Below are 56,025 nucleotides of genomic sequence, written 5' to 3' on the forward strand. Positions count from 1 at the left end.
CCTCCAAGGTCCCCATTTTCCACATGGAGAACACGAAGCGGACCCTCCGGGAGCTCCCACGTTCGGCGAAACCAAGGAAAGAATCATGCGTAATTTTGGTAGGGTGAAGCTAAGCACGTGGCTTTTGGCCGCAATGCCCCTCGCGCTGGCCGGCTCGAACGCTGGGGCGCAGAGCACGTACCCCGCTCAGCCCATCAAGATGATGGTCGGCTTTGCGCCTGGAAGTGCGACCGACGTGCTGTCTCGCGTCGTGGCGCAGGGCCTATCCGAACGGATGGGACAACCGGTCGTCGTCGACAACAAGTCCGGAGCCGGCGGGAGTCTTGCAGCGGACGCCGTCGCGAAGTCCAAACCCGATGGCCATACGCTGCTGTTCGTGTCGAGCGCGATCGCTGTCAATCCGGCCGTGTATCCGAAGCTCACATTCGATGTCAACGCGGATCTGACCCCCATCTCGCTCGTCGGCCGCGCCCCCCTCGTCATGCTCGTCAACCAATCGGTCGGAGTGAAAAACTTGAGCGAATTCATCGCTAAGGCCAAGACCAAGCCCGGGGCGCTGAACTTCGGGTCCTCCGGCCAGGGTGGCGCCGCCCACATGGCCACCGAGCTGTTCAGCATGACCGCCGAGGTAAAGCTGGTGCATGTTCCCTACCGCGGCAACAGCCAGGCCATCACAGCGCTCCTCGGGGGCGATGTCGATCTGATGATGGACACCCTCATCAACGCACTGCCTCAGCTCAAATCACCGAAGATTCATCCGTTGGCCATCACGGGTGATGCGCGGTCGGCACTCGCACCCGACGTGCCCACCTTCCGAGAGATGGGATTGCCCCAGTTCGACACCCGAGTCATGTTCGGTGTGATGGGACCGGCCAACATGCCCAAGACCATGGTCGATCGGATCAACAAGGAGATTGCTGCAACACTGAAATCAAAGGATGTAGCGAGTCGGCTTTCGGAAGCGGGAGGGCTGACGCTCGATGGCGGGAGCCCGGAGGAGTTCCGGCTCACGCTTCGAAAGGAACTGGCGATGTGGAAGAAGGTTGCCGCGGAGGCGAAGGTCGTCGCCGATCAATGACGACGAAGGGGCGACCATCGAACGACTGCTTTTTGGCGACGAGCTTGGCGAATAGAACTTCCGCTTCGGGCCCTCCCCTGCCCTCCATCAGCGCCCGTCGTGCGGCTCCTGCGCAGCGGTAACCGTCTTTCGCTCGGCGGCGGCCGAGGACTCAGTTCGGCCAGGACCGGACATTGAGGACCGCCGCCTGAATCGGATACAACAGGGCCTCAGACCAAAGATCATGCGCAGCCCTGCTTGCCGTAGCACACCGATGCAGCGCCCCTTCAAACGCTTCCCTTGATGTGTCTTTTGCTTCGCTATCTGGGTTTAGCCAGTCGGTTGCCCAGCCAGGCGTTGACGCGGTCCATGGTTTGCCGCTCCTGATCAGCCTGCATCGTGAAGGCAGGCCGTAGCTGAGCGCGGGGAGCGTGGCGAGCGATGACGCGCTCGCTGTTGCCGAGGCCATAGCCTCCATGGGTTATGAACGGGAGGAGCGCTTTGGCACTCAGATCGTGGGATGACAAAAAGCTGCGGATGAGCGGCGGGGCCGTCTCGCCCCAGATGGGCAGGCCGAGGAAGACAGTCGCATAGCGGGCGATGTCCGGCACCTTCGCTTTGAGGGGCGGTTCAACGCCCTTGTCACGCTCCTGCCGCGCCTGTTCAACCGTTGCGAGATATTCGTCCGGGTAGGGGTTCGCTGGCACGATCTCAAACATGTCCGCGCCAAAAGCGCGTTGGATCAAGCCGGCAACCACACGCGTGTTGCCGGTCCGCGAGAAGTAGGCAACGAGAACGGGCTCTTCAGGCCGGGCTATGCCCTGCCCAAAGGCAGAAGATGTCAACGTGCTTCCGAGCGAAAATCCAGCCACAGCGGCAAGTGCTTCGCGGCGCGTCCGGTCAGCAAAATCGTCCATTGCTCGTTCCTCTCATCTCAGGCTGGACCGCCGAGGTATTCCTCGTCGGTCACCTTTTCGAGCCAGTTCACAGCCTTGCCGTCCAGCGACTCCTGAATCGCCATGTGCGTCATGGCCGTGGTCGGCGTTGCGCCATGCCAGTGCTTGTGGCCGGGCGGGCACCAGATCACATCGCCAGCCCTGATCTCGACGATCGGCTCTCCTTCACATTGGGTCCACCCGCAACCAGCCGTCACGACCAGGATTTGACCGAGCGGATGGGTGTGCCACGCCGACCGGGCGCCTGGCTCGAACGTCACGTTGGCGCACGACACGCGTGCGGGATCAGTGGCGCTGTGAAGCGGATCGATTCGAACAGTGCCGGTGAAATAGCCTTCAGGGCCTTTTTGCGAAGCCTGTGAACCGGCGCGTTTGAGCAGCATGGGAGTTCTCCTTGTGGGGTTAGGTGTGACCGCTCAGTGCGTTGGCGGTTCGATGCGCACCAGCCGAAGACCGATGCTGATGCCGCGATAGTCCGGTGGATATGGCTTGCGGATCGACGAGTTCCAGCCACCTGAGCTTGAATGCCAGCTTCCACCGCGAACGACCTTGCTGGTACCGGATGCAGGCCCAGCAGGATCGGTTGCTGCATTCGCGGAATAAGGGCCATACCAGTCGGAAGCCCATTCCCATACATTGCCATGCATGTCATAGAGTCCCCAAGGATTGGGCTTTTTCTGCCCGACAGGGTGAGTAGCGCCACTGACAAAATCCTCGCCGTACCAGGCATGGTTGGCCAAGTCCTTTTCGTTGTCGCCAAACGAATAGAGTGTGCTCGTTCCGGCGCGGGCCGCGTACTCCCACTCGGCCTCAGTTGGCAACCTGTAGACGGGTCGCGCCTCTTTTGCGTTGAGGCGCGCAATGAACGCCTGTGCCTCGTTCCACGACACTGTGGCCGGTTGGTCAGGCCGGCGTAGGCGCTGCGCCATGCCGGGCAGGTCGTAGAACGGGTTTGAGCGCGAGCCTTCAAAAGGGCTCTTCTCCATCACCATCTCCCACTGCGCCTGTGTTACTTCATGGCGGGCCATGTAGAACGAGCGGCTGATGTGCACTTCATGACGCGGGCGCTCTGAAGTGCCCGCTTCCCGCTCCTGATCGCCGGCGCCCATCCGGAAGCTTCCCGCGGGGACCAAAACAAAGGCCATGTTCAGGCGCTTGTCCAGGTACGACTGCGTCGAAGCAGTTGGTGGCGCAGCCTCCGCCGTCTGCACCGTGGCCATGGCTGCCATTAATGCGCCTGCGGTCCATTGCAGGGCTCGCCTTTTCCAGTTGGCATGGCTCGTTCGCGCGGCGTCATCAACGATCTTCATGACTCTGCCTTCTTCGTCTTTTCACTAGGGGCGAGTTCGCCGAAGAAGAAGGAGGCAGTGACACCGCCATCCATCAGGATGTCGCTCCCCGTGAAGAAAGTGCCTTCCGGCCCCATCAGCAGTGCCGCAATGGCGCCGACTTCGTCGGGTGTGCCGCCGCGTCCCGCGGGGCTCAGATCGAGCATGCGGCGATAACCTTCACCGCGCGGCCCCGTGAGCTCATCCCGCGCGAGCGGCGTGAAGATGATCCCGGGGCTGATGGTGTTGACCCTCGCGCCGCGTTTGCCCCAGCGCACGGCTTCTGCCATCACACGCAGCGCGTTGGCGCGCTTGGAGAGCTGATAGGCATGGAGGGAGTCCTTGATCTGGTCAGCCCGCAAGAATGCAAGCTGCAAGAGATCGTCGGCAGGGGTCAACGCAAGCGCCTGGTTCTGCTCTTCGCTCAGCGCGCCGAGGCGGTGGCCGGATTGCGAAGCAATGACGACGCCGGATCCTCCGGCTGCGATCTGGTTGCCGAATTCTTCGAGCACGAGCGCCGTCCCGTAGAGGTCGACATGCAGGATGGTTTCCGGCGACGCCTGCGAAGGCGAGACGCCGGCCGCATGGATGACGCGGCTGATGGGGCCGAGCGCAGCGGCCTGCTCAGCAAGAGCATGAACGGATTCGCGCTTCGAGACATCGACCGTTCCGGTCTCGACTTCAAAGCCGGCACCGAGCAACACCTCGGCGGCGCGGTCTGCATTTTCCTTCTTGAGGTCAGCCAGAAGGATCCTGCGGCCCGCGCTCACGCGCCGCGCAACTGCCTGGCCAATGGAGCCTGCGCCGATCAGTACAACGACTTCTTTCATGGACCTATCCCTTCGTATGTGTGATTGAGGGCGCGGACCATCCGCGCCTGTCTGCGTCAGCGTCCGACGAGCTTTTGCCGGTCTGCGGAGTAGCGCTCGCCCTGGACGGGCGTCTGCTGAACCGCTGCTTCGATCTCGGCAAGGTCCTCTGCGCTCAGCGATACGTCCGCTGCGCCAATGTTCTCTTCAAGCCTGTGCAGCTTGGTGGTGCCGGGGATCGGCACGATCCAAGGTTTTTGCGCCAGCAGCCATGCAAGCGCCAACTGGGCAGGGGTCACACCTTTGCGCGACGCGATGCTGGCAAGGCTGTCGACCAGCGCGCGGTTCGCCTGGCGCGCTTCCGGCGCAAAGCGCGGGACGCTGTTGCGGAAATCTGTTGCACCAAAAGCAGTTTTTTCGTCGATGGCACCGGTAAGGAACCCCTTGCCGAGCGGGCTGAACGGCACGAAGCCGATGCCCAGTTCTTCCAGCAACGGAAGAATCTCCTTCTCGGGCGCGCGCCACCACAGCGAGTATTCGCTCTGGAGCGCGGTGACGGGTTGCACGGCATGCGCACGGCGGATGCTTTCAACTCCAGCTTCCGAGAGACCGAAGTGCTTGACCTTGCCCTCCTCGATCAGTTGCTTGACTGTTCCAGCAACATCATCGATCGGCACGTTCGGGTCGGTGCGGTGTTGGTAGAAAAGATCGATGCGGTCCGTGCGCAGACGCTTCAGCGCTTCTTCTGCGACCTGGCGGATACGCTCCGGCCGCGAGTCGAGGCCCTTTCGCGTATCTCCCTCCTTGAAGCCGAACTTGGTCGCGATCACGACCTTGTCGCGCATGGGTTCGAGCGCTTCGCCAACGACGCTTTCGTTGATGAATGGCCCGTAGGCTTCCGCGCTGTCGAAGAAGGTAACGCCGCGATCAAACGCCGCCCGGATCAGCTTTATCGCTTCGGACGTGTCGGTCGCGGGGCCGTAGCCGTAGCTAAGGCCCATGCAGCCGAGGCCGAGCGTGGAAACGGAGAGGCCGCTCTTGCCGAGCTGACGCTGTTGCATGATGTGTTCCTTTTCTGTTGTGGGACCGGATTAATTGCTGACGCCGAGGCTGCTGCGGACGTGCAGCGACGGCGACAGGCAAAGCTTGGCAATGAGGTAGGCGAGACTGTTCATGGAGACGTCGTGGCCCTTGAACGGCTCGCCCTTCTGGGTGATCGTGAAGTCGATCGACGGGTCGCGGGTGAACCAGCCCGGCCGCAGGATCGTGTAGTCAAGGTCCGAAGCCTCAATCACGGCCGCCGAATCGCGGTAGGGATCAAGAATGCTCCTGTAGCTCTCGCCCGGCACCTCCCCATAGATCCCCATCGAGCTGATGAAGATCAGGCGTTTCAGTCCGGCTCTATGCATCGCACCAACGATGGCGCGCGCTTGCTGTCCCATCTCGCCGGCGAGACTGGCGTAGACAGCGTCCTGGCCTTTCATGGCAACGGTGAGCGCTGCCTCATTGGTCGCATCGCCTTCAACGATGGTGACGCGGGCAGGGGCCGGCTTCGGCAAGCGTGAAGCGCGCCGCAGAAACAGCGTCAGATGGGCATCGGTCTCAGCCAGCAATCGGGCTGTCGTGTGACGAGCCAGTTGCCCGTTGGCCCCGACGATCAGGATGTTCATCATCTTCAGTTCTTCACTTGTCTTCCATCGCGGTAAGACCTTCGGAGAGCGGCGCGCCTTTGACATCGATGGTGGCGAAAGCCGTATCGATCTCCTTCACGTCGTTGGGCGTCAGAACGAGGTCTGCTGCCGCAAGGTTGTCGTCAAGGTGCACAGACTTCGTCGCGCCCGGTATCGGAACGAGATAGGGCCGCTGCGCCAGCAGCCATGCGAGCGCGATCTGGGCTGGGGTGCAGCCCTTGCGCGCGCCGAGCCCTCGCAGGAATTCGACGACGGCAAAGTTGGCCTGGAGCGCCTCCGGCGTGAAACGCGGGAAGCTGGCACGCAGATCGTTCGCATCTTCGAACTTCGTATCTGGGGTGATCTGCCCGGTGAGGAAGCCTTGACCCAGGGGCCCCCAAGCGACGAAGCCGATGCCGAGTTCGTCGCAGAGATCGAGGAGCGCGTCTTCTGGCTCGCGCATCCAGAGCGAATAGTGGTTCTGGATCGCGGCGACCGGCTGAACAGCGTGAGCGCGGCGGATCGTTGCAGCGCCAGCCTCCGACAGGCCGAAGTGCTTGACCTTGCCTTCGGCAATGAGGTCCTTCACGGTGCCCGCAACGTCTTCGATCGGCACGGCCGGATCGACCCGGTGCTGGTAAAGCAAATCGATGCGATCGGTGCGCAGACGCTTCAGCGACGCTTCGACCACATCGCGGATATGTGAGGGGCGGCTGTCGAGGCCGACGATGGCGCCGCTCTCATCGAGCTTGAATCCAAACTTTGTTGCAATAGTGACCTGGTCTCGAATGGGCTCAAGGGCTTCGCCAACGAGCTTTTCGTTGGTGAACGGGCCGTAGCCTTCGGCCGTATCAAACAGGGTCACGCCGCGCGCAGCGGCGTCGCGGATCATCGCGATGCCTTCCTGACGATCGGCGGCCGGGCCGAGGCCAAAGCTGAGCCCCATGCAGCCAAGACCGAGGGCAGAAACGACAGGCCCGTTGGTTCCAAGTTGGCGGGTTTTCATTAAGGTCTCAATCAGATTCGTTGCGATGGATTGAATTTAGGTCTTGCCCCATTTATTGACTAGACTGCTAAACTGACATGGACTTAGTAGAGGAATCGATGAATGGGGCGTTTGGACGATCTGGCGGCATTTGCCGCGGTGGTGCGGGCCGGAAGCTTCACGCGGGCCGCGGCGCAGCTCGGCATCACCCAGTCCTCGCTGAGCCAGACGATCCGGAACCTTGAAGGCCGGCTCGACCTGAAGCTGCTGAACCGGACAACGCGCAGCGTCTCACCGACCGAAGCGGGAGAGCGCTTGTTTCAGACGGTCGCCCCGCGTTTTGCCGACATCGAGGCAGAACTAGCTGTCCTAGGCGAGCTACGCGGCAAGCCAGCTGGTCTTGTCCGAATTACCGCCACGGAGCACGCGGTGAAAACGCTGATCTGGCCGCGGCTGCTGCCTTGGCTGGCGCAATACCCGGACATCAAGATAGAGGTCAGCGCGGACAACCGCTTCACCGACATCGTGGCCGATCGCTTCGACATCGGTATTCGGCTTGGGGGCGATGTGGCGAAAGACATGATCGCTGTCAGGATCGCGCCGGATCTCCGACTGGTCGTTGTCGGCGCGCCCAGTTACTTCGCGGAGCACGGACGGCCAGAGAGCCCGGCTGAACTGGACAAGCATGACTGCATCGCAATGCGCCTGCCGACGCACGGCGGGCTTTTGAACTGGGAGTTTTCGCAAGGGACCCACACCGTAGTCAATCACGTCAATGGCCGCCTTGTCTTCAACAACAATGACCTCATGGTGTCAGCCGCGGTCGCGGGGCATGGGCTCGCGTGGCTTCCCGAAGATTTGGTTCGTCTCTCGATTGAGGCCGGTCAACTCGAGACCTGTCTTGACGCCTGGTCAATGTGTTATCCGGGGTATCACCTCTACTACGCTAGCCGCCGCGCTTCGCCCGCATTGAATCTGGTCGTCGAAGCGCTTCGCAACAACGCCGCCGCAGGTTCATCTGGCTCCTCAAACGTTCGCGCGTGATCACATCGAGGTCTCAGGGCCCGGAGCGCCGATTCGCAGCTTGCGGAAGCTGCCGTTCGCGCACAATGTCGTCTTCATCGTCCGTCGCACAGGAGAGGCGGCGTGATCCGGCACACGGGGAGAAACGATACCGACCCTTGCACGACGGAGCGGAGGCGCGGCGCTCCTCTCTGCAATTCCCTGTGGTCGGCATCGGCGCGTCCGCGGGCGGTAGCGCCGCGGCCCTGAAGCTGTTCGAACACATGACCGAGGAGCCTGGAATGGCCTTCGTGGTGTGCTGCATCTATCGCCCGAGGACGAGAGCCAGGCTGATCCGATCCTTCAACGGGTTACACGAAGCGCACGTCATCATGATGCTTGACGGCCAGCGCGAGCGATTGGAACCCGATAGCCACCGGCTGCGATGTCTAGCGAAGTCCGACACCGGCCCGTAGGCTACGTTGCTGCTGGACCCAGCGCACAGCCATCTGCTCCGCCCATCGAAGGGCCGCCCACTCAGATTGAAATCCCCGAGAGCCCTGCGCGAGCAGAAGAATTTCCGGCTCAGGCCACGGACGCAACCTTTCAAGTTGAGCTCGAAACAGCCCGGGCCGTTCCTCCACTGCGCCACAGATGAATCGCTCATCGCCGTAAGCGAATACGAGCCTGGACATCTAGCCTCCTTGACGAAAGGAAGATCAAAGCATCGATGTAGGCGGCACAGGCCAAGACCGGATTGGACTCCTCCTGGTGCAAGGAATCCCCTACATGCCCGCGTTTTTGGTTCGCAGCCGAGGCTCGAACTTCGCTCACCATCTCAGGGAGGGACACAAAACTTACACCGTAGGTGCTGGACATCGGTTGCACGAGGCGTAGCATTCTCGGGATGGAAACCAATCGAGACCGCGCCGAGGTTTTCGCCGATCTGGCTGTTATGTCTGGCCTTCTCAAACCCGGCGACGCGTTCCCCGCCGCTGTCCAACTTTTCGCGGAAAGCGTGGTCGCTGAATGCGCGGTGCTCGGCGATGGCTACGGCAGTGAAGATGAGACCGCCGGCGACCAAATCCGCGCGAGCCTTCTAAGCTCAGAGTAGCGCTTAGCGCCGCAAAGAGCTTTGCTTCAAGGAAACAAGGCGAGCCTAGACGCGTGGAAGCATGCAGTGTCGTATTCTTCGGCCCTCGTAAGGCCTCGCGGCGCGAGGCCCGGGCATCGTTCCAACGGATACCGGGCGCCACTTTTTAGGGCACGGTAGTGCGAGACCGCACCGGGCGGTCTCGCAACTCCAATCATCCTCGAAGAATTCACAAGGGCCTGCTGATTCCCTTCGGACCGGCCCCACAGGTGGCGCAGGCGCCCGCGCCTGCAGCCATGCCGCCGGCGGTGCCGTCGCGCCCCCGCCGGCAGCGTCTGGCCGCAACCCACATCGACAACACGCTGCGGAGCTCAAGTCTTCGGGCATCCGGCTACGCACGATCTTCATTGTCGGGCACACCGATCCGATGGGCACCAACGAGTTCACCCAGCGCCTGTCCCTGACACGTGCAAACTCCGTGCGTGACTACCTGGCTGGCCAAGGCGTGCCGGCGATCATCATCACGACGGAAGGCCGCAGGTTCTCGGCCCTGAAGGCGACTGAAGCCGATTGCAGGGCTCAGGGCAAGGCCAGGAAACGCACGCCGCTCATCGTATGCTTCGAGCCGAACCGGCGCGGGACATCCGCGCCCCGGGCGAGCAGCCGGGCTAACACGAGCATCGCGGCTTGCTTGGCCTGCGGAGGATCACTCGAAAACCGACTCGGCTCGGAGTGATCCTCAAATAGGTGTCATTAGTCGCTGAATAGCAAGCATGAAATGACGCAACCCCGCGTCGTGGCGGCGTGGCGTTCCGATGCAATCATTGGCCTTGACTTGGCGAACTTGCTTAGAGACCCATGCCACCTAGGCGCGACCTGCAACCCGTCTGCAACGTCGATAGTCATCAGTCGGCACACGCTCCGATCGCGAGGTCATGGGAATTCCATTTTTGACAACGACTCCCACGACAACGCCGGACTTTCGGGTGCTTCTCGTCGACGATCATGCGATTGTTCGGGAAGGCCTGAAGCACTTGCTCTGTCCAAAGGGCAGCAACTGGGCTGCGGTTGAAGCGGAGACGGGATTTCAGGCGCTCGAATTGCTGCACAAGAGCAAGTTCGATTTGGCGCTGGTCGACCTTTCCATGCCGGGGATGAACGGCCTTGAGTTGATAAGGCGTATCAAGATCGAGTTCCCTGGGGTGCGAGTCCTCGTGTTGAGCATGCTCGCGGAGGAGCAATATGCGAGGCGGGCGTTCAAGGCAGGCGCTGATGGCTATGCCACCAAGGACATGGCAGCGACGGAATTAATCCACGCCGTGCGCAAGGTGGCGGCCGGCGGGGCTTATGTCGCGGAAAGCCTTGCCGGAACGGTGATTCGGCAGCTCAACGAGGCATCTGCTCCCTCCCATGCGCGGCTGACTGATCGCGAGCTCGACATCTTGCAACGATTCGCGGCCGGACATCGGCTGACGGAAATCGGCCGCGCGCTTCATCTTTCAGCGAAAACGGTGAGCACCCATAAGACTCGCATTCAGGAGAAGCTCCATGTCACGAGTGCGGCGGAACTGATTCGATATGCACTGCAAAACCGCATTGAGGACGTGTTGCTTGAGACGAAGCAGGGGCATCGCACAACTGGGCGCCTTGAGTAGCTCCTCGAACCAGCCGCGCTTGGCTGTGTTGCAGACCGTCCCTGCCTCGATCGGCGAACGGTGGATGGCCCGATGTCGCTTTGCATACAGTGCCTAGAGAAAAACGCGGCTGGCAACGGCTTGCGGCTCTGCGAGCCTTCTTGTTCACAGAGCCGCCCGCGGCAACAGTGGAAAACTTGCTCCTCGCGGCTGGAGCGATGCAAGCGGCGGGGTACTCTAAGCTGTGCGCATTCGTACTACATCTAGATCCGCATTGCATTCCCGATTCAAAATTGGATCGGCGTCTGGCCCAGCCATGCCATAGAGGCGGCCAGCTCTGACCTGAATGCGGCTGCCTTGCGCATCTCTTGTCAAGCCGCGCCAGTGGGATGCAGATCGTAGATCGCCAAGGTTGCATGTGAAATGCCCATGGTCTTCCGCGTGGGCAGTCCAATTATTCCCATCCCAGTGCGCGAAGCATCTGAAAGCCGTATGAAGCAATTCGTAGGTACCCGGTCGCTTCGGCGAACAACTTAGAGGCACCCACGGGGCCGGTTCGATCCGTTCTTGCAGCATGCAAGCAGCTTGATCGGAGACGGGCAGAGTGTCAAAGCCTCTTGGCGCTTCCTACCGGCAACAAGCCGCAGGCGCGCTGGGGCCGTGGCGGCACTTTTTGCGTTGCCCGCCTCCCAGCCGTGCTCAGTCCTTTCATCGAGCGGGTGTCCGCATGATCGATTTGCTCTCCTTGAGACACCATCATGTCAGCGTTGAGCGGCCGCTGCGGCGACTTGGTCGAGCTATGTGACCTGAACGGCTGCAGGGCCCGCTCCGAAGCAGCTTTCCGTATCCACCAGGTGTAGGTTGAAGTCCTCCGTCTACACCGTCCGTGGATATTGCACAGCTCCTTCGCCCGGCCGTTCCCCTACGGGACTCTGCCCGCCTTCTAGCAGTGCGCGGAGCCCCCCGCGGGGCTTCCCGGCCCTGTCGGCTGTTTGCGCTTTGATAGACCTTTTCGTGTTGATTTCGATCTAGAAGTGACCCACTAACCCCGGCGAGGGGGTGCGGATAAAAACTTGGACTGGTTTTATGCCGCAAGTCCAAGGCCCCCCGGTATTCGACAGGGCTGAGCGAGCCAAGGGAGATCTTGATCCGCTTTTCGTTGTACCAGCGGATGTAGGAATCAACTACTTCAATGAACTGCTCAATGGTCGTGGCCTGCCAGTTCCGAGGATAGAACAGTTCCGATTTCAGCCTACCGAAGAAGCCTTCACAGGCTGCGTTGTCAGGTGAGCACGCCTTGCGTGACATAGAGCGAATGAGGTTTGCTTCGCTCATTCTTGAGAGCCAGCCTGGCCAGCGGTAGTGGCCACCGCGATCGGAGTGGACCACAGGCCGATCGGTGGTTTGTGCCACCGTCTCGATGGCAGCATTCAGCATCGTGTTCACCGCGCAGCGCCTGGGCTGGTTCCAATGGTCCAGCTCACTACCATCCCATCGAAGCAATCGATGATTGCCCGGACCGATCTCGCCAAGGTAGGACGCGTATCTGCGCCGCTTGGGCTTCGCAACAACCAGGCTTTCCTGTTTCATCAGCCGCTGCACCACCTTCTCAGAGATGGGGACTCGCTGCCTGGGAGCGAAACCTGCAGCCTGCGGTGGCCGTAGCAGCGAAGATTCGACTCAAAGATGGCGGTGATGGCTTGCCGAGCCGAGAGGTACTTGTCGCCCACGGTTGTACGGGCTCGATGGTAAAAGTACGAGCTACGCGCAAGACCCAACTTGGCAAGGAGCTCTGGCAGGCCATAGTGCTCCCTGAGGGCGTCAATCAGCAGCGTCTTCTCCCAGTTGGTCAGGAGTTGCAGATCGACGCCGAGGCCTTTTTTTAACAGTTCATTGGCCTTGTTCAAGAGGTCCCTCTCAAGCTGCAGTTGCCTGACCTCGCGCCGCAGCGCTTCAAGCTAGCGCTCGAGCTCCGCCTGCTCGGCTCCCAACGTGTTTCTACACAGCCTCGGCCCAAAGCGGAAGTAGCCGTTTCGCGGAAGCAGACCTTCAAGGAAGACTACGGCTTCATGCTGCGGATCCCAGAAGCTGCGTCAGTGGCTGTTACCCGAAGCCACCTCTCGCGGCTAAGTCGATACAAGCAGTGTTTTTTTAGCTCGTCCGACAACGCCGGATTCGGATAGTCGAAGTCTGCGTCGGAATTGGTCATGCCAACGCGCTCCATTACCGCGCGCGAGGGAAGATTGACATTTGCCGTGAACGAAACAATCTCTTGGAGTCCTAGTCGGTCGAACCCCACGCGCAGCGCCGCCTTGGCACCTTCCGTGGCATACCCCTTGCCCCAGTGCTCCCGGGCCAGCCGATAGCCGAGTTCCACACATGGCATGAACGCCAACGCACGCCTGGGAACAGTCAGTCCAATGAAGCCGATGAAGTTCCCGGATGCGCGGGTCTCCACTGCCCAATTGCTCCAACCCCGGTCAACGAGTTCGGCGCTCCACCTTTCGATGTCGTTGTCGCTCCCCTCGCGGGCCTGCAGACTTGGGAAGAACCGCATGACGACCGGGTCCATGTTCAGGGCCGCATACGGCGCTCGGTCCGCATCCTTCCACTGCCGAAGATGCAAACGCTCCGTGATGATTTCAATTGCCATCGAGATGGGCTCCAGCCTTGTCGTCTCATGCCCGAATGTTGCCTGAGAGGCTCCTAGGGGCGAACTCCGCGGAACATCCGCTGTCAGTGGAATTTGCCACAACCTGCGAAGGCCTGTTCATGGCCGCATCCTGCCATCTCCGCCTCGGCACTAGCTCGGGCCAGTAGCGGGTTCAACCGCAGCAACCTCGCCGTTTGGCCCTTGCTCGACAAAGGTATTTGTCATGCAACTACGATAGTTGCATGAAACCAAGCAGTCACCTATCTGATGTTCTGCACGTCCTCCTGCACTTGGCGCAAGCCGACGCGCCTCTCACCTCCGAAGCCCTTGCCTCTGCAATGAGCACCAACCCTGTCGTGCTTCGGCGGCTGATGGTCGGTCTGCGCGAGGCAGGCTTCGTCATGTCCGAGAAAGGGCATGGCGGCGGCTGGATGATGGTCGTGCCGTTGGAAAGTGTCACGCTGCGCGATGTGCATACGGCGCTTGGCGCGCCTGCGCTGGTGTCCCTCGGATTCCGGGAGGACCGGCCGGAATGCCTAGTCGCCCAAGTAGTCAACGATTCGCTGCGGACCGCCATGCAGCAGGCAGAGGCCTCCCTGCTGGCGCGCCTTGAAGGAATCACGCTGGCCGAACTGTCGCGCGGATTTGACAACCGTCTGAGGGCGCACAAACGTGCGGGGGCGCCCACCACCCATCGCTTGGAGGACCACCATGGTCAAGACTGAATTCGCCGTCATCGGTGGCAGCTATGCGGGTCTGTCCGCCGCCCTGCAGCTGGCCAGGGCCCGCCGGCACGTCCTCGTGGTGGACGCCGGGCTGCGCCGCAACCGTTTCGTCGATGAGGCCGAAGGCACCTCGCATGGATTTCTGTCCCGCGACGGGATGGCACCAGGCGCCATCGCGGCGGAAGCTCGGCGGCAGTTGCTTGGGTATCCCACCGTGCGATGGATGGATGGGATGGCAGAGGACGCGCGACAGGGCGACGATGGTCGCTTCGCCTTTCGCGTCGGGGAACACACCGTGGAGGCAGCACGACTGGTGCTCGCCATCGGTGTGCGTGATGAGCTGCCGACCGTTTCGGGCCTGGCCGAGCGCTGGGGTCGCAGCATCTTCCACTGCCCCTATTGCCATGGCTATGAACTGGAAGCCGGGCCAATCGGCATCATCGCGGCGTCTGAGGTTGCGCAACACCACGCCATCATGCTGCCTGACTGGGGGAAGCCCACCCTGTTCCTCAACGAAGCCTATCGTCCGTCCGACGAGGACCTGGCCACTTTCGCGCGTCGTGGCACGCAGGTCGAGGCGGCCCGCATTGTTCGCATCGAAGGTGTGGCCGACGTGGTGTTGGACGATGGGCGGACGCTGTCCATGAACGGCCTCTTCACCCAGCCTCGCTCGCACGTCGCCAGCCCGGTCGCGGCTCAACTGGGTTGTGCGCTGGGTCAAGGCCCCATGGGGGCATTCATCCGAGTGGATGCCATGCAGCAGACCTCTATACCGAACGTCTTTGCTTGTGGGGATGCGGCACGAGCGGCCGGTAGCGTGGCTTTAGCGGTCTCGGACGGCGCTATGGCCGGAGTCGCCGCACATCGGTCGACAATGTTCTAGTTGTCTGGCCTTCAGCGCTCAGACTGGGCAAGAGCACACGCGGCGGTGCGTGTGGGCGCTCGTTGCATATCGGCCGCCAGCATGGCCAATCGGGCCTTGAGTTTGAGAGACCGGGCTTGGCCGGGTTCTGGCTGATGCTCGTGCTCTCTGACTTGCGGCCCGCGCGAGTCTGGTGCCGACTGCCCGCGACGTGAGGCAGTTCGGGCGCAACTCATTGCTACTTGGCAGCGGAATACCACATAGGTCAGATGTCAGGCCCGAGCCAGCCCCAGTCTTGCAGATTCGGTCAAAAGAACGCGCAGGCTTCGCTCAGCTCTCGAAATTTACCCCGCGGATGGGAGCCGATGACGCATCGTGGGGCGTGAGCGCCTCGATTGCGACTAGAGGATTCCAATAGTCTAGGTAGTGGGTGATGTACGAGTCGCTATCAGTGCGGACGACGGAGATGCACGTCTGTTCGTAAGGCTTGCCGGTCGGTCGCGCCGTGCCCTTCGACCGGAATTCGACGACAACCAGACTTGGGTCGACCGTTTCGTGAAATGTCATATCGACAAATTCAACGTCAAATATTTTGGGAAAGTTGCTCATGTGCGCGACCAAAGCGTCTCGCCCAGTCACCTTCATTGGTACTCCTGGCGGTGCGTAGGGAAACTCGAGAACAGCGTCAGGGGCGAAAAGTTTCGCCCATTCTTCGACCTGTCCCGCTGCAGTAAGGCGCAGGTGCTCGGCCACGGTGTGCTGTGCAGCGGCGCGCCGCGCGGCGTCATCTTTCATAACGGTCATGTTCGTTCCTTTGATGATGTATAAATCCATGTGGTCTATGATACCCAATTGACATTATGTTGTCATGTCGGACGATGAGGTCATTGATGGCAAAATTAACGCATGCGAAGAATTTCTCCGACTCCAACTCCAACCGCAGCCGCTGCGATGCGCGACACCGTCCTCGCCTTGTTCCGCACTTCAACCAGCTTGATGGCAGCTGGCGACCGTTTGGTGGCGCAGCTGGGACTGACAAGTTCGCGGTGGCAGGTACTTGGGACAATCGTCGCGGCGGAACGTCCTCAGCCGGTCGCTTGGTTGGCGCGTGACATGGGCGCCAACCGCCAAAACGTTCAGCGCGTCGTCAACGACCTAGTACGGGAGGGGTTTGTTGCCATGGCTCCAAATCCCCACCATCGGCGAGCTTCGCTGGTGGAAATGACTGAAAAGGGGCGAGGGGCCTTCGACCAAGCCATGGCGCTTAACACTCCGTGGATGAACCGGTTGGCTTCAGATATCAAGGTCGAAGATATCGAGGCCATGCAAAGGGTGCTGGCCTTGCTACGAGTGCGCTTGGATGCCGAACTAAGCGGTGCGGAAATCACATGACGACCTGATGTTCGCGCGACGGGCCCAGAGCCGCAATCAGCAAGTGGGTCAGGCGAGAATGCGATACCTCGCGACGATGGCGTCAGTCAGTGGTCATCAGCTTCGAATGTCTGGTTGTGGCCCGCATTCTGCCTCCCGATCATGGGAGCCGGCTCTGTGTGGCGCCCTCTTGGTGCGGCGCGACGCGAACCAAGCGAGCAACAGCCGCGGGCCCGACAAAAGTGCAATCAGCGAAGCGATGAGCAGGCCGCCGGCGCCAACGACCATCAGCGGAAGCGCCAGGTTGTATCCGACAACGGCGCAGACGCTTTGAGCGTAGGGATTTGGGTTGCAGCCGGGAATCACCCATATCAGGTGCGGATTCAACCGGTCGATGCAACACACTGATGACTGCCGTAGGCAGAAGGAGTGTTGCAGATGGCTTACCGGACGCGAACCTACTACACAGACAGCCAGAAGGCATTGATGTGGGAGCGATGGAGGCAGGGCTGGACCCTGCATCAGATTGCCCAACTGTTCAACCGGGCACACACGTCCGTACAAAAGATTCTGTCCCGTATCGGCGGTATTCGACCACCGGAGCGAAGCCGTTCATCGATGGCGCTGACGCTCGCCGAGCGCGAGGAGATCTCGCGAGCCATGGCGGCTGGGTTCTCGATTCGCTCGATCGCGGTGATCCTCGGGCGAGCGCCATCCACCATCAGCCGCGAGATCAAGCGCAACGGTGGTGCCGGGTGCTATCGGGCGACTCGGGCCGACCAGGCAGCCTGGGATCGGGCTCGTCGACCCAAGCGCTGCAGGCTGGCTGAGAACCGGGACCTGGCGCGCATCGTCACGGAGAAGCTTCGACTGCAATGGTCTCCGGAGCAGATTGCCGGATGGCTCAAGCATACTTACCCGAGCAACGAGACCTGCCACGTGTCCCACGAGACCATCTACCGCAGCCTGTTCATTCAAGCCCGCGGGGCGTTGAAGAAGGAGCTGTTGCAGCATCTCCGGCGTACCCGGGGCATGCGCCGCTCACGCCAGTACACGCAGAAGACTGACGTCCACGGAAGAATCGTTGACGCCGTCACCATCAGCGAGCGGCCAGTCACGGTTGAAGATCGAGCGGTTCCCGGCCACTGGGAAGGCGACCTGCTCTTCGGAAGCGCCAACAGCCAGATCGCCACGCTGGTTGAGCGCCAAACGCGATACGTGATGCTGGTCAAGCTGGATGGCAAGGACTCTCAGACCGTCGTCAACGCACTCATCAAGAACGCCCGCAAGCTGCCGCAGGAGCTCTACAAGTCACTGACCTGGGACAGAGGCACGGAGATGCACGCTCACAAGAAGTTCACGTTGGCCACCGACGTTCAGGTGTACTTCTGCGATCCGCAGAACCCGTGGCAGCGTGGAAGCAACGAGAACACGAATGGATTGCTCAGGCAGTACATGCCGAAGGGCATGGACATCTCAGGGTTCTCCCAGCTTCAACTCAACGCGATCGGGAGACAATTGAACGAGAGGCCGCGCAAGACGCTCGGCTTCCATACACCCGCTGAGATGTTCAGCGAATGTGTTGCATCGACCGGTTGAATCCGCAGGGCCTGGGCGACCAGCGCCACGATGAGCGGCACGCCCGTCACAGCGGCTGCAACCGTCACTAGCCTGCGATCGCCGCGGCGGAACTCGGCTACCTCGTCACGGAGCGGCTTGCCCGTGACTGGGCGAGGCAGACAGCGAAGATGATGGCGAACGCCGAGGCAAGGGAATTGTTCTTTCGGACCGGCCTTGGGCCACGCGTCGGCGAGCGCCGAAGCAATCCGCATCTGGGCAAGACTTTAGCCGACATTGGAAGAACGTCGTAGAACCCTCGTCGCGCGATTGGGGCCGTTCGCGGGGGCGCGTGCTGGCTCTCGGTTCTTGGTCTCTGGGAACCTCGCGGCCAACAACTGTGAACACCCACACCTGCCTTTTCGACCTCGCCATTGCAATGCCGTTCGCGCACGTCACCTGGCACGGGGTTCCACTTTGCGCTCGCGCGACGCGTAGCGATCGCGGCTTGTGCGGGGATGTGCGGGGATGTGCGGCACGAGACAAGCCGGCGCTGAGCGACTCCGGCCGAGTTCAGGCACACCGGGTCAGGAACCGTCCGAGGTGTGACGGGCTTCCGACCAAGTGGATCCGGCCTCGGTGCCAGGGGTGTCGAAGCGACGCCGCGCGATTCGATCCGGTCCGAAGGACGCCCGAGACAATGCGCGCGTGGCCGCGGAAAGCGCGCCGGCGATGTCCGTGGTCCTGAGGACCAACGCAAGGACCGCGCCGAAGGGCAGGAGTCGCCAGGGACGGGCGACGACGAGCAGGCCGCCCATGGCGGCCGCGTAGACCACCAGGCGCCCCGGGTTGCGCCGGGCATAGCGCGCGAGGCCGGGTTCGAGCAACTCGAACACCGCGCTTACAGGATGGCGGTTCCACCAGCGCCGGATGACGCTCGCACCCGGGAGGGAGGCTCCCCCTCGGTCCGTCATGGGCGGCAACGACTGCAGCACGGGCGCTTCGCCCGACCGGTCGACTTGCGCGTAGCCCATTGCGGCGAGCAGTTCGGCCCGGGACAAGGCCAGTTTGGCCTTGGGTGTGAGGGATTCCACGACGTCATTCATTATTCAGTTCCTTTGCCAGCGCAAGCACCTTGAGGTCGAGCTCCAGTTCGTCACGCACATCCTTGATGTCTTCCCGGAGCTTCGACCGCCGGGCCATGATGGCCCCGGCCAGTGCGATCAGCCAAGCCACGGCGGGCACCGCCACCAGGGCCCAATGGAAGCGGCCGGCCAGCACCCCCAGCATGACCGAGACCCCGGTGAGGCCAAGCGCGAGGAGCAAGGACAAGATCGCGACGATCGCGGCGGCGCCCTGGACCAGCAGCCCCTTGGCGATGTCGGACGCCTCGCACTGGACCAGGTCGACATAGTTGGCAAGGTGCCGCGCGACGAGGTCCGGCCGCTTCAGCGTGGTCTTGAACAGGGGGTGGATCATGGGGGCCTCGTGACTCGTGGGGACCTTCAGTGGGCGACAGTCTCGGCCTCACGGCTGTCGTAAAAGCCAGATGCCGGGCGTAGGTGCTGCTGTACAGGGCACTTCGTGCACAAGGGGCGGGCAGCTGGCTTGGGCTGTCGGCAGGACGGGACCTGCACTGCCTTGCCAGGAGAAGGCGTGCTACCCGCCCATAGGACCCCGATCCTCGGGCGTCCGCGGCGGGTTGCCACTGGGCTTTTCCTTGAAAACGCTCAGCTTGCCGTCACCCTCGAGGCGGGCAATCCTCACGTCCGCAAGACGCTCGACGCCGGCTTCGCGCAGCTTGCCCTCGAGTTCTTCCCTCGTGATCATTTCCCGCTTGAGGGCCTTGCGCATCACCCGTCCGTGACGGACCAGCACCTCCGCCTGCGGCTCGAGGAACCGAGCCACGGGCGCGAAGCGGTAGCTGAGCCAGTCGAGACCGAAGTTCCACGCGACGAGGGTGGCCAGCAGCACCAGGCCGTCATTGATGGAGGTGTACTCCCCTTGCATCGCGTTGCTGGCCGCATCGGCCACCAGGACCACGAACAGCAAGTCGGCCACGCCCATTGACCCGACGTCGCGGCGCAGCACGAAGCGGAACACGAGCAGCAGGATCCAGTACACGACGGTGCCTCTCACCACCATGTGCCAGACAGGAAACTCGCGCGCGAAGAGGTCCACAAGCTCGCTCACAGCGCAGCTCCCAGAGGCAGGACCTCGGCCGGTCCGGGGGCCAGGCGTTGGGCGACGGCATGGATCAGGGCGTCCGCGAAGCCGCCCGAGGCGCGTGCCACGCGCCGCGCACTCGTGGTGACACGAGGCCGCGAACTCCAGGCGATGTGCGCGCCGGTGGCCTCGAGGGCGTGAACCAGGTCGACATCTTCGCTGCACGCCAAGTTGCGGAACCCGCCCGCCAGGCGATAGGCCTCGGCCGACACGCCGAGATTCGCACCGTGGATATGCCGGTGCGCATCGACGTCGAAGTAGGTTTGCCCGAAATGCCGGCGCAGCAGCTCGGCGTGGGAGCCGTGCGGGGTCCAGTCGTCGATGGCCACGGTGCCGCAGACGGCATCCGCCTGCAAGGCGATCTGCTCCGCGAGCCAGCCCGCCGAAACGTGCGTGTCGGCGTCGGTGAATGCGAGCCACCTTGCCCCGCGGGCGAGCAGGAATTCGGCGCCGGCGGCGCGGGCCGCTCCCACGTTGCGTGCCTGCAGCGGCAGGGTCATCGCCCCGGCCCGGGCAGCCATTGCGGCCGTGGTGTCCGTGCATGCGTCCGCGACCACCAAAAGCTCTACCGGTTCGGCGTTCAGCCGGCCATCGTGCGATGCCGCCAGAATGCGCTCGACGCAGCCGACGATCACATCCTCTTCGTTGTGCGCGGGAACGATGACGCCGATCATGTCGGGGCTTGGCGTCGCTAAAGATCTCGACTGCGACCGCCGAGGCTGGCGCAGTAGGCGGCAACCAGCGCGCCGATCACGAGTGAAAGGAAGATCCACAGGGACCCATAGGCCGTGGCTTTGCGGGCCGCATCGGCCGCCGCCTTGGCCTTGGCCTTTCCTTCGTCGATCGTCGCCTTGGAACGCGTGAACGTGTCGTTCACCCGCTTCTCAGCGTCCGCCTGGCTCAGACCGGTCTGCTGCGCCACGAGCTGCGCCACATAGCGGGCGTCTTCCGGCGGCAGTGTCCCGGTTCGCAGGCCGTTGGCAAGGATGCGTCCGGCTTCCGCGGTCGTGGCAGTGCGGCTCATCGGCGCGCCCGCCGCCTGCGCGGTACCGGCATCCGCCGGCGCTGGCGTCGCGGCGACGGCGGGGTCCTTGCGGAACAGGGAATCCGTCCAATAGCTCATGACACCGCCGCCTTCCTGTCCGCCTGACCGGTTGGCGTCGGCGCTGCCCGCGAGCCCGGCCGCTCCGACGGCCGCGCCGCTGGCGACGCCACCCGCAACCGTCATGCCGGCGCGAGCGCCCGCGCTCAGGGTCGAGCCGACGACCGAGGCCAGGAGCACGAAGGTGACCAGCGTGGCAACGCCCCAGGCCAGGAATCCGTGGCTGGTGTCGCGGAAGCGCGCCTCGTCGGTGTGGACGCCAGCCCATTTGCTGCGAAGGCGGCCTGCCAGATAGCCGCCAAGGCCGGATGCCGCCACTTGCGTGAACGTGATCCAGAAGATGGCCGCGATGCCCACGGTCTTGGCCTCGGCCCCCTCGCCTTCCCAAGGCGATGACATGCCCAGGCCCATGCCGGTGCCCAGCAGCAGCATGATGAGTGAGAGTGCGGCCGCGGCCGTGGCACCCGCGAGGATCGCCGGCCAGGACACGGCACTGCGGGCGGCGTGGTCCGGCTCGCCGAGCCCGAAGCTCGTTCGCGCCCCGGGCACAGCGCCCGCTTCCTGCACATAGGTAGTCGCCATGTCGGTCTCCTTGGTAATTGAAGAACCATGGGACGAGGGGCGCGCACCGACGTGTGTACGCTGGAAGCGCAACAGAAAGTAGGCGCAACACGCAGGGCACGTTGCTGCAGGTCCGCGCACTCGGGGTGTGACGCGGCGTGGTCCCGCGGGTCGTCCTCTTGAAGCCCCCAGGGGCGCAATCTCAAGCCGCCAAGGGAGCTGGGGTGATCAGGCGCCGCGTACCTTCGACGCTGCCGTGCCAAAGGAGGCCCGCTGCGGAATGAAACGCGTCCATCACCGCCGACGACCGTGAAGGTGCAGCCCCGCTACATTAGCCACACGATGCGGCGGCGCGTCGCAGCCGGCGACGGTCGGGCATGTTGACGAAATTGTCAGGAGCAATCTTGGGACTACTGAACGGAATGATTGGCAACGCAGCCAAGATCGACCCTGTGAAGATTCAGCGTGAGTTCAGCCAGATCGTGGCCCCCGGGGAGGTGGTCGAACACGCCTACCAGCTGGTCCGAGACTACTTCGTGTTCACCGACAAGCGCTTTGTGCTGGTCGACAAGCAGGGAATCACTGGAAGCAAGACGGAGTACCACTCGATTCCGTACAAGAGCATCACGCACTTCAGCATTGAGACGGCCGGCACTTTTGATCTCGATGCCGAGCTCAAGATCTGGATCTCAGGGACAGCCGCTCCGATCCAGAAGCAGTTCAACAAGAAGCTGAGCATCTACGAAGTGCAGAGCGTGCTCGCCAGCTACGTGCTCAGATAGTCGCTGGAACGACGCCGCCCGTCAAACCCGGGTCGGCGAGCCCCTTGCGCGGTGATGCGCCGCAGCGGGCGGAGTTGGGGTCTCAGGGGCCGCTTCGCACGCGACGCGCGCCGGGCCGGCTTGCGGTCCCCTGCAGGTCGGCTTGGGGGCCCGTCGTAGGTCTTGGCATCGCCGACCCCGGTCAAAAAGCACCCAGGCAACGACCGAACTCTCTGCCGGTGGGTAGACGGGCCCATCGGCAGGTCGCCCGCGGTCGTGTCTGAAGCAGGCAGTCACGGAGGAACTCCATGAAGCTGCCGGCCGCCGATGCTCCTCCCAATCCAACGCCCCGCATCGCGCGTGGCACCGCACACAACGGCAGGGTCCAGGTCGAACCGATTCCGAGCTTCGATCTCGATCGCACCCTTGTCGAAAGGGCGAGGACCTTGGGTCGCTCTGAACGACCAGCTCATCCACGCTCGGGCGGACTGGCAGGCGAGACCAGCGTGGGTTACGCGGCAACGCCACGTGGTCGCACGATGGAGGGCCGCTCCAGGGCGTGCGCGCCTACCTCATCACTTGGGACCGGCGAGCGTGGGCGAGCGGATGATGGCATCTGGGCCTGCCTTGCACGGGTCTGATGAAGAGCGGGATCGCCCCTCTCCCCGCGGCGCACGGTCTTGGCTGCGAGAGCCTGCTCGGACAACAGCACGCCGGGTGCCCGGCCGCCCAAGCCTCGGAAGCACCCGCCGCCGGCCGCAAGCCGGTCGGGCCCGTGGCGCTGCGCGTGCACACCACAGCGCTCGCACGCGCTACGAGGCCCGCCTGCCGCCACTGATGGGCGTTTCGTGCGCCTGACGAGCGTCACCCGGGAAGCACGCAACAGAAATCCGCGATCTCAAGTTGGATCGGGCAGGCGGGATGTCGCCGATGACGCTCGACGGCGATTTCCTCGATCAGTTCGAAGTTCGCCTGGCAGGCTTCGAGCAGGGTCTCGGGCCCGCCTGTCGCGCCGAACTGGTCACGCAGCGCATCCTCGGAGATTTCGGCGAGGACGCGGGGGCCGTCGAGGCCGGCCGGGTAGATCGCGAAACGCACGGTGGCTCTGTCGAAGCAGTGGATGGCTTCGCATTTCATGGTGGTCTCCTGAGGCTGTTCGATGGGCTCTCTGCGCCATGCGGGGCGCCCGGCCCTGCCTTTGAGCATGCACGCGCCCTGCCCTATTTCAAGCCTTCTTTGAGGCGCTCGATCGCATCGAGCATGCGCCGCGTCACGCTGTCCGCCGCAGTCCCCGGCGCCTGCGCTTCGTGATGGGCCGCCTCCAGGAGCGCCTCGCGGCCCTTCGGCGTGATCGCGGTCACTTCGGCGACGCGGCCCACCGCTTCCGCGGTCGATGGGGGGCGATCGGCGGGCACGAGCGCCTGCACGAGGCCGGCGGCTCGCAACAGGCGGATCTTGTCGATGTCCTCGGGCGAACTGAGGTACGCCGGCAGGGGCGAAGAGGCCAGTTGCTTCAGCAGATCCATGGCCATGTCACAAACTCCTTGAAATGCTCGAAACTTGAGAGCCGGGCGGCGCGCGCCGCCCGGCGATCGGCTCACGCCGCGCGCACACTGATGCGTCGAGGCTTCGCGTGCTCGGCCTTGGGGATGGTGAGCTTCAGCACGCCGTGCGCGAGTTCTGCCGAGACCTTGCTGGTGTCCAGCTCGGGGCTTAGCGTGAACATGCGGTGAAAGCGTCCCAGCCCGACCTCGGTGTGACTCGACTGCAGGCCTGAGGGCAGGTCGAGGTCCAGTTCCGCCTCGATGGTGAGCGTGCCGGCTTCGATCTGCAGCTGCAGCCTGTCGCGCGAGACGCCCGGCAGATCCGCAAAGAGCGTGATGCCACTGGCATCCTCGATCACGTCGACCGGGGGCATCAGGGCGTTCTCGCCGGCGCGATGCTCGCCGCGCCGGAGGTTCGCGGCGCTCGGGCCGTCGCCCGGTTGGGTGCGAAGATCGTTCATGTCAGCCTCCTCTGGTCAGTGGATATCGATGCGGCGCGGCTGCGCCGACGCGCGGCGCTGGATCGTGATCTGCAGCACCCCGTCGCGGTACCTGGCCTCGACGTTTTCCGGGTCGGCGTCGTCGGGCAAGCTGATGACGCGGCGGAACCCGCCTGCGAACCGCTCGCTGATGTGCACGGCGGCCTGGCTGGCCGTGTCTGAGCGCTCCGGAAGACTTGATGGGCGGGTGCCCGCGATCGTCAGGACGCCGCGGTCGAGGGTGATGTCGATCGCATCCGGGGCGAGCCCCGGGGCGAAGGCATAGACCTCCACGGTCTGGGGCGTGCCACCGATGTTGAGCGCCGGAAAGCCGCCGCGGCCGAAGCCGCGGATGGTCGGAGACAGATCGAGGGCCTGCTGCATCTCGCGCTGCAGGCGATCCATCTCGGCGAACATGTCGCGCGGGAACAAGGATCGATACATGGCGAAAACCTCCATTCAGGTTGAACGGTGCGCCGGAGGCGTCTCCAGCGCTTCCGATTTCCGAACTAGAGCCGGTCGGGTCGTTTTCAAGAGGCGTCGGGTCGGACGGGGCCTCGGGCTGCGTGGCGCGGACGCTCACACCCTCCCGATCTGGCTGCGCCTAGGCTTTGGGACCGAAGCCGAAGCGTGGCCTGACACCTTGGGATCGGGGGAAGAGCGACGTCATCCGGGGCCTAGCGTCGCTCCGCGGGGCAGCGCAATGGCAGGCCTTTGAAGCCAGTGCCGGGTGCTCGATGCCGGCCGGTGGAAGCAACGAGATTTTGGGGAGGCTGTCATGCCAATTGTTGGACAGGCGTTCGCTGCGGTGCAGGGCCGGCTGATCGCGTCTCTGAAACCGCCCTTCCCGTCGAAGCGCTCCGGCGCCGACATCGCAGCGCCGCGTGCCAAACCCACCGCGAGGGCCCGCGCGGCGGCCGTGGCCGCCGCGAAGAAGCCGCGCGCGCGGCCGACGGCCAAGGCGAGGTCGAGATGATCGTCCGGGTGCTGCTCACGGCGTGGCAACGACTGCAAGCTTGGCGCCGCGAGAGGGAGGACAGATCGTGAGCCAGAAGTCGGCCCGACGCGAGGTCGACGCGGCGCTCGCGGCGTTCGATCGCGGCTGCGTGGCATTCGCGGCGGGCATGGCGACGGTCCTGCCGCCCGAGCGATGGCAGCACCGCCCTTCCCCCTCCCCTCCCGACGCCGACGCCGGCGCCTACGGCGACTTCGCCTCCCCGCGCAACATGCTTTCGACCCTGGGCCCGCGCAAGCCGCTCAAGAGGGCGCAGCGACAGGATCCTTGGGTCGCATTCGGGTCGGCGGATGCCGTCGTTCCGGACACCGGCGCCGTCACGGTGGCAGGCACAAAGGGCAGAGGGTGTCGCAAGCCGTGAAGCCCGTGGAATCCGCTCGCCAGGAACCGCCCGGGGGTGCTTCATGAGCGGCCCCGGCGAACGCACCGCGAGCCCGGGGTCCGGTCAAGGCATCCGCATCGGGTGTGCCGGCTGGAGCCTGCCATCGCCTTTTCGGGACGGGTTCGGCGACGGCGATTCGCAACTCGCCCGCTACGCGACGCGTTTCAATGCCGTTGAGATCAACAGCTCGTTCTACCGGCCCCACCGCCGTCTCACGTACGAGCGCTGGGCCGCCAGCACGCCGCCAGACTTTGCCTTCAGCGCGAAAGTCCCCAAGGCGATCACGCACGAGCGGCGCCTGAACGCCGCCATGCCGCTGATCGATGCGTTCCTTGAGCAGGCGCAAGGGCTGGGCCCGAAACTGCGCTGGCTGCTCGTGCAGTTGCCGCCGAGTCTGGCCTTCGAATCGAAAGTGGCGGGCCGCTTCGCTGCCCAGTTGCGCCGCCGCTATGGCGGAGCGGTCGCGGTCGAGCCGCGGCACGCGAGCTGGTTTTCAGCGGAGGCCGACGCCCTGCTGGCGAAGTGCCGGTTCTCGCGCGTGCTCGCTGATCCGGTGCGCCACGCGCCAGGCGCCGCACCCGGCGGCTGGCTCGGAGCCCTTTACTTGCGGCTTCACGGGTCGCCCCGGGTCTATTGGTCCCGGTACGAGGACGCCCTGCTGTCGCCGCTCGCGTCGCGTCTGCGGCAGGCCGCGCACGAGGCCGAGTCCTGCTGGTGCATCTTCGACAACACGGCGGGGGGCCAGGCCGTGGGAGATGCATTGCGGCTGCGCGCGAACATTGGCCAAGCGCGGTGAGCAGGTCGAGCGCTGTCCGACGGGGCGGCGCGGGTGACCTCCGCGGCCTACCGCCGCATCGGAAAATTCCCGCACACCGATCAGTCGTCCGCCGGGGGCCGCTGGGTCGGCCGAGCGCCATCATGCCTGCACGGCTTCGGCAAAACCCACCTGGGTACTCCGAGGCCGCGAGGGCCCCCGGAGTGACCACCAGTCGCCGGCGGGCCCTTCGTCATGGGAGCGCCAGACTCGCCTGGCCAACCCGACGCTGCGGGCGCTGCGGAAAGGGCTCCGCTGCATTCGGACGCCGGATCAGCGATGGTGCACGGGCGGGTCAACGAGGAAAGGGAGAGGGCCGAGTTACCCGCCCAATCTGTGGATAAGTTTGTGAATTCTTGACGCACCCCGAGGCCGAAAGCGCGACGCCGCGCGGCTTCGGACTGGAATGCCTGCGCAATCAGCAGCGGCCGCTTTTCCCCGGGGCATCGGGCGTCGGACGAAAAAAGTGCGCATGGCGCGGTACGGCTGGCATCGGCGTCATCACTTGCCTTCGCTGCTTGGGGAGTTCTTGCTGCCGTGGTCTCCGCCTGCAGGGTGGACCCGTGGATAGGTGTAAGCGCACGCTACCTTGAGAGGGGTTTACTAGCGGCGGCTTGGGGACGCCTGGAAACCTCGGCTTCCGATGAGCGGCGGCAGCCAGCCGTCACTGACGCGTCGGCGGTTGGCCGTTCACCGGCAGCACCTGCGAATTGAGGCGTGAGATCGGACGGACTCGCCGTGCCGGGGTGCGAATCGTCCAGCTCCGTACGATTGCGGTGTAGACGCAAGCCTTTCGATCGCGCCTTTACTTGGGCCGACGGCGGAGTGGGGTCGCGAACTGGTTGCGCTGTGCGAAGGCGCCGCTCAACTTTCGGCTCGCGCGGCGTCATTTCTAAAAGTTGGCTCGCATCGAACGACCCGCCGGACGTCTACGCGGGCTGCGCCGCGGCGGAAACCTCCTTGATCGGGCGCGCCAACTTCTCGGTGTATGAACGCGGCCCATCAAACCGATACCAAAGTGTCATCGACGACTGCGACATTCCGCCCCATCATCCAAGCGCGGCGGCTGTCACGAAGAACGAGAATGGCTGCGGAGCACCGTCATGGCGTCGTCGTCCTCGACAATCGATGCACCCACGCGCACCAGCTGCGAAAGCGAGATCGACGGGGTCGATCGGTCACGTGCCCTCATGCCATGAACCATTGATAGCGTTACTCGTCATGCCCGTGCGTCGTGCCCGTCGTCTGTGCCTTGCCGCTGGCAAGGCAAGTTCACTGCGAGAAGGCTGGACCCTGTTCGGAGCGTCCATCACGCGGATGCTCACCGTCGGCATCGTGGCGAGCTGGATCGCCATTTGGGCGACGCCCGCTTCGGCGCTCGATCCCGATCGCGAAGCTTCGAAGTACGGTCACACCGTGTGGCGGAACCTCGATGGTTTCGGACCCGGGACCATTGGTCCAATCGCACAGACCGCGGACGGCTATCTTTGGCTCGGTACTTCGAGCGGATTGCTTCGCTTCGATGGAGCCCGCAGCGTGCGATGGAGCGCCCCTCCCGGCACCGCTCTTCCTGACGAGCGGGTGCGAGCATTGTTGGGATCGCGAGACGGGGCGCTCTGGATCGGCACGCCTCGTGGTCTTGCGAGCTGGAAGGATGGCAACTTGGTGCTGCATCGGGCAACGAGTGGCAAGACCGTCAACGCCATTGAGGAGGACGAAGAAGGCCGGATCTGGGTCGGCGGCTCGGCCGGGACGAAGGCCTTCCTCTGCGCGATCGGCGATGACAACAGTGAGTGCCTCGGGGAGAACGAAAGCCTGGGAAACGCCATCTTGGCGCTGCATCGCGATGCTTCCGGTGTAATGTGGGCCGCCGGGACAGATCTGATATGGCAAGTGAAACCGAAGCAACCTGCGTCAGTTTCCCTACCGAGTCCTATCGGTGCGCTTCGCACGATGACCGGAGCACCCGATGGCGGAGTTGTCGTCGGCACAAGGGGGCAGATCCTGCGGATTGCGAAGGGCGTGGTGCACCCGATGGAACTCCCCGCGTGGGCGCAGGGTCGGATATTCACCAAGGCGCTTCGTGATCGAGATGGCGGTCTCTGGGTCGCAGCTGCTGACTTCGGCCTGTTGCATTTCCGCGATGGGGGTGTCGATTCCTTCACCTCGACCGAGGGGCTGTCTGGCGATCATGTCTTGGGACTTTTCGAGGATCGCGAGGGAAATGTGTGGGTATCCACGTCGCAAGGACTGGATCGCTTCCGTCCTATGGCGGGCGCGCTGTATTCGCGTCACGATGGAGTGACCGGAAGAGCGGCGTCGATCCTGGCTGCTCGCGATGGGAGCGTGTGGGCCAGCACGTCGACCGCGGTGTATCGAATCGACGAAGGACGTGTATCCAGCATCCGGCAGTCCCGCTCTGCGACCTTGTTCGAGGATCGCAGGGGAAGGATCTGGATGGCTTCGCAGTATGACTTCGGTTACATGGAAGCGGGGCAGTTTGTGGCCGCCCCCGGCGTTCCCAGAGGAACCATCGACGGGATGGCCGAGGACTCCCAGGGAACGATGTGGATTGCGCATCGCGGCTCGGGCCTCCTGCGGCTGCGACCAGATGGAAGCGTGGAGCGCACGCCATGGGCAACTCTGCGAGATCGCGGTCGCGTATCCACCATGACAGTCGATCCAGCGGATGACAGCTTGTGGATCGGCCTTTGGTCCGGTGACGTGATCAACGTGCAGGACGGGAAGGTTCGCAGCTTCTTTGCGTTGCGCGAGCCCGACAGTCGAGGGGTCACTCAGATTCGCTTCGATCGCGATGGGGCTGCCTGGATCGGAAGCCGGGCAGGCCTGACGCGAATACACCGCGGGCGTGTGACCAAGTTCGGGCGCGACAGCGGCCTTCCTTGCGACGGCGCGCACTGGACACTTGCCGATGAGCGCTTCGTCTCGATCTCCACGCCCTGCGGCCTGGTCCTGGTTGATCGCTCGGAGATGGACGCGTGGTCCGCTGCCGCAGACCAGGGCGCGGGCATGAAGGTCAAGGCTCGGGTGCTCGACCATTGGGATGGTGTGGGACAACCATCCAACGTGAGCGCGGTGGGTCAGATTGAGTCTGTCCAGCTCTTTACACCGAAGGCAACGAATTCCAGAGACGGCCGGATCTGGGTCGTCACCGGGGACGGGTTCGTCGCAGTCGACCCCTTGCGCATCCCGACCAACGACAAGCCCCCGCCTGTGCATGTCGAGCAGATCACGAGTGACGGCAAGTCTTATGAGGCTCGTGAGGGCTTGAAGCTGCCTCCGCTTCAGCGCAATGTTGAGATCGATTACACGGGCCTCAGTCTGGCGGTGCCGGAACGCATCCAGTTCCGCTACAAGCTCGAAGGGCGAGACGCCGACTGGCAGGAAGCGGGCAACCGACGGCAAGCGTTCTACACCGACTTGTCCCCAGGACCCTATCGCTTCCGCGTGATGGCCGCGAACGCCAGCGGCGTGTGGAACTACGAGGGCGACACACTGAATTTCTCGATCGCCCCCGCCTACTACCAGACCCTCTGGTTCTACGCGTTGTGCGCGTTCGTCGCACTGGTGACGCTTCTCGCGCTGCACAGGTTGCGTCTGAGGCAAGTCTCCGGCCACATCCGCGGCCGACTCGAAGCCCGCCTCGCAGAGAGGGAGCGAATAGCGCGTGATCTGCACGACACCCTGCTGCAAGGAATTCAGGGGCTGATCCTGCGATTCCAGGCCGCGGCTGACAGGATACCGCCCGACGTGCCCGCACGAGCGCTCATGGAAAAGTCGCTGGACCGCGCCGACAAGCTGCTCACGGAAAGTCGCGACAAGGTGAAGGACCTGCGGCCGTCGGCGAGCGATGTCAGGACGCTCGAAGAAGCCCTCGCTATCGAAGGCGCCCAGTTTGCCGAGCTTCAGCCAGCGGCGTTCCTCATCAACGCGCAGGGCGCGTTCCAGGCGCTGCATCCGATCGTGCACGAAGAGGCTTTGCTGATTGCACGCGAGGCACTCGGGAATGCATTCCGGCATGCGCGCGCTGTCAACATCGAAGCTGAAGTGACGTATGGCGAGGAGGCCCTGCAGATCCGTGTGCGCGACGATGGGCTGGGCATCGGCTCCGAGGTGCTTGCGTCGGGACGCCCCGGCCATTTTGGACTGATCGGCATGCGAGAGCGGGCGCACAAGCTCGGCGCGCAGCTGACGGTCTGGAGCAAGCCAGGGGCGGGCACTGAGGTGGAACTGCGCGTGCCGGCCGCGGTGGCCTACCCCCTGAAATCTCGGGCCCCGACCGGGCTTGTGCGCTGGATGATTGCGCTGCGCACCACGCTGATGCGCCGTTGACCTGGCGTCGACTGGGCTCGGCGCTGGCAGCGCGTTGGAGCAGTCGTCGCTGCAACGGCAAGTTAAGGGACTTGCCGGACCAGGGCAACCGGGTCACGTGGGCCTGCCGCGACGCGGCAGGGCAACCGGGTCACGTGGGCCTGCCGCGACGCGACGAGAGCCTCACCTGCACGCGCAGAGTCTGGTTCGGAGACCAGTACCAAAGTTCAATTGACGATAGCCCGAAGACTTTGGAAGCTTGCTTCTGCGGTGCATTTCCTTCAGTTTTGATGCCAAGCAGGGTGCGGCTGCGCTGTGGGAGGCCACCCAGGCCGAGCAAGCGCGCTGGAAGCATCTGCGCCAAGAATGGATCCGACATGGCTACACCCTCTTCAACGGTGACGACGAGCAGTACGGCGTGTTCCCGCTGCTTGTCAGGGACAGAATGATCGGCGGCCACCAGGCGGTCCATGCGGGGCCCGGCACAGCATCAGCGCCGTTGCCTTCGTTCACCGTCGTGTGTGCTCACGCCGAATGCCCTTCAGTTCAAACCACGGAGACCGCAGGTGAAGCGCGCGTCTGACGTGGGGGCTGGGTCCCGGTCAGCAGTGGCGGAGATGGCCCGCGTTCGCCGCTTCCTGGACAACCTGGGCAGTCTCATGGGCGTTGGCTCCCTCGGGTCCGGCTCCGATCCGGCGGCGATGGTCGACGCCTTGCTCGAGGCGCTGGCCCGAGTGCTCGGCAAATCGTTCATCTACGTTCGCATCAATACTCCTCGAGCGCGTGAGCCGGAGGAAACGGTCCGGGTCAGCGACGGATGGGCCGGGATGCGTGTCGCACGAGACTTCGGCGAAGCGCTGCAGTGCTTGGGGGATGGGACGATGAGCGATCCCCCGCGGGGTTGCTGGCATCTCGATGGTGAGGAAGTGTGGGTCACACGAGTGCCGCTGGGATTTCGCGCTGAACTCGGTGTCCTTGTCGCCGGTTCGACACGGGCAAGTTTCCCCGAGCAGACCGACAGGCTCCTCCTGGAGGTCGCAGCGAACCAGGCGACGCTGGCGCATCAGCAGGCGCGACTTCTGGAACAAGAGGGAAAGGAGGGCTTGCGCGTCGAGTCGGCTCTTCTGGATGCAGAAAGAGAATCGCTCTCGATCGTCGACGCGATTCCTGGCCTGGTTGCGCTACTGTCGCCGAAGGGTGACGTCGAAGTGGCCAGTACGCAACTGCTCGAACACTTCGGACAAAGCCTCGAAGAGCTGAAGCGGTGGGGCACCAACGGCACCGTACACCCTGAGGACCTGCCTGAGGTCGCCGAGACATTCGCACGCTCGGTGGCCGCAGGTCAGCCCTACGACATCCTGCAGCGTCTGCGCCGTGCGGATGGTGCCTACCGCTGGATGCAGAACAGCGGCTTTCCGCTGCGCGCTCGCACAGGCGAGATCGCACGTTGGTGCGTGCTACTGACCGACGTCGACGACCAGAAGCGAGCCGAGGAGGCGCTGCGCGAGAGCGAACGTCAGGCGCGCCTGATCGTGGATACCATTCCGGGCCTGGTGGTGATCCTCACGCCAATGGGTGAGGTCGAATTCGTCAATGGCCGCACCGTGGACTACCTTCGCATGGATTTGTCGGCCGCGAAGGGTTGGGCAACCAACGGCATCGTCCATCCCGACGACATACCGCGCGTGTTTCCGGTTTTCCAAGGCGGTGTCGCCTCGGGGGAGGCCTTCGAGTACGAGGTTCGCCTTCGCCACCTGGACGGCGTGTATCGGTGGTTCCAACTGCGCGCGCACCCACTTCGTGACAGCGCGGGCGACGTTGCACACTGGTATGTGCTTCTTTCGGACATCGACGGCTTGAAGCAGGCAGATGCCGCAAAGCGTGACAGTGAACGAGAATTGCGACTGATCGTTGACACCATTCCGGGCCTCGTTGTGATTCTGGCCGAATCAGGGGCTGTTGATTTCGAGAACCGCCGAACGCGTGAGTATCTGGGCCCTGCGCTTGCCGACACGGGGCAGTGGGCGTCGAACGGCATCGTTCATCCGGACGACCTTCCTCGCGTGCTCCCCATTTTCGGTCAGGGTGTCGCGTCTGGTGCGCCCTTCGAATACGAACTTCGACTTCGGCACGTGAGTGGTGTCTATCGCTGGTTTCAGCTTCGTGCGCATCCGCTACGCGATACCAGCGGTGACGTGGCCCGCTGGTACGTTCTGCTTTCGGACATCGACGAGAAGCGTCGAGCAGAAGAGGCTCTGCGGGAAAGCGAACTCGAATTCCGGCTGATCGTGCAAAGCGTCGCGGGGATGATCGCGGTGTTCTCCCCGACCGGGGAACTCAACGGAGGCAATCAGCAGCTGCTCGACTATTTCCGGCAACCGCTCGAAGAAGTAGGCCGCTGGGCGACCAACGGGATGACGCATCCCGATGACCGTGAGCACTGTATCGCCAGCTTCATGGGATCGGTGGCCTCCGGCCAACCCTACGACTTCGAAACGCGATTCAAGCGCTTCGATGGCGTTTATCGCTGGTTCCAGATTCGCGGACATCCGCTTCGCGACGGCGACGGAGCGATCGTGCGATGGTACGGTCTTCTGACAGACATTGATGATCGAAAACGCGCCGAGCAGCATCTTGCCGAGAGCGAGCACAGATTCAGATTGGCGATAAACGCTCTTCCCGCACCGGCGTGGTCCACGCGTCCGGATGGGTACTGCGACTTTCTCAGCGAGCGCTGGCTTCGGTACACCGGGTTCTCGGAGACGCAGGCCCTGGGTTGGGGTTGGGGCGATGCGGTTCATCCCGATGATGCGCCCAGACTCGTGGAGAAGTGGCAGGTAGCGCTGCATTCGGGCACGCCGATCAACATCGAGGCCCGCATGCGCCGCTTCGATGGCGAATATCGCTGGTTCCTGTTTCAGGACAATCCGTTGCGGGGCGAGGACGGTGCGATTGTCAGATGGTACGGCGCTTGCCTTGACATTGAGGATCGCAAGCGTGCCGAGGAGGCCTTGCGAGCGAGCGAGATCGATCTCAGGCTCATCATCAACACGATCTCCGGAATGATCTGCCTGTTCACTCCGGATGGCCAGCTCGAAGGTGCCAACCAGCAGTTTCTCGACTACCTGAAACAGAGCTTCGAGGAAGCCAGTACCTGGGCGACAAGCGGCAGCACCCATCCTGACGACCTCGCTCATTCTGTCGCCGCCTTCGAGCATGCGATCGCGACCGGCGAGCCTTACGACTACGAATCGAGGGTCCGGCGCTTCGATGGTGCGTATCGCTGGTTCCACATCCGTGGCCAAGCGCACCGCGACGCTGCGGGATCCATCGTCCGATGGTACGCCCTGTTGGTCGACATCGACGACAGGAAACGGGCGGAGCGAGCCCTTGAAGCCAGCGAGCGCAACCTCAGGCTCACGATCGACACCATCCCTGCGCTGGCGTGGTCCGTGCGTGCGGACGGCACCGCAGATTTCTTCAACCAGCACTACCTGGACTATGTGGGCTGCTCAGTGGCCCAGATGCGCGACTGGAACTGGACGAGCAGCATCCATCCGGATGACCTGGCCGCTGTCGAAAGAGCTTGGGAAGGCTTCCGCACTGCCGGGACAGGCGGCGAAGTTGAAGCGCGGATCAAACACCACGACGGCGCGTACCGGTGGTTTCTGTCTCGCGTGAATCCGCTTCGCGACGAGTCTGGCGCCGTTGTCAAATGGTACGGCGTCAACACTGACATCGAAGATCGGCGTCTCGCCGAGGCCGCGCTGAAGCGCAGCGAGACCTTTCTCGCGGAGGGCCAGCGCATCAGCGCGACCGGAAGCTTCTTCTGGCACTTGACCACCGACGATCTCACATTCTCCGAGGAGCTGAACCGCATCTTCGGATTCGAGCCTAACGCGACTGTGACTTTCGATCGGATTCGCGATCGCGTTCATCCGGACGATCTGCCGTTGCTCGCCCAAAAGATGGGAGATGTCCGATCGGGCCGTGACAATCCTGAGTACGAGATACGGCTGCAAATGGCAGACGACACGATCAAGCACGTGCAGGTATTTGGCCGGGTGATCTGCCATGCGGATGGCAGCCTGGAATGTCTCGGTGCAGTACAAGATGTCACGCAGCGCAAGCTTGCCGAGCGAACACTCGATAGAGTCCGATCGGAACTCGCCCACGTGACACGCGTCATGAGTTTCGGAGCGCTGACCGCATCGATTGCTCACGAGGTCAATCAACCGTTGTCGGGGATTATCACCAACGCCAGCACTTGCTTGCGCCTGCTGGCATTGAATCCACCGAACGTGGAGGGTGCCATTGAAACTGCGCGCCGCACGATACGGGACGGCAACCGTGCGTCCGAAGTCGTGGCTCACCTGCGCAAACTTTTCTCGAAAGTGAGTGAGCGAAGCGAGAACGTCGATCTCAATGAGGCCGCCGCCGAGGTCGTGGCGCTGCTCTCGAGCGATCTTCAGCGCAATCAGATTGTCGTCCACACCGACTTTGCTGACTGCCTTCCGACCGTTCCTGCGGATCGGGTGCAACTGCAGCAGGTCATCGTGAACCTCCTGGTGAATGCTTCCGATGCAATGAGCGCCATTCGTGACCGACAGAGACAGGTCGTCATTCGGACGAACCGAGATGGCGACCAAAGCGTTCGCCTCAGCGTGCAAGACGCCGGTGTGGGCATTGACATTGAAGATCCCGAGAAGATCTTCCAACCGTTTTTCACGACCAAGCGCAGCGGCATGGGAATCGGGCTCTCGCTCAGTCGAACCATCATCGAAAGTCACAGTGGACGCATCTGGGTCGAACCCAATGCCGATGGCGGCGCCACCTTCGCGTTCACCATCCCCGTCATCCTCAGGGAAGCCGGTACGACCTAGATTTCTCGAGGCGCGTGTCAGATCGCGACTTTCGGGCCGACGACGGATGCCAAGACCTCTCCGAATGCGATGCAGCGACCTGGACCAATGACGGATAGTCGGGGGGACAGTTCGCGGGCACGATTCTCACAGGCTCGCGATGGAAAGCCTGGGATGCTCAAGCCGAGCCACTCAAAGCCGGTAGCGTCGCGCGCGTAACGATGCGCGGGGGCCACTCCCTTTGTAATTTTGGATGTCAAATGATATGAAATCAATCGTGGTCCTAGCCGTTGTGGGGCTGTCGTTGTCGAGCGCCGCAGCGGTCGCAGACGAGCAGTTGTACAAGACCAAGAACTGTGTCATCTGCCACAAGACCGATCAGAATTTCCTGGGCCCCTCCTTCACAAGCGTCGCGGCCAAGTACGCCGACGACAAGGGGGCAGACGTGAAGCTCGCACGCAAGATCCGCGAAGGGAGCATCGGTGTCTGGGGTCCGACCCCGATGCCGGCACAGCCCCAGGTGACGGAGGCCGAGGCGTTGACGCTTGCGCGCTGGATACTGGAGATCAAGTAGCGCCTCCTGAGCGTGACTGGTGCGTGCGGCCGCGGAGGGCTTGCGTGCGCTAGCTGATGCTGCACAATGCGGCGCCGGACTTGCTCGCCATCGACTTGCTTGCCCGCGGGGTGAGCCGCCCTGGTGGCAATCCCGGCGAGCCCGCAGAGACTCCCTAACCCACATGCTGGGTTTCGGCCTCCCTCGAAAGTGGCGCCTTGTCATGCCCGGGTGTTGAGTGACGGCGCCGCGCATTTTGGCGTACGCTCTCTGGCATGCAGAGGCGATTCACCATGTTGCCGGGCGGGCGGCCTGGGTCACGCTGCTCGAGTCGCGCGTGTGGGCCACGCTTGCCCCGGCGAGGTGGCACACGATGACTATGACCACATGGTCGCTGCCGGCGGCGGTATGAATCGCCCTATACAGATACTCTGGCAAGACGATGAGCGACTCTTCTGTCGCACATGGCATGACGATTCGGACGGCATCCGTCAAGCGGCGCTGGCGGTCATGCCGTCCGCGGAGCACCCAACCCCTGCAAGCATCGATCGCTTGGTTCACGAGCACTCGCTGAGAGAAGGGCTGGACCGCGAATGGGCCGCCCGCCCCCTTGAACTTGTGCGGCATGGGGGGAAGACCATGCTCCTGCTCGAGCCTTTGGAGGCGAGCCCGCTGGAACTGGCGATCGGAAGACTGTCGGAGCCTGGCAAGTTTCTTCGCCTCGCTGTGGCGATGGCGTCTGCGATCGCTGGCATGCATGCCAGTGGGCTTGTCCACAAGGACATCAAGCCTTCCAACATCCTCGTGGATGAGATCAACGACCGGGTCTGGCTGACCGGCTTTGGCATCGCCTCCCAGCTGCCCAGGGAACGTCAAGCCCCCGTGCCCCCCGAGTTGATTGTCGGAACGCTGGCTTACATGGCGCCCGAACAGACCGGGCGGATGAATCGTTCGATTGACTCGCGCAGCGACCTCTATGCACTGGGCGTCACGTTCTATCGCATGCTGACGGGAAGTCTTCCCTTTACGGCGACGGACCCTATGGAGTGGATTCACTGTCACATTGCGCGCAAGCCCATTCCTCCGCGCGACCGGCTGATCTTGACCGGTGTCGAGATTCCCGTCCCGATCTCCGAATTGGTCATGAAGCTCCTTTCCAAGACCGCAGAGGAGCGATACCAGACCGCGGTTGGCCTTGAGTCGGACCTCAGACGATGTGCTGCTCAATGGCATGCTGCTGGGCGCATCGACGTCTTTCCTCTGGGGGGCACCGACTTGCCAGGTCGTCTCGTGGTTCCCGAGAAACTCTACGGCCGCACGCCCGAGATCCAGACGTTGCTCGATTGCTTCGACGTCACTGCAAAAAGCGGCAAGAGTTCCCTTGTATTGGTTTCGGGCCCTGCGGGCATCGGCAAGTCATCGTTGGCCAGCGAAGTGCACAGGGCGCTCCTTCCCTCACGTGGCTTGTTCGCTTCTGGAAAGTACGATCAGTACAAGCAGGACATTCCGTACTCGACGCTTGCGCAAGCCTTCCGAAGCCTCGTCCGGCCCATGCTCGGCAAGAGCGAAGCCGAGCTCGGTCCATGGCGATCCATAGTGCTCGATGTCGTGGGCCCGCACGGTCGCATCATCACGGACCTGATTCCGGAGTTGAAGCTGATCATCGGAGAGCAGCCGCCGGCGCCCGAACTACCGGTTCATGACGCGCAACGGCGCCTGCAGCGACTGCTTCGACGCTTTATTGGCGTCTTCTCGCGTCCGGAGCAACCTCTGGTGCTGTTCTTGGATGATCTGCAGTGGCTCGATATTGCAACGCTGGACCTTGTTGAAGATCTGCTGGTGCAGCAGGACGTTCGGTATCTATTGCTGATCGGAGCCTACCGGGACAACGAGGTCGGCCCGAATCATCCGTGGATGCAAAAGCTCGAGGCGCTCGACGCAGCGGGGACACCGATCCACAGAATCAACCTGCGGCCGCTTGAGTATGGCCAGGTTTCTCAGCTGATCGCAGACGCGTTGCGTTGCGACGAGGAAGGAGTCGACGGGCTGGTGCAGTTGGTCCTCGAGAAGACCGACGGCAACCCGTTCTTTGTGAATCAGTTCCTTGCCGCCCTGGTGGACGAGGGACAGATCAAGTTCGATCGTCGGCGCTCCAAGTGGTCGTGGGAATTGCATCGTATCCGCGCCATGCGCTATACGGACAACGTCGCCGACCTCATGATCGCGAAGATGGCCCGTTTGTCGGTTGAATCGCAGAACGCGCTGAGGCACCTTGCGTGTCTTGGAAACGCCGCGACGATTGCCACTCTGTCGGTCGTGCAAGGCATTGCTGATCAAGCGGTTCACCTCCAGTTTCGGGAGCCGCTTCGCATGGAGCTTGTAGAACGCGCCGAGAACTCCTATCGGTTCGTGCACGACCGCATCCATGAAGCGGCATACGCGCTGATTCCGAGCGCCGGACGCGCCGAGTTCCATCTGCGAATCGGTCGATCCCTGGTAGCGCACACACCCAGCGAAGTTCAGGAAGAGATTGTCTTTGACATCGTGCACCAACTGAATCGCGCCATCACACTCATCTCGAGCCACGACGAGCGCGACCGACTGGCCGCGTTCAATCTCCTCGCCGGCAAGCGTGCGCAGGCCGCAGCCGCTCATGCCTCTGCCCGTGGCTATCTGATGACGAGCGCAGTATTGCTGGGCGACGACGGTTGGCTGCGTCGCCCCGAACTCCTGTATGCAGTGGAACTGGAGCGCGCGCAGGTCGACATCGCGTCTGGAGCCGTTGCCGAAGCGGAGCAGCGATTGTGCGCGCTTTCCAGCCGTGTGGCTTCCATCGCGCAGCGCGCGGGCGCGGCCTGCCTGCTGGTAGACCTGTATCAGTCGATGGATCAAAACGAGAAGGCCCTTCAGGTCGGACTCGAGGTGTTGCACCTCGTCGGCATTGACTGGTCTTCGCGCCCCACGGAGAGCGAGGCGCGACAGGCATTCGAACGCATTCAATCTCAGCTCACGGGGCAAAGCGTCGGGGAACTCATCAACCTGCCACTGATGAGCGATCCGGCCTCGCTGGCGATCCTGGACCTGATGATCAGGGTGGCGGTGCCCGGGTTCTTCGCCTCCTCACACCTCTTCGCCGTGGCCGTATGCCGCGCGGTCAGCCTTGGCCTCGAGCAGGGCCACAGCGTCGCGTCGCCACTGGCCTACGAGTTCCTTGCGATGTTGGCCGGCCCTCATTTCGGCGACTACGACGCAGGCTATCGCTTTGGGCGGCTGGGGTGTGATCTGGTCGAGCGTGCGGAGTTGTCACAGTTTCGCGCCAGGACGTACACGATCTTTGGATTCATCACCCCGTGGACGAGACATGTGCGTACGGGCCGCGAATATCTGGTCCGCGCGTTTGACGAGGCGAATCGCGTTGGCGATGTCACCTATGCAGCCTATCCCCGCGCCCAGCTCAATACCAACCTGCTCTTCAGTGGCGACCCGCTGTCGGAAGTGCAGCGGGAGGCCGAGCAGGGCCAGGCGTTTGCGCAAAAGGTGAAATTCGGGATGATCGCCAGCTGGATGGCCGGCCAACTGGGACTCATCCGGACCCTGCGCGGCCTGACGAAGAGGTTCGGCTGCTTTGACGATGCGAACTTCACCGAAGAGGAGTTCGAGCATCGGGTTGCCAACGACTCTGCGCTGGCGCTTCCAGGATGCTGGTACTGGATCCGAAAGCTGCAAGCCAGCTTCTTGGCGGGGGACTACGTGAGTGCCCTCAGGGCGTCAGCACACGCCGAGCCCCTTCTCGAAGCATCGATGTCCCACCTGGAGACCGTCGAGTACCACTTCTACGACGCACTCAGCCATGCGGCGGCGTTTGAATCGGCATCGACCGCTGCAAGGACGCGACACATGGCGGCGCTGTTGGCAGGCCACGCGAGGCTCGACGCCTGGGCCGATGCCTGCCCCGACAACTTCTTCAACCGCGCGGCGCTCGTCGAAGCGGAGATTGCCCGGATACAGGGAAAGGAACTCATCGCCGAGCGTTTGTACGAACGTGCCATCGAATCGGCAAGTGCCGGAGGCTTCATTCACAACGAAGCACTGGCCAACGAGCTGGCTGGACGGTTCCATGCAGATCGCGGCTTCGAGAGGATCGCCAACTGGTACTTGCGGGAGGCTCGACAGGGCTATCTCCTTTGGGGCGCGGACGCCAAGGTGCGCCAGCTTGATCAGCGGTACTTGAATGTGAAAGGAGGCAAGCCAATGCGCGATGCTGGCCGGATCATCGCGAGTTCCGTCGAACAGCTTGACCTGGCCACTGTGATCAAGGTCTCGGAGGCGATATCCGGTGAGATCGTCCTTGACAAGCTGATCGACACCCTCATGCGCGCCGCGCTCGAGTTCGCTGGCGCCGAACGGGGTGTGTTGGTTCTTCCCCGCAACAACGAGCACAGAATCGCGGCGGAGGCCAGGATGGGCAGTGATGGCATCGACGTTTCTCTGCGCCCGGCCGGACTCACCTCCGCCGATCTCCCGGGATCTGTCTTTCAGTATGTGCTTCGCACGAGGGAGAACGTGTTGCTGCAGGACGCGTGTTCCGAGATGAGCGAGTTCTCGAACGATGAATTCATTCGATTTCATGGCACGCGGTCGCTGCTTTGCCTGCCGCTTCTGAAGCAAACGCGCCTGCTGGGCGTTCTCTACCTCGAAAACAATCTGGTGCGCGATGTCTTCACTTCGGACCGCATGACCGTTCTCAAGCTGCTGGCGTCAGCAGCCGCGGTCTCGTTGGAGAACGCGGGCCTGTACCGTGACGTGCAGGAGCGTGAAGGGAGGGTGCGCCGGCTGTTCAACTCGAACATCATCGGGATCTTCACGTGGAACCTGGACGGCCGGATCCTTGACGCCAATCAGGCGTTTGGGCGGATCGTCGGTTACGGCGACGACGAACTGACGTCGGGTCAGGTCCGCTGGCGGGACTTGATGCCAGCCTCGTGGGATGAGGATGACGATCGGATCATGAGGACCCTTCAGGCGACCACGGTGGCCCCACCCTTCGAGGGCGAATACGTCAGGAAGGACGGCACGATCGTCCCGGTCCTGATCGGGATCGCGATGTTCGACGGGTCGCCGATAGAAGGCGTCGCCTTCGTCCTTGACCTGACGGATCGCAAGAAGGCCGAGCAGGCCGCGCGCGACAGCGAGCAGCGCCACCGCGATGTGGAGCTCAAGTTGCTGGATGCGAACAGGGTTGCGAGCATATCGCTGCTGTCCGCATCGATCGCGCATGAGATCAACCAGCCGCTATCGGGTATCGTCACCAATGCGAGCACTGGCCTTCGGATGCTGAATGCCGAGCCCCCGGATATCGACGGCGCGCGCGAGACCGCGCAGCGGACCCTACGTGACGGCAATCGGGCCGCGGATGTGATCACCCGATTGCGTACTCTCTTCCGAAACGGCGATTTGTTGCTGGAGCCGATGAATCTGAATGATGCGACGCGTGAAGTCGTTGCCATGTTGTCGGGTGAGCTTGAGAGGAGCGAGGTGATCCTTCAACTCGGTCTTGCTGACAGCCTGCCTTTGGTCACAGGCGACCGCATCCAGCTCCAGCAGGTCATTCTGAATCTGATTCGCAATGCCTCGGAAGCAATGGCTGATGTGCACGACCGCCCGCGGCGGCTGGTGATCCGCACCGATCTGCAAGGGGGCGATCACGTGTGCGTGAGCGTCGAGGATGCAGGTGTAGGACTCGATGGTCAGAACGTGGAAAGGATCTTCGACGCGTTCTACTCGACCAAAAGCGTGGGCATGGGCGTCGGCTTATCGGTGAGCCGCTCGATCATCGAGCGCCACGGTGGTCGCCTGTGGGCGGAGCCGCATGATTCGAACGGCGTCACCTTCCAGTTCTCGGTGCCTGTCGATCGACCCGATGCCTGAACGGGACATGGCGCCGCCCATTCGAAGCTCGCCAGGATGGCGTGTGCTCGTCGCGTGTCAGTCATCGGCGTCGACCTTCGGGTCGCCGGTATCCCGGATCCATCCCCCACCGAGCGCGCGGTAAAGATCGACGAGGCTTTCCAATCGGTTCAGGCGGACTGATGCCAGCGCGAGCTGGGCGTTGTACAGGTCCGTCCGGGCCGTCAGTACCTGGAGGTATCCGTCCACGCCGCCCTCGTAGCGCAGCTGCGCGAGCCGCACCCGCCTGTCTTCCACCTCGGTGAAGCGCTGAGCGGACGCGAGCTGGTCGCCATAGGTGGCCCGGGCGGCGAGGCCATCGGCGACCTCCCGAAATGCGGTCTGTATCGCCTTCTCGTACTGCGCGACGCCGATCTCCTTTCGCACCTTCGCGATGTCGAGATTGGCGCGGTTGGTCCCGCCGTCGAAGATCGGCACCACGAGGGAGGGAACGAACGACCATGCGGTCGATCCAGCACCGAACAGCCCACCCAGTGCAGAACTCGCCGAGCCGAATGTCCCGGTCAGTGTGATCCGCGGAAAGAACGCCGCCCGGGCAGCGCCGATGTCCGCGTTCTCGGAGCGCAGCAGCGCTTCGGCCTCCAGGATGTCCGGTCGGCGCGTCAACAGGTCGGATGGCAATCCGGCCGGGACATCGTCCCGAATCGCCTGATCGCTCAGCCGCACAGGCGGTGGCAAGGATGACGGCACCGTCTCTCCAACCAGTAGCACCAGTCCGTTCTCCGCCTGGTCGCGCAGGCGCAGCTGCTCGGCCTCTCTGCCCCGGGCCTGCTCGACCAGTGTCTGCGCCTGGCTCAGGTCGAGGTCGGAGGCGGTGCCCACGTCGAACCTGCGTTGCACGATGGCGAGAGAGCCACTGACAGCCTCGAGCGTCTTGCGCGTGACGGCGAGTTGCTCGTCGAATGCGAGCATGCTGAGGTAGTGGTCGGCAACCTGGGAAACCAGCAGCATCTGCGCCGCCTGGCGCGCGTGCGAGCTGGCCAGGTATTGATCGAATGCCGCATCGTCGAGGCTTTGCAAGCGTCCGAAGAAGTCGATCTCCCACGCGGCGGAGAGCCGCACCGTCTCGGAGTTCGCGACCAGCGGCTTGCCGCCCTGCGCTACGCTGCCGGGCGTGCGCGACCGTGAGCCCTCGCCGCCGGCTCTGACCTGAGGGGACAAGGCAGCGCGCTGGACACGGTACTGCGACTGGACCTGCGCCACGTTCAGCACAGCGACGCGCAGGTCGCGGTTGTTGCGCAGTGCCAACTCCACCAGGCGACGCAAACGCTCGTCGGCGAGAAAATCATGCCAGCCGATCTCTGCGGCCGTCTGCTTTCCTGCCCCAACGCCCGCAGGCATTGCGCGGCCCCCACCCTCGGGCCAGGCGGCGGCGACGGGCGCAGCGGGCCTCTGATAGCGAGGCTGCAGCGAGCAGCCTGCCAGGGCGGTCGCCGCTGCCAGCACGAGGACCCCAGACCTGAGGATGCGCATCTCAGCCACCTTCGAGCGTCGCGCTGGCAGACGTGGCCTGTAGCGGGCGCGCGTGCCTGGCCGTCGCCAACCTGCTCGCGACGACGACGTAGAACATCGGGATCATGAAGATGGCGAGGAAGGTGGCAGTGACCACCCCTCCGATCACGCCGACGCCGATCGCGTTCTGGCTGGCCGAACCCGCGCCGTTGGCGAGCGCCAGCGGCAGCACGCCCAGCCCGAAGGCCAGGGAGGTCATGACGATCGGCCGCAGCCGCATGTGCGCTGCCTGGATGGCCGCGTCGCGGGCACTCTTTCCATGGGCCTGCAGGTCGCGGGCGAACTCCACGATCAGGATGGCATTCTTGGCCGACAGCCCGATCGTCGTGAGCAGACCCACCTGGAAGTAGACATCGTTGGAGAGGCCGGCCAGCGATGTCGCGGCCAACGCCCCTACCACGCCGAGCGGGATGACCAGCATGACCGAGACCGGTATCGACCAGCTCTCGTACAGCGCGGCCAGGCAGAGGAACACCACCAGGATCGACAGCGCATAGAAGTACGGCGCCTGCGAGCCGGACTGCTGCTGCTGCAGCGACACGCCGGTCCACTCGAAGCCGATGCCCTGCGGCATCTGCTTCATCAGTCTCTCCATCGCGGCGATGGCCTGGCCGGTGCTCCGGCCCGGCGCGGCCTGACCCTGGATCTCGATCGCAGACACGCCGTTGTAGCGCTGCAGTTGCGCCGGGCCAAAGGTCCATGAACCTCGGGCAAACGACGAGAATGGTGCCATGCCGCCCTGGCCATTGCGCACGTAGAGACGGTCCAGGTCCTCGGGGTTCATGCGAAAGGGTGCGTCCGCCTGCACATAGACCTTCTTGATGCGGCCGTCGGTATCAAGGAAGTTGTTGACGTACCGCGATCCCCAGGCGATCGAGAAGGCCTGGTCGGAGTCCGCGATGGAGACGCCAAGGGCGCTGGCCTTCTCGCGATCCGCGTCGATCCGGAAGGTCGGGTTGTCCGCCAGTCCGTTGCGGCGCACCAGGGCGAGATCGGGCTCGTGCCTGGCCAGCTCCAGCAACCGGTCGAGCGCCTGAGTCAGCCGCTCATGGCCGACGCCGCCGCGATCCTGCAACTGGAAGTCGAAGCCGGCGGCTGTGCCCAGTCCCTGTATCGCAGGCGGGTTGATGGGGATGATCACCGCGTCCTTGTATGACGCGAAGCGTTGGCCCAGTCGCCCGATCAACGCATTGGCGCTCAATGCACGACGCGTCCTCTGGCTCCAGTCCTTCAACTGAACGTACACCAGCCCCTGGTTCTGGCCACGGCCGGCGAAATTGAAGCCGTTGACCAGGAAGTTGCTCTCGACGGTATCGCCCTCGTTCGTCGCCAGATAGTCTGCAATGGCATCGAGCGCAACGCCTGTGCGTTCCATCGTCGCGCCTGGCGGCGTCTGCACCTGGATGAACAGGAAGCCTTGGTCCTCGGTCGGCAGGAAGGAGGTCGGCAGATGGCTGAACAGCCACACGACGGCAGCGAGCATCACGGCATAGACCGCGAACCAGCGCCCGGAGCGGCCGATCACATGGCACACGCCGTGGACGTAGTGTATTCGCGCCCGCTCGAAGTTTCGTTCGAACCAACCGACGAATCCCGTCGTCTGTGCGCCCGCATCCCTGGAAGGCTTCAGGATCAATGCGCACAATGCCGGCGTGAGCGTGAGTGCAACAAACACCGAAAGCAGCATCGCCGAGACGATCGTGAGCGAGAACTGGCGATAGATGGCACCGACGGTGCCGCTCGAGAAAGCGACCGGCACGAACACCGCGCAGAGCACCATCGCCACGCCGACGAGCGCGCCGGAGATTTGCCCCATCGCTTTGCGGGTCGCTTCGACCGCGGGGAGGCCCTCCTCTTCCATGACACGCTGCACGTTCTCCACCACGACGATCGCATCGTCCACCAGCAGGCCGATTGCCAGTACCAACCCGAACATGGACAGCGCATTGATCGTGAAGCCCAGCACCCCCATGACGCCGAAGGTCCCGAGCAGCACCACCGGCACCGCGATAGCGGGAATGACGGTTGCGCGAATGTTGTGCAGAAAGAGCAGCATGACCAGGATGACCAGCCCTATGCCCTCGAACAAGGTCTTCACTACTTCCTTGATCGACTCCCTGATGAAGGGCGTCGAGTCGTTCGGATACACGACTTTGAGGCCGGGCGGGAAGTACTGCGAGAGTTCTTCGATGCGCGCGCGCACGGCCTTGGCGGTCTGCAATGCGTTCGCGCCCGTGGCGAGTTGCACTGCGATGCCTGCGGCTGGCCTTCCGTTGTACCGGGTATCGACCGCGAAGCTCTCGGCACCGAGTTCGATGCGCGAGACATCACGCAGGCGCACTTGTGAACCGTCAGCCAGCTCCTTCAGCAGGATCGCTCCGAATTCTTCCGGCGTGCGCAGCAGCGTCGCGGCGGTGATTGTCGCGGTGAGCTGCTGGTGGCCTACGGCCGGCGCACCACCCAGCTGGCCGCCGGAGATTTGCACGTTTTGATCTGCCACCGCCTCGGTGACGTTGACCGGTGTGAGCGCATAGCTGTAGAGCTTCTGCGGATCGAGCCAGATTCGGATCGCGTACTGTGTGCCGAAGACGTTCAGGTTCCCCACGCCGTTGATCCGGCTCACAGGGTCCTGGATATGCGACACGACGTAGTTGGCGATGTCGAACTTGTTCATGCTGCCGTCCGTCGATACGAAGGCGGGCACCAGCAACGAAGCACCGCTGGACTTCGTGACGCGGACCCCGGTCTGCTGCACCTGCAAGGGCAGCAGCGGCGTGGCGAGCTGCAGCTTATTCTGCACCTGCACTTGGGCAATGTCCGGGTTGGCTCCCGGCGCGAAGGTCAATGTCGTGGTCGACTGGCCGGTATCGTCGCCGACCGAGGCGATGTACAGCAGATGGTCGATGCCGTTCATCGATTGCTCGATCACCTGCACCACCGTGTCCTGCACGGTGGTCGCAGAGGCGCCGGGATAGGTGGTTGAGACCTGCACCGAGGGTGGCGCGATCTGCGGATATTGCTCAACCGGCAGAGTGAAGATCGACAGGGCACCTGCGAGCATGACGAGGATCGCAAGGACAATCGCGAAGATGGGCCGGTCGATGAAGAATCTGGCCATCGCGGACTACTTCCGGTACGCCTTGTATTCGACGACCGGGCGATCCGGCAGGCCGCTCGAACCTGCGACGGGGGCTGCGACCACTGGCGATCCGATCGGGCGCACAGCCATCCCTTCCGTCACCTTCTGGAGGCCGGCCACAATGACTTTCTCGCCTTCCGCCAGGCCGCCATCGACCACCCAGTGGTCGCCGACGACGCGGGTCGCCTGGACCATACGCGTTGCCACCTTGTTGTCTGCCCCGACGACGAACACCGTGGCTTGGCCTTTTGGATCGTGAGTGACGCCGACCTGTGGCACCAGCATGGCGTTCTCATCCACACCTTGGTCGATGCTCGCGCGAACGAACATGCCCGGCAGCAACAGGTGATCCGGATTCGGGAAGACCGCGCGGATGGTCACCGAGCCGGTGCCAGCATCGACCGTGACATCCGTGAACTCCAGCGTGCCGGACAGCGGGTACATCGTGCCGTCTTCCAGCGTGAGTTGCACGTTCGCGGCGTCCGCGCCGCTCTGCTTCAGCTTTCCGGAAGCGATGTCGCGGCGCCATTGAAGGCCGGCCAGGCTGGACCGATTCAGGTCGACATAGATCGGATCGAATTGCTGCACCGTCACCAGCAGCGTCGCTACGCCGCCCTGCACATAGGCGCCCTGGGTAACCTGAGAAATACCCACCCGGCCGCTGATCGGCGAGACGACGTCGGTGTAGGCAAGGTTGATCCGTGCTGACGCGACGGCTGCCTTGGCCGAGGTGACCGAGGCCTGCGCCTGGCCCTGTGCGGCGATCGCGTTGTCCAGTTCCTGTTTGCTCACTGCGTTGGCGCCGATGAGTTGCTTGTCACGCTGCGCCAACGCATTGGCGGCAACCACATTCGCCTGTGCGTTCTGCAGCGTCGCCAGAGCGCTGTCCAGCGCAGCGCGATACGGAGCAGGATCGATCCGGTACAGCAGCTGATTGGCCTTGACGTCCGAGCCCTCCTCGAACTCGCGCTTCAGGACGATCCCGTCGACCCGCGCTCGTACCTGCGCCACGAGATACGCCGATGTGCGTCCGGGAAGCTCGGTGCGGAGCGGCACCGGTTGCCGATGCACGACGGCCACTTCGACCTCCGGCACCTGTGCGACCGGCGAAGTCGGCTTCGAGTCTCCGCAGCCCGCAAAGAGCAGCAAGACGCCAAGCGCGACGCCGTTGCCGTGCTGCAGGAGTGCTTCATGCAAGAGCATGGGGCCGAATCCAGTCAATTGAATTAACGTTGTGCGAGGCCAGTCTCTGGAAAGGCTGGACGACGTTCTGCAGCGTACGAGCGCACTGCTTCTCTCGCATCGGGCCGGCGGCGGTGAAGTCCGTGCTACCAAAGTGACAGTCGGATGCCCGCCCCAGGCACAGGCAGGCAAGGGGCCGAGGCGGACGGAACTATCCCCGCGGTCGTTCGGCCGACCTCACGACATCAACAGGAGGAGTGTTCGCACCCATGGCACATCTGCGTCGTTGTCCTTCGAGTCGGAGTGCCGCCCCCGGCAGCAGGATCTGTTGACGGAGCTGTTCCGGGCACGCCATGCGGCGAATGGGGCGCACATGGATCTGAGCGTCGAAGCCCCGCCAGCCGCCGCTGGACATGATGGGCGAGACAGCCGGCCTCGCCGAGAACGTGGTAACCGATATCAGCACGCGTGCGGCGCGTCCGCCGTTGGGTTGGATCGCCACGGCGTGAGCAGCCGTTGCATGTGTGAGCCGGCGATGACACCGCGAGGTGGCGACAGGCGCGTCCCTGGCCACACGCAACGCCGGCCTCCAGTTGCTCTGGGGAAGAATGGCCCGCCCCTGCGGGCTGCCGCGGGTCTGCGCAGAAGCGTTCGAGCGCCCGCAGGGCTCGGGGTGCGCCTACTGGAGTTGAAGCGGGGGCGTTGCTGAGGAGAGATCGGCTCCCATGCCGATCAGCTGCGCGAACGAGCGGGCGCGCATCTTCCGCATCACGCTGCCGCGGTGGGCTTTGACCGTGATCTCGGAAATGTAGAGGTCGGCGCCCACCTCCTTGTTCAGTCGTCCGGTGACGATGAGGCGCATCACTTCGCGCTCGCGCGAGCTCAGGGTCAGCCAGCGGCGCTCCAGCTCGCGGATGCGCACGACCTCGTCGAGTTCGTCACAGGCCTGTTTGATCGCGAGCTTGATCGACCGTAGCAGCGCCGCTTCGGCCACCGGCTTTTCGAGGAACTCGAACGCACCGGCCTTCATCGCCTTCACGGTCGTCCGGATGTCGGCCAGACGGCTGGTGACGATGACCGGCATCTCGCGACGATCGGCCACCAGGCGTTGCAACTCAAGGCCGCTCATGCACGGCAGGTGCTGCTCGACCACCAGGCAGCTCGCCGCAACGACGCGCGGCCGGTCCAGGAATTCTTCGGCGCTCGCGGCCACGGCTGAATGCCAGCCGGCGCTCTCTACCAATCCCGTCAATCGCTCGCGGATCGATGCGTCGGGCTCCACAATGAAGACCGTAGGAACCGTCAGCGTCTCCGAGGCTGGACGCCTGGAGCAGGGATTTGTGTGTTCCATCTTTACTCCTTCACGATGAGGCTGCGACACCACATCTTTCGTGCGGGGGAGCCAAAGGTCACGCCCCGAAGTGGGGGTTCCGCGCTGCCCAGATAGGGCGGGCGCGTCCGTGCGGTGATCAGGGCGGGGGAACGACAACCACGCGTCTGCCGAAGCGATAAGAGTCCAACGAGTAGGCCCCGGGCCCCAGAAGGCACAGCGCCAGCGCATCCAGCATCACGAGGCTCAGCAGCGCGAGGCTCGGGGTACCCAGTAGCGTCCAGGTCCAGACGTGCGACGCGAGTGCAAGGAGCGAGGCGATAGGCGTGAGCCATCCCAAGCTGAGCGAAATGGCCAGGATGAGTCCGGCGCCCTGGAGCCACACCGAGAGCGCGTCTTTGAACGCGTAGTTCTCGGCGAACAGCGCGAGCACGACCGACGCCCGCAGCGCAACGAGCGCGAGCCCCGGCAGCCCGTCGGGAAACATGGTGAAAAGCCTCTGCACACGAGAGAGGATGCGCCAGATGATGGAGCTGGGGCACTCAATATCCGGGTAGGGTAAAGCGCCACTTTCGAGGGAGACGGGTCTACCCGTCCCGTGTTAAAAATGCGCCCCGGAGCGCGCGGCTTGAAGCATTTTTTCTTAGTTTTAATCGTGTGGATCCAGTTCGGCTCTGCGTGCGCGCAGGGGCTGGACGCGCCGCTGCCACTGCTCAATCACCGGGCGTACACGCCACTAGACGGCTCACCGAGCACCGTGAGCGCGATCGCGCAGGCGCCCGACGGCACCTTGTGGATCGGCGGCGTCGGCGGGCTGAGCCGCTTTGATGGCCTGCGCTTCGTCAGCTATCCCTCGGCATCGGAAGATCCACTGCCGTCGAACGAGGTGTCGAGCGTCGCCGCGATGCCGGACGGCGGGATCTGGGTCGGTTTTGTCCGCGGTGGCGCGAGCTACATCAGGAACGGACGCGTGACGTACTACGGCGACCGCCACGGTTTTCCACTTGCGACGGTGGTGAAGTTCGCACTGGATTCAAACGGGGTGCTGTGGGCCGCATCGACCACCGGGCTGGCGCGGCTCAAGGGCGAGCGCTGGGAGGCCGACGTCGACACGGTGCGGTTTGACAACTCGGTGCGGGGCTTTCTCATCGATCGGGAGGGCGTCCAATGGGTGGCCACCTCCGAGGCGCTCTTCGCGCGTCCGCAGGGGGAGCCGCACTTCCGCGAGGTGCTGCGCGCCCCGTTCTTTCTAAGCGCTGCCAATGCCTTGGCCGAGGCGCCGAATGGCGAGGTCTGGGCGGCTGCACAATCGCAGCTGTTCAGCGTCCGGGGTGCGCGTGATAACTTCGCCCACCGCGAGGTGTCTTTGCGGGGATTCAAGGGTCGGCTCCTTCGGCCGATCGCATTCGATCGCCATGGCAATCTGTGGGCGGCGACGGAGGGCGGCTTACGCCGCGTGCCGGCCCGGGCGCTGGAATCCGGCAAGGTTGAGGAAGAGACTTTCCTCGCCTCGGAAGGCCTGAGCCACAACGAAGTGGTCTCCATCCTGCAGGACCGTGAGGGCAACGTCTGGATCGGCACCTACAACGGGCTCGACCGCCTCAGCCCAAGCAACGTCGTGCGCTATGCCCAGAACTGTTCACCGACGGCTTTCGCGGCTGGCGACGCCGGCGCGCTCTGGATCACCTGCCGCAGTGTCGGAGAGACTTCGGAGAGCCGGGACGGGAAGATCCTGAGCCGCCACGACACGCCAATGTTCAGCGCGGCGCATCGTGCGACCGACGGAACCCTGTGGTTCGGCGCTGGGAAGGTGCTTGCGCATGTCGAGAACGGGCGCTTCGTCATGCAGCCACTGCCTGCGCAGACGGGCGATCTCCCCGTCCAGGCGCTGATCCGCGACGCCAAGGGCGGCGTGTGGATTTCCGCCTTTCGTGGCCTGTTTCGTCTTCAGGATGGCGTTTGGAGCAGGAACGGAAGTCTTGATGAACTGCCTGAGCGAGGGCCGCTCGCGATGGAGGTCGGGATCGATGGCGATCTATGGCTCGGCTACCGCAACGGCAGGCTCGCGCGCGTCCGGGGGCAGGCCGTGCAGATGTTCGATGCCCGTGACGGCCTGGATGTCGGAGGCATCATGACGATCCATTCGCGGGACGGCGAGGTCTGGATTGGCGGTGAACGCGGTTTCGCGCTCTACCACGGCGTACGCTTCACGACGATCCAGGGCATGTCGGCCGTTCCGTTGCGGGGCATCTCGGGCATCGTGCGCACGCGCAACGGCGACCTGTGGCTCAACGGCGTGGCGGGCATTTCGCACATCACGCGGGAGAACATCGAGGCCGCTATCCTCGATCCTTTGCATCGCGCGACGCTGGACACCTTCACCTACCTGGACGGAGTGCCGGGTACCGCGCCGCAGCTGCGGCCCACGCCTTCGGCGATCGAAGCGACCGATGGCCGCATCTGGTTCGCGACCACCGCGGGGCTGGTCTCGATCGATGCTCGCCGGCCCGTGCGCAACACAATGCCGCCGCCTGTGAAGATCTGGGCGCTGACCAGCGGTGACAACCGACACGTTCACACGGGAGAGGCGATCCAGTTGCCCGTGCACACCAACCGCCTGCAGATCGAATACAGCGCGGGCAGTCTCACGGTGCCAGAACGCGTGCGCTTCCGGCACAAGCTCGAAGGCCTGGATCGCGACTGGCAGGATGGGGAGGGGCGGCGCGAAGCTGTGTACGCGAACCTGGGTCCGGGCGAGTACAGATTCCGCGTGATCGCGGCCAACAACGACGGGGTCTGGAACGAGACCGGCGCATCGATGGCGTTCTCGATCGCGCCGGCCTTCTACCAGACGCGCTGGTTCAGCGCGCTGTGCGCTTTCGGCGTCCTGCTCCTTCTGTTCGGGCTCTACAAGTTCCGCCTGCGCCAGGTCTCGGCCCAGATCCGCAGCCGCCTCGAAGCCCGCCTGGCCGAGCGCGAGCGCATCGCGCGCGAGCTGCACGACACCTTGCTGCAAGGCATGCAGGGCCTGATCCTGCGCTTCCAGGCCGCCACCGACCGCATCCCGCCCGACGAGCCCGCCCGCGTCCTCATGGAGAAATCTCTCGACCGCGCCGACAGCCTGCTCGCCGAAAGCCGCGACAAGGTCAAGGACCTGCGCCCCTCGGCCAGCGATGTGAGGACGCTCGAAGAGGCCCTCGCGATCGAAGGCACGCATCTGGCCGAACTGCACCCCGCCACGTTTCGCCTCAGCGTCCAGGGCGCGGTGCGGCCGCTGCACCCGATCGTGCAGGAGGAAGGCCTGCTGCTGGCCCGCGAGGCCCTCGGCAACGCGTTCCAGCACGCCCACGCCCTCCACATCGAGATCGAAGTGACCTACGGCGACGAATCACTTCAGCTCCGCGTGCGCGACGATGGCCAGGGCATCGGCTCCGACATGCTCGCGGCGGGGCGGCCCGGCCACTTCGGAATGATCGGCATGCGCGAGCGCGCCCACAAGCTCGGGGCGCAACTGCAGCTCTGGAGCAAGCCGGGGGTCGGCACCGAGGCCGAACTGCGCGTGCCCGCGAGCGTCGCCTACCCGCGGGTGGAACAGAATCCGACCGGACTCAAGCGCTGGGCGGTCGCATTGCGCGCCATTTTCAGACCGCAACAGCGCGGCATCAAACAAGCAGGAACGCCTCCATGAACATCGAACCCAAGCCCATCCGCATCTTGACAGTCGACGACCATCAGCTGCTGCGCGAGGGCATCGCCGCGGTGCTCGATGCGCAGGAGGACATGACGCTCGTGGGCGAAGCATCGAGCGGCGAGGAAGCGGTCGAGGCATTCCGGCGCCTGCGACCCGACGTCACGCTGATGGATCTGCGCATGGCGGGCATCAGCGGCATCGAGGCGATCACTCGCATCCGCGCCGAGTTTCCGGGCGCGCGCATCGTGGTGCTGACCACCTATGCAGGCGATGTGCAGGCAGCCGCCGCGTTGAAGGCCGGCGCCTCGGGCTATCTGCTCAAGAACCTGTTGCGCAAGGAGCTGATCGATACCATCCGGGTGGTCCATTCGGGACGGCGCCGCGTGCCGGCGGAGATCGCGACCGAGATCGCAGAGCACGTCGCGGACGATCTTCTGACCGATCGCGAGATGCAGGTGCTACGGGGAGTGGCTTCGGGCAAGTCCAACAAGCTCATCGCCGTCGAACTTTCCATCTCCGAGGGCACGGTGAAGACGCACATGAAGAGCATCTTGCCCAAGCTCAGCGCCAACGACCGCACCCACGCCGTAACCATCGCGCTGCGACGCGGGATCCTGGATCTTTGAGCTTCGTTGCCCGTCAGCATTGAAGTACCTTGGGTCGCGGCCAAGCTTCGCGAGCCACACGCGGCGCCCTCGATCAGCGCGCGGGAGCGAACGCCTCTGCCGAGCATCAAGGGTTGGAAATCCGCGCCCCTTCCTCAAACCGCAGCCGCAGGTAGTGGCTGCCCAGCGGCGTGAGCTGACCATTGGCTGCAAGCAGGCTCGTGTGGTGCGGATCGCCGCCTTGCGTCCATCGGCCGGTGAACCATGCGTACCGGAACACGTCAGCGCGCGCCTCGCACAGTGCGACCAGCTCGGTCATCTGCGCCATTTGCTTTTCCACGGTGTCGATCTGCGCACTGCCGTCACCGTCGTGCCAGTTGGCGAATTCGGTGACCCAGAACGGCTTGCCGTATTTCTTCAGGCGGTCGAGTTGTCCCTCGAGGCCGTAGTCGTACCAATGGAAACCCAGATAGTCGATCTGCGGATCGCGGTTGCCGTTGGTCGCACGGTAGGCAGCATGGAAAGCATCGAGCCACACCACCGGATCGGCAAAGCCCGGCATCGTGCCCCAGGTCATTGCGGGACCGACGAGTCGCACGCCGGTCCGTGCGGCGATCGCCTCATAGCGCGGCCACAGCTGCGCGGCCTGCGTCGGCGTCAGGTTGGCCTGGTCGACAAGGTTCGGCTCATTCAGCAACAGCAGGTGCCGGATTTCCGGATGCGCTTGCAGGAAGGCGAGTGCCTGCGCATCGTTGAAGTCGCCCCAGAGCATCGGGATGAAGTCCATCCTGAAGCGCGTGGCATGGTCCGATGGAGCGCCTGTGTTCGGCCGCAGGCCCCAGTCGTACCACCAGCTGACTCCCGGCGCGAGCGCATCCATGTCCTGCTCCGTGGCGAGGTCGTAAGCGACGCCACGCTTTGCGCTCTTGCCAAGGCCAGGGCCGCTTCCCGACGCCGGCGCGGTCACCGGTGCGCCCGTTGCCGGAGGCGAAGCCGGGGTATCGACGCTCGCGACACCGCTGCCACCGCTACCACCGGCACCGACGCTTGCGCCACCACTGCCGATTCCGCCAGCGCCGCCGCCGCCGCCACAGGCGGCCAGGCCTCCCGCAGTGAGGGTCGCAACGGCCGCGACCAGCAGCCGCCGGCGCTCCTCGCGCGAACGCGGGCTCACCTGCAATGTCGTCATGTCGGCGTGCGTCACAGGGAGCTCAGGAAAGCGATCACCGCGGCCCGCTCTTCCTTCGACATCGCTTCGAATTTGTTGCGGCTCGCAGCCGCTTCGCCGCCGTGCCACAGGATGGCTTCCATCGGCGTGCGCGCGCGACCGTCGTGCAGGTAGCGCGCGTTCTGGTCGCTGCCCTGTACATAGTTCAGCGATCCCAGGCCCCACAGCGGCGCGGTTCGCCACATGCTGGCGGTGGCCTTGCCCTCGGCCAGCGTGTCGGCCAACCCCGGTCCCATGTCGTGCAGGAGCAAGTTGGTGTAGGGGCGAATGGTCTGATCGCGCAGCTCGGCAAAGGGATGCTTTGCGCCCGTCTTCAGCTGGGGCGTGTGACAGGCCACGCATTGCGCCTGCGCGAAGAGCGTGCTTCCGCGCACGATCTGCCCAGTGTTCACGTCGTGTTCCGGCGAGACGCGGGTGTCGGCCGGGAATCCGCTACGCAGGCTGCGCTGCGCGGGTACTGCCAACAGCGAAAGGTAGTCCGAAAGGCGCTCCAGTTCGGTTTCGGAGATCGCCGTGGCGCCAGTCGCGTTGCGGCAGTCCGGATCCAGCCGCTGGCAGCCGCGCGACGGAAACACCGGGCTGGTGACGCCCATGTCCTTGAGCAACGCGTCGCCGATCTGCTGGCGCAACGTGGCCTTCGCGGCCTTCCAGCCATAGCGGCCGAGGTGGACCTTGCCGTTCTCAGGATTGGTCACCCAGTTCGGAACGCCCCTGACCCCGTCGCCGTCCCGGTCGGTCGGGTCGGCAAGCGCCAGGATGGTGGCTTCGTCGATCGCTTCGATCAGCCCCATGCCCACGATCTGCGCTGCCTGGCGCACGGAGTACTTCGCCGGTGCCGGGCCCTTGAACGCATAGATGGGCTTTCTCAGCTCGACCTTTTCACCATCGGGCAAGGTGTATGTGGTGGTGTCGTACGACTGGACGCTCACGGACAGGTCCGTCGCGTTGGCATCGCGGCTGCGCTGCTGCACGTTCAATCCGTACGTCGCATCAGGCAGGGGATTGGCAGCCGTCGACGCGGCGGCCGCGGTGAGCACG

Annotated in this window: 46 protein-coding genes and 1 pseudogene; 21 read left to right on the forward strand and 26 right to left on the reverse strand. The window is 63.8% G+C overall.

Annotation, left to right across the window (positions count from 1 at the left end):
• Window positions 1-85: 85 nt before the first annotated feature.
• The gene (locus QTI45_RS32730) at window positions 86-1,078 is read left to right on the forward strand and encodes a tripartite tricarboxylate transporter substrate binding protein (protein WP_286373198.1); all 993 of its coding nucleotides are present in this window, start codon (window positions 86-88) and stop codon (window positions 1,076-1,078) included.
• A 299-nt stretch (window positions 1,079-1,377) separates the two neighbouring features.
• On the opposite strand, the gene QTI45_RS32735 is transcribed toward QTI45_RS32730, so the two are convergent.
• The 7 genes from QTI45_RS32735 to QTI45_RS32765 are packed head-to-tail and all read right to left on the reverse strand — an operon-like array spanning window position 1,378 to window position 6,826.
• Complete coding sequence (locus QTI45_RS32735; protein ID WP_286657317.1) at window positions 1,378-1,974, reverse strand: flavodoxin; 597 nt, start codon at window positions 1,972-1,974, stop codon at window positions 1,378-1,380.
• Between the two features lie 17 nt (window positions 1,975-1,991).
• Window positions 1,992-2,396 carry a (R)-mandelonitrile lyase gene (locus QTI45_RS32740; protein WP_286657318.1) on the reverse strand — a complete coding sequence of 135 codons (405 nt, stop codon included), beginning with the start codon at window positions 2,394-2,396 and terminating at the stop codon, window positions 1,992-1,994.
• A gap of 33 nt (window positions 2,397-2,429) precedes the next feature.
• Window positions 2,430-3,323: a formylglycine-generating enzyme family protein gene (locus tag QTI45_RS32745; RefSeq protein ID WP_286373200.1), complete on the reverse strand. Its 894-nt coding sequence runs from the start codon at window positions 3,321-3,323 to the stop codon at window positions 2,430-2,432.
• Complete coding sequence (locus tag QTI45_RS32750; RefSeq protein ID WP_286657319.1) at window positions 3,320-4,171, reverse strand: SDR family oxidoreductase; 852 nt, start codon at window positions 4,169-4,171, stop codon at window positions 3,320-3,322. The genes QTI45_RS32745 and QTI45_RS32750 overlap by 4 nt, the downstream gene beginning before the upstream one ends.
• A gap of 56 nt (window positions 4,172-4,227) precedes the next feature.
• The gene (locus QTI45_RS32755; RefSeq protein ID WP_286657320.1) at window positions 4,228-5,211 is read right to left on the reverse strand and encodes an aldo/keto reductase; all 984 of its coding nucleotides are present in this window, start codon (window positions 5,209-5,211) and stop codon (window positions 4,228-4,230) included.
• 30 nt (window positions 5,212-5,241) lie between these two features.
• The gene (locus tag QTI45_RS32760) at window positions 5,242-5,820 is read right to left on the reverse strand and encodes an NAD(P)H-binding protein (RefSeq protein ID WP_286657321.1); all 579 of its coding nucleotides are present in this window, start codon (window positions 5,818-5,820) and stop codon (window positions 5,242-5,244) included.
• A gap of 13 nt (window positions 5,821-5,833) precedes the next feature.
• Window positions 5,834-6,826, reverse strand: coding sequence for an aldo/keto reductase (locus tag QTI45_RS32765; protein ID WP_286657322.1), 993 nt, complete (start codon window positions 6,824-6,826; stop codon window positions 5,834-5,836).
• 102 nt (window positions 6,827-6,928) lie between these two features.
• On the opposite strand from QTI45_RS32765, the gene QTI45_RS32770 reads away from it, so the two are divergent.
• From QTI45_RS32770 to QTI45_RS32785, 5 genes are all read left to right on the forward strand, one after another.
• Window positions 6,929-7,849, forward strand: a complete 921-nt coding sequence (locus QTI45_RS32770) for a LysR family transcriptional regulator (protein ID WP_286657323.1) — start codon at window positions 6,929-6,931, stop codon at window positions 7,847-7,849.
• Between the two features lie 137 nt (window positions 7,850-7,986).
• Window positions 7,987-8,283: a chemotaxis protein CheB gene (locus tag QTI45_RS32775; protein WP_286657324.1), complete on the forward strand. Its 297-nt coding sequence runs from the start codon at window positions 7,987-7,989 to the stop codon at window positions 8,281-8,283.
• A gap of 431 nt (window positions 8,284-8,714) precedes the next feature.
• Window positions 8,715-8,921 carry a hypothetical protein gene (locus tag QTI45_RS32780; RefSeq protein WP_286657325.1) on the forward strand — a complete coding sequence of 69 codons (207 nt, stop codon included), beginning with the start codon at window positions 8,715-8,717 and terminating at the stop codon, window positions 8,919-8,921.
• A 115-nt stretch (window positions 8,922-9,036) separates the two neighbouring features.
• Window positions 9,037-9,636, forward strand: coding sequence for an OmpA family protein (locus tag QTI45_RS35450; protein WP_353621370.1), 600 nt, complete (start codon window positions 9,037-9,039; stop codon window positions 9,634-9,636).
• A 199-nt stretch (window positions 9,637-9,835) separates the two neighbouring features.
• Window positions 9,836-10,555, forward strand: a complete 720-nt coding sequence (locus QTI45_RS32785) for a response regulator transcription factor (RefSeq protein ID WP_286657326.1) — start codon at window positions 9,836-9,838, stop codon at window positions 10,553-10,555.
• A gap of 1,071 nt (window positions 10,556-11,626) precedes the next feature.
• On the opposite strand, the pseudogene QTI45_RS32790 reads toward QTI45_RS32785, so the two are convergent.
• Window positions 11,627-12,492, reverse strand: a pseudogene (locus QTI45_RS32790) (IS3 family transposase); the annotation flags it as partial.
• 101 nt (window positions 12,493-12,593) lie between these two features.
• Window positions 12,594-13,187, reverse strand: a complete 594-nt coding sequence (locus tag QTI45_RS32795) for a GNAT family N-acetyltransferase (protein ID WP_286657327.1) — start codon at window positions 13,185-13,187, stop codon at window positions 12,594-12,596.
• Between the two features lie 242 nt (window positions 13,188-13,429).
• On the opposite strand from QTI45_RS32795, the gene QTI45_RS32800 reads away from it, so the two are divergent.
• Both QTI45_RS32800 and QTI45_RS32805 read left to right on the forward strand, forming a co-directional pair.
• Window positions 13,430-13,912, forward strand: coding sequence for an Rrf2 family transcriptional regulator (locus QTI45_RS32800; protein WP_286657328.1), 483 nt, complete (start codon window positions 13,430-13,432; stop codon window positions 13,910-13,912).
• A complete protein-coding gene (locus QTI45_RS32805; RefSeq protein WP_286657329.1) occupies window positions 13,899-14,795 on the forward strand; it encodes an NAD(P)/FAD-dependent oxidoreductase in 897 nt (298 codons plus the stop codon). The genes QTI45_RS32800 and QTI45_RS32805 overlap by 14 nt, the downstream gene beginning before the upstream one ends.
• Before the next feature lie 309 nt (window positions 14,796-15,104).
• Here QTI45_RS32805 and QTI45_RS32810 read toward each other — a convergent pair whose 3' ends face one another.
• On the reverse strand, window positions 15,105-15,578 hold the full coding sequence (locus QTI45_RS32810; protein WP_286657330.1) for a nuclear transport factor 2 family protein: 474 nt from the start codon (window positions 15,576-15,578) through the stop codon (window positions 15,105-15,107).
• A 147-nt stretch (window positions 15,579-15,725) separates the two neighbouring features.
• Here QTI45_RS32810 and QTI45_RS32815 point away from each other — a divergent pair, with 147 nt between their 5' ends.
• The 3 genes from QTI45_RS32815 (at window position 15,726) to QTI45_RS32825 (ending at window position 18,016) form a co-directional block, all read left to right on the forward strand.
• Window positions 15,726-16,166 (forward strand): MarR family winged helix-turn-helix transcriptional regulator, encoded by a 441-nt coding sequence (locus QTI45_RS32815; protein WP_286657331.1) that lies wholly within the window; start codon window positions 15,726-15,728, stop codon window positions 16,164-16,166.
• 417 nt (window positions 16,167-16,583) lie between these two features.
• On the forward strand, window positions 16,584-17,744 hold the full coding sequence (locus tag QTI45_RS32820; RefSeq protein WP_286657332.1) for an IS30 family transposase: 1,161 nt from the start codon (window positions 16,584-16,586) through the stop codon (window positions 17,742-17,744).
• Window positions 17,745-17,821: 77 nt separating this feature from the next.
• The gene (locus QTI45_RS32825; RefSeq protein WP_286657356.1) at window positions 17,822-18,016 is read left to right on the forward strand and encodes a gamma-glutamyltransferase; all 195 of its coding nucleotides are present in this window, start codon (window positions 17,822-17,824) and stop codon (window positions 18,014-18,016) included.
• Window positions 18,017-18,289: 273 nt separating this feature from the next.
• Here QTI45_RS32825 and QTI45_RS32830 read toward each other — a convergent pair whose 3' ends face one another.
• The 5 genes from QTI45_RS32830 to QTI45_RS32850 all read right to left on the reverse strand — a co-directional run bounded on the left by QTI45_RS32830 (window position 18,290) and on the right by QTI45_RS32850 (window position 21,612).
• Complete coding sequence (locus QTI45_RS32830; protein ID WP_286657333.1) at window positions 18,290-18,808, reverse strand: hypothetical protein; 519 nt, start codon at window positions 18,806-18,808, stop codon at window positions 18,290-18,292.
• On the reverse strand, window positions 18,801-19,181 hold the full coding sequence (locus QTI45_RS32835) for a hypothetical protein (protein ID WP_286657334.1): 381 nt from the start codon (window positions 19,179-19,181) through the stop codon (window positions 18,801-18,803). The genes QTI45_RS32830 and QTI45_RS32835 overlap by 8 nt, the downstream gene beginning before the upstream one ends.
• A gap of 180 nt (window positions 19,182-19,361) precedes the next feature.
• Window positions 19,362-19,895 (reverse strand): DUF421 domain-containing protein, encoded by a 534-nt coding sequence (locus QTI45_RS32840; RefSeq protein WP_286657335.1) that lies wholly within the window; start codon window positions 19,893-19,895, stop codon window positions 19,362-19,364.
• Complete coding sequence (locus QTI45_RS32845) at window positions 19,892-20,602, reverse strand: glycosyltransferase family 2 protein (RefSeq protein WP_286657336.1); 711 nt, start codon at window positions 20,600-20,602, stop codon at window positions 19,892-19,894. The genes QTI45_RS32840 and QTI45_RS32845 overlap by 4 nt, the downstream gene beginning before the upstream one ends.
• Before the next feature lie 17 nt (window positions 20,603-20,619).
• Window positions 20,620-21,612, reverse strand: a complete 993-nt coding sequence (locus QTI45_RS32850) for a hypothetical protein (protein ID WP_286657337.1) — start codon at window positions 21,610-21,612, stop codon at window positions 20,620-20,622.
• Between the two features lie 356 nt (window positions 21,613-21,968).
• Here QTI45_RS32850 and QTI45_RS32855 point away from each other — a divergent pair, with 356 nt between their 5' ends.
• The gene (locus tag QTI45_RS32855; RefSeq protein ID WP_444813335.1) at window positions 21,969-22,373 is read left to right on the forward strand and encodes a PH domain-containing protein; all 405 of its coding nucleotides are present in this window, start codon (window positions 21,969-21,971) and stop codon (window positions 22,371-22,373) included.
• Window positions 22,374-23,216: 843 nt separating this feature from the next.
• Here the strand turns inward: QTI45_RS32855 and QTI45_RS32860 are convergent.
• From QTI45_RS32860 to QTI45_RS32875, 4 genes are all read right to left on the reverse strand, one after another.
• The gene (locus QTI45_RS32860) at window positions 23,217-23,489 is read right to left on the reverse strand and encodes a hypothetical protein (RefSeq protein WP_286657338.1); all 273 of its coding nucleotides are present in this window, start codon (window positions 23,487-23,489) and stop codon (window positions 23,217-23,219) included.
• A gap of 83 nt (window positions 23,490-23,572) precedes the next feature.
• Window positions 23,573-23,884 carry a hypothetical protein gene (locus tag QTI45_RS32865; protein WP_286657339.1) on the reverse strand — a complete coding sequence of 104 codons (312 nt, stop codon included), beginning with the start codon at window positions 23,882-23,884 and terminating at the stop codon, window positions 23,573-23,575.
• A gap of 65 nt (window positions 23,885-23,949) precedes the next feature.
• On the reverse strand, window positions 23,950-24,357 hold the full coding sequence (locus tag QTI45_RS32870) for an Hsp20/alpha crystallin family protein (RefSeq protein ID WP_444813336.1): 408 nt from the start codon (window positions 24,355-24,357) through the stop codon (window positions 23,950-23,952).
• 15 nt (window positions 24,358-24,372) lie between these two features.
• Window positions 24,373-24,819 carry an Hsp20/alpha crystallin family protein gene (locus QTI45_RS32875; protein WP_286657359.1) on the reverse strand — a complete coding sequence of 149 codons (447 nt, stop codon included), beginning with the start codon at window positions 24,817-24,819 and terminating at the stop codon, window positions 24,373-24,375.
• A 599-nt stretch (window positions 24,820-25,418) separates the two neighbouring features.
• Here QTI45_RS32875 and QTI45_RS32880 point away from each other — a divergent pair.
• The 7 genes from QTI45_RS32880 (at window position 25,419) to QTI45_RS32910 (ending at window position 42,261) form a co-directional block, all read left to right on the forward strand.
• Window positions 25,419-25,751 carry a hypothetical protein gene (locus QTI45_RS32880; RefSeq protein ID WP_286657340.1) on the forward strand — a complete coding sequence of 111 codons (333 nt, stop codon included), beginning with the start codon at window positions 25,419-25,421 and terminating at the stop codon, window positions 25,749-25,751.
• Window positions 25,752-25,794: 43 nt separating this feature from the next.
• On the forward strand, window positions 25,795-26,568 hold the full coding sequence (locus tag QTI45_RS32885; protein ID WP_286657341.1) for a DUF72 domain-containing protein: 774 nt from the start codon (window positions 25,795-25,797) through the stop codon (window positions 26,566-26,568).
• Between the two features lie 978 nt (window positions 26,569-27,546).
• Window positions 27,547-30,939 carry a sensor histidine kinase gene (locus QTI45_RS32890; RefSeq protein ID WP_286657342.1) on the forward strand — a complete coding sequence of 1,131 codons (3,393 nt, stop codon included), beginning with the start codon at window positions 27,547-27,549 and terminating at the stop codon, window positions 30,937-30,939.
• A 238-nt stretch (window positions 30,940-31,177) separates the two neighbouring features.
• Window positions 31,178-31,501 carry a hypothetical protein gene (locus tag QTI45_RS32895; RefSeq protein WP_286657343.1) on the forward strand — a complete coding sequence of 108 codons (324 nt, stop codon included), beginning with the start codon at window positions 31,178-31,180 and terminating at the stop codon, window positions 31,499-31,501.
• 34 nt (window positions 31,502-31,535) lie between these two features.
• Window positions 31,536-35,801, forward strand: coding sequence for a PAS domain-containing sensor histidine kinase (locus QTI45_RS32900; RefSeq protein WP_286657344.1), 4,266 nt, complete (start codon window positions 31,536-31,538; stop codon window positions 35,799-35,801).
• Between the two features lie 244 nt (window positions 35,802-36,045).
• Window positions 36,046-36,354 carry a c-type cytochrome gene (locus QTI45_RS32905; protein WP_286657345.1) on the forward strand — a complete coding sequence of 103 codons (309 nt, stop codon included), beginning with the start codon at window positions 36,046-36,048 and terminating at the stop codon, window positions 36,352-36,354.
• Between the two features lie 366 nt (window positions 36,355-36,720).
• The gene (locus QTI45_RS32910; protein ID WP_286657346.1) at window positions 36,721-42,261 is read left to right on the forward strand and encodes a trifunctional serine/threonine-protein kinase/ATP-binding protein/sensor histidine kinase; all 5,541 of its coding nucleotides are present in this window, start codon (window positions 36,721-36,723) and stop codon (window positions 42,259-42,261) included.
• A gap of 57 nt (window positions 42,262-42,318) precedes the next feature.
• On the opposite strand, the gene QTI45_RS32915 is transcribed toward QTI45_RS32910, so the two are convergent.
• The 5 genes from QTI45_RS32915 to QTI45_RS32935 form a co-directional block, all read right to left on the reverse strand.
• Window positions 42,319-43,773 (reverse strand): efflux transporter outer membrane subunit, encoded by a 1,455-nt coding sequence (locus tag QTI45_RS32915; RefSeq protein ID WP_286657347.1) that lies wholly within the window; start codon window positions 43,771-43,773, stop codon window positions 42,319-42,321.
• A gap of 1 nt (window position 43,774) precedes the next feature.
• Entirely contained in the window at window positions 43,775-46,930 is a 3,156-nt protein-coding gene (locus QTI45_RS32920; protein ID WP_286657348.1) for an efflux RND transporter permease subunit, read from the reverse strand.
• Window positions 46,931-46,936: 6 nt separating this feature from the next.
• Window positions 46,937-48,154 carry an efflux RND transporter periplasmic adaptor subunit gene (locus QTI45_RS32925; protein ID WP_286657349.1) on the reverse strand — a complete coding sequence of 406 codons (1,218 nt, stop codon included), beginning with the start codon at window positions 48,152-48,154 and terminating at the stop codon, window positions 46,937-46,939.
• Window positions 48,155-48,812: 658 nt separating this feature from the next.
• Window positions 48,813-49,484 carry a response regulator transcription factor gene (locus QTI45_RS32930; RefSeq protein WP_286657350.1) on the reverse strand — a complete coding sequence of 224 codons (672 nt, stop codon included), beginning with the start codon at window positions 49,482-49,484 and terminating at the stop codon, window positions 48,813-48,815.
• Between the two features lie 118 nt (window positions 49,485-49,602).
• Window positions 49,603-49,950, reverse strand: coding sequence for a hypothetical protein (locus tag QTI45_RS32935; RefSeq protein WP_286373226.1), 348 nt, complete (start codon window positions 49,948-49,950; stop codon window positions 49,603-49,605).
• Window positions 49,951-50,091: 141 nt separating this feature from the next.
• Between QTI45_RS32935 and QTI45_RS32940 the strand changes: the two genes are divergently transcribed.
• Window positions 50,092-53,151, forward strand: a complete 3,060-nt coding sequence (locus tag QTI45_RS32940; protein WP_286657351.1) for a sensor histidine kinase — start codon at window positions 50,092-50,094, stop codon at window positions 53,149-53,151.
• Entirely contained in the window at window positions 53,148-53,780 is a 633-nt protein-coding gene (locus QTI45_RS32945) for a response regulator (RefSeq protein ID WP_286657352.1), read from the forward strand. The genes QTI45_RS32940 and QTI45_RS32945 overlap by 4 nt, the downstream gene beginning before the upstream one ends.
• A gap of 106 nt (window positions 53,781-53,886) precedes the next feature.
• On the opposite strand, the gene QTI45_RS32950 is transcribed toward QTI45_RS32945, so the two are convergent.
• Window positions 53,887-54,963, reverse strand: coding sequence for a glycoside hydrolase family protein (locus QTI45_RS32950; RefSeq protein ID WP_286657353.1), 1,077 nt, complete (start codon window positions 54,961-54,963; stop codon window positions 53,887-53,889).
• Window positions 54,960-56,025 (reverse strand): di-heme oxidoredictase family protein (locus tag QTI45_RS32955; protein ID WP_286657354.1); only part of this gene is annotated, 1,066 nt, incomplete at its 5' end. The genes QTI45_RS32950 and QTI45_RS32955, both read right to left, overlap by 4 nt.

It is taken from the genome of Variovorax saccharolyticus, assembly GCF_030316765.1.
Lineage (GTDB): Bacteria > Pseudomonadota > Gammaproteobacteria > Burkholderiales > Burkholderiaceae_C > Variovorax > Variovorax saccharolyticus.

What these genes read in the sequence shown, in the direction of transcription:
- QTI45_RS32845 (WP_286657336.1), bottom strand. Translation starts at nt 20,602, where the DNA reads ATGATCGGCGTCATCGTTCCCGCGCACAACGAAGAGGATGTGATCGTC.
- QTI45_RS32875 (WP_286657359.1), bottom strand. Translation starts at nt 24,819, where the DNA reads ATGTATCGATCCTTGTTCCCGCGCGACATGTTCGCCGAGATGGATCGC.
- QTI45_RS32830 (WP_286657333.1), bottom strand. Translation starts at nt 18,808, where the DNA reads ATGAATGACGTCGTGGAATCCCTCACACCCAAGGCCAAACTGGCCTTG.
- QTI45_RS32780 (WP_286657325.1), top strand. Translation starts at nt 8,715, where the DNA reads ATGGAAACCAATCGAGACCGCGCCGAGGTTTTCGCCGATCTGGCTGTT.
- QTI45_RS32860 (WP_286657338.1), bottom strand. Translation starts at nt 23,489, where the DNA reads ATGAAATGCGAAGCCATCCACTGCTTCGACAGAGCCACCGTGCGTTTC.
- QTI45_RS32735 (WP_286657317.1), bottom strand. Translation starts at nt 1,974, where the DNA reads ATGGACGATTTTGCTGACCGGACGCGCCGCGAAGCACTTGCCGCTGTG.
- QTI45_RS32800 (WP_286657328.1), top strand. Translation starts at nt 13,430, where the DNA reads ATGAAACCAAGCAGTCACCTATCTGATGTTCTGCACGTCCTCCTGCAC.
- QTI45_RS32750 (WP_286657319.1), bottom strand. Translation starts at nt 4,171, where the DNA reads ATGAAAGAAGTCGTTGTACTGATCGGCGCAGGCTCCATTGGCCAGGCA.
- QTI45_RS32850 (WP_286657337.1), bottom strand. Translation starts at nt 21,612, where the DNA reads ATGGCGACTACCTATGTGCAGGAAGCGGGCGCTGTGCCCGGGGCGCGA.
- QTI45_RS32920 (WP_286657348.1), bottom strand. Translation starts at nt 46,930, where the DNA reads ATGGCCAGATTCTTCATCGACCGGCCCATCTTCGCGATTGTCCTTGCG.
- QTI45_RS32915 (WP_286657347.1), bottom strand. Translation starts at nt 43,773, where the DNA reads ATGCGCATCCTCAGGTCTGGGGTCCTCGTGCTGGCAGCGGCGACCGCC.
- QTI45_RS32755 (WP_286657320.1), bottom strand. Translation starts at nt 5,211, where the DNA reads ATGCAACAGCGTCAGCTCGGCAAGAGCGGCCTCTCCGTTTCCACGCTC.
- QTI45_RS32810 (WP_286657330.1), bottom strand. Translation starts at nt 15,578, where the DNA reads ATGACCGTTATGAAAGATGACGCCGCGCGGCGCGCCGCTGCACAGCAC.
- QTI45_RS32900 (WP_286657344.1), top strand. Translation starts at nt 31,536, where the DNA reads ATGGCCCGCGTTCGCCGCTTCCTGGACAACCTGGGCAGTCTCATGGGC.
- QTI45_RS32805 (WP_286657329.1), top strand. Translation starts at nt 13,899, where the DNA reads ATGGTCAAGACTGAATTCGCCGTCATCGGTGGCAGCTATGCGGGTCTG.
- QTI45_RS32925 (WP_286657349.1), bottom strand. Translation starts at nt 48,154, where the DNA reads ATGCTCTTGCATGAAGCACTCCTGCAGCACGGCAACGGCGTCGCGCTT.
- QTI45_RS32910 (WP_286657346.1), top strand. Translation starts at nt 36,721, where the DNA reads ATGGTCGCTGCCGGCGGCGGTATGAATCGCCCTATACAGATACTCTGG.
- QTI45_RS32740 (WP_286657318.1), bottom strand. Translation starts at nt 2,396, where the DNA reads ATGCTGCTCAAACGCGCCGGTTCACAGGCTTCGCAAAAAGGCCCTGAA.
- QTI45_RS32820 (WP_286657332.1), top strand. Translation starts at nt 16,584, where the DNA reads ATGGCTTACCGGACGCGAACCTACTACACAGACAGCCAGAAGGCATTG.
- QTI45_RS32870 (WP_444813336.1), bottom strand. Translation starts at nt 24,357, where the DNA reads ATGAACGATCTTCGCACCCAACCGGGCGACGGCCCGAGCGCCGCGAAC.
- QTI45_RS32760 (WP_286657321.1), bottom strand. Translation starts at nt 5,820, where the DNA reads ATGAACATCCTGATCGTCGGGGCCAACGGGCAACTGGCTCGTCACACG.
- QTI45_RS32865 (WP_286657339.1), bottom strand. Translation starts at nt 23,884, where the DNA reads ATGGCCATGGATCTGCTGAAGCAACTGGCCTCTTCGCCCCTGCCGGCG.
- QTI45_RS32785 (WP_286657326.1), top strand. Translation starts at nt 9,836, where the DNA reads ATGGGAATTCCATTTTTGACAACGACTCCCACGACAACGCCGGACTTT.
- QTI45_RS32745 (WP_286373200.1), bottom strand. Translation starts at nt 3,323, where the DNA reads ATGAAGATCGTTGATGACGCCGCGCGAACGAGCCATGCCAACTGGAAA.
- QTI45_RS32945 (WP_286657352.1), top strand. Translation starts at nt 53,148, where the DNA reads ATGAACATCGAACCCAAGCCCATCCGCATCTTGACAGTCGACGACCAT.
- QTI45_RS32935 (WP_286373226.1), bottom strand. Translation starts at nt 49,950, where the DNA reads ATGTTTCCCGACGGGCTGCCGGGGCTCGCGCTCGTTGCGCTGCGGGCG.
- QTI45_RS32905 (WP_286657345.1), top strand. Translation starts at nt 36,046, where the DNA reads ATGAAATCAATCGTGGTCCTAGCCGTTGTGGGGCTGTCGTTGTCGAGC.
- QTI45_RS32815 (WP_286657331.1), top strand. Translation starts at nt 15,726, where the DNA reads ATGCGCGACACCGTCCTCGCCTTGTTCCGCACTTCAACCAGCTTGATG.
- QTI45_RS32855 (WP_444813335.1), top strand. Translation starts at nt 21,969, where the DNA reads ATGTTGACGAAATTGTCAGGAGCAATCTTGGGACTACTGAACGGAATG.
- QTI45_RS32885 (WP_286657341.1), top strand. Translation starts at nt 25,795, where the DNA reads ATGAGCGGCCCCGGCGAACGCACCGCGAGCCCGGGGTCCGGTCAAGGC.
- QTI45_RS32770 (WP_286657323.1), top strand. Translation starts at nt 6,929, where the DNA reads ATGGGGCGTTTGGACGATCTGGCGGCATTTGCCGCGGTGGTGCGGGCC.
- QTI45_RS32930 (WP_286657350.1), bottom strand. Translation starts at nt 49,484, where the DNA reads ATGGAACACACAAATCCCTGCTCCAGGCGTCCAGCCTCGGAGACGCTG.
- QTI45_RS32795 (WP_286657327.1), bottom strand. Translation starts at nt 13,187, where the DNA reads ATGGCAATTGAAATCATCACGGAGCGTTTGCATCTTCGGCAGTGGAAG.
- QTI45_RS32835 (WP_286657334.1), bottom strand. Translation starts at nt 19,181, where the DNA reads ATGATCCACCCCCTGTTCAAGACCACGCTGAAGCGGCCGGACCTCGTC.
- QTI45_RS32730 (WP_286373198.1), top strand. Translation starts at nt 86, where the DNA reads ATGCGTAATTTTGGTAGGGTGAAGCTAAGCACGTGGCTTTTGGCCGCA.
- QTI45_RS32765 (WP_286657322.1), bottom strand. Translation starts at nt 6,826, where the DNA reads ATGAAAACCCGCCAACTTGGAACCAACGGGCCTGTCGTTTCTGCCCTC.